The 55,602-nt window shown below is 62.4% G+C and carries 51 protein-coding genes and 1 pseudogene; 30 read left to right on the forward strand and 22 right to left on the reverse strand.

All coding sequences use genetic code 11. The features are described from left to right. The 3 genes and pseudogenes from ACFOJE_RS08780 to ACFOJE_RS08790 all read right to left on the reverse strand — a co-directional run. Positions 1–205, reverse strand: a pseudogene (locus ACFOJE_RS08780) (hypothetical protein); the annotation flags it as partial. Position 206: 1 nt separating this feature from the next. Further along, positions 207–1,973: an ExeA family protein gene (locus ACFOJE_RS08785; protein ID WP_377813945.1), complete on the reverse strand. Its 1,767-nt coding sequence runs from the start codon at positions 1,971–1,973 to the stop codon at positions 207–209. 308 nt (positions 1,974–2,281) lie between these two features. Then, on the reverse strand, positions 2,282–3,424 hold the full coding sequence (locus tag ACFOJE_RS08790; RefSeq protein WP_377813946.1) for a DUF1615 domain-containing protein: 1,143 nt from the start codon (positions 3,422–3,424) through the stop codon (positions 2,282–2,284). A gap of 431 nt (positions 3,425–3,855) precedes the next feature. Between ACFOJE_RS08790 and ACFOJE_RS08795 the strand changes: the two genes are divergently transcribed. From ACFOJE_RS08795 to ACFOJE_RS08810, 4 genes are all read left to right on the forward strand, one after another. Beyond that, positions 3,856–4,305, forward strand: coding sequence for an eCIS core domain-containing protein (locus ACFOJE_RS08795; protein ID WP_377814129.1), 450 nt, complete (start codon positions 3,856–3,858; stop codon positions 4,303–4,305). Positions 4,306–4,454: 149 nt separating this feature from the next. Continuing rightward, the gene (locus tag ACFOJE_RS08800) at positions 4,455–5,858 is read left to right on the forward strand and encodes a DUF1254 domain-containing protein (protein WP_377813947.1); all 1,404 of its coding nucleotides are present in this window, start codon (positions 4,455–4,457) and stop codon (positions 5,856–5,858) included. Positions 5,859–6,066: 208 nt separating this feature from the next. After that, complete coding sequence (locus ACFOJE_RS08805) at positions 6,067–6,225, forward strand: DUF3309 family protein (RefSeq protein ID WP_377813948.1); 159 nt, start codon at positions 6,067–6,069, stop codon at positions 6,223–6,225. Between the two features lie 167 nt (positions 6,226–6,392). Next, positions 6,393–6,983, forward strand: coding sequence for a lytic transglycosylase domain-containing protein (locus tag ACFOJE_RS08810; protein ID WP_377813949.1), 591 nt, complete (start codon positions 6,393–6,395; stop codon positions 6,981–6,983). A gap of 661 nt (positions 6,984–7,644) precedes the next feature. Here the strand turns inward: ACFOJE_RS08810 and ACFOJE_RS08815 are convergent. Further along, positions 7,645–7,821 carry a hypothetical protein gene (locus tag ACFOJE_RS08815; protein WP_377813950.1) on the reverse strand — a complete coding sequence of 59 codons (177 nt, stop codon included), beginning with the start codon at positions 7,819–7,821 and terminating at the stop codon, positions 7,645–7,647. 49 nt (positions 7,822–7,870) lie between these two features. On the opposite strand from ACFOJE_RS08815, the gene ACFOJE_RS08820 reads away from it, so the two are divergent. Then, on the forward strand, positions 7,871–8,524 hold the full coding sequence (locus tag ACFOJE_RS08820; RefSeq protein ID WP_377813951.1) for an SCO family protein: 654 nt from the start codon (positions 7,871–7,873) through the stop codon (positions 8,522–8,524). Between the two features lie 147 nt (positions 8,525–8,671). Here the strand turns inward: ACFOJE_RS08820 and fabB are convergent, their stop codons facing one another. After that, positions 8,672–9,889: a beta-ketoacyl-ACP synthase I gene (gene fabB / locus ACFOJE_RS08825; RefSeq protein ID WP_377813952.1), complete on the reverse strand. Its 1,218-nt coding sequence runs from the start codon at positions 9,887–9,889 to the stop codon at positions 8,672–8,674. 11 nt (positions 9,890–9,900) lie between these two features. Continuing rightward, on the reverse strand, positions 9,901–10,416 hold the full coding sequence (gene fabA, locus ACFOJE_RS08830; RefSeq protein ID WP_377813953.1) for a 3-hydroxyacyl-[acyl-carrier-protein] dehydratase FabA: 516 nt from the start codon (positions 10,414–10,416) through the stop codon (positions 9,901–9,903). A 364-nt stretch (positions 10,417–10,780) separates the two neighbouring features. On the opposite strand from fabA, the gene ACFOJE_RS08835 reads away from it, so the two are divergent. Genes ACFOJE_RS08835 through sixA form a run of 3 tightly spaced genes read left to right on the forward strand, consistent with a single transcriptional unit; the run spans position 10,781 to position 12,654 of the window. Next, on the forward strand, positions 10,781–11,803 hold the full coding sequence (locus tag ACFOJE_RS08835) for an NAD(P)H-dependent glycerol-3-phosphate dehydrogenase (RefSeq protein ID WP_377813954.1): 1,023 nt from the start codon (positions 10,781–10,783) through the stop codon (positions 11,801–11,803). Positions 11,804–11,854: 51 nt separating this feature from the next. Further along, positions 11,855–12,193, forward strand: coding sequence for a DUF4389 domain-containing protein (locus tag ACFOJE_RS08840; RefSeq protein ID WP_377813955.1), 339 nt, complete (start codon positions 11,855–11,857; stop codon positions 12,191–12,193). Then, entirely contained in the window at positions 12,190–12,654 is a 465-nt protein-coding gene (sixA, locus tag ACFOJE_RS08845; RefSeq protein WP_377813956.1) for a phosphohistidine phosphatase SixA, read from the forward strand. The genes ACFOJE_RS08840 and sixA overlap by 4 nt, the downstream gene beginning before the upstream one ends. 15 nt (positions 12,655–12,669) lie before the next feature. On the opposite strand, the gene ACFOJE_RS08850 is transcribed toward sixA, so the two are convergent. Next, positions 12,670–15,378 carry a cation-transporting P-type ATPase gene (locus ACFOJE_RS08850; protein WP_377813957.1) on the reverse strand — a complete coding sequence of 903 codons (2,709 nt, stop codon included), beginning with the start codon at positions 15,376–15,378 and terminating at the stop codon, positions 12,670–12,672. Positions 15,379–15,547: 169 nt separating this feature from the next. On the opposite strand from ACFOJE_RS08850, the gene ACFOJE_RS08855 reads away from it, so the two are divergent. Genes ACFOJE_RS08855 through ACFOJE_RS08865 form a run of 3 tightly spaced genes read left to right on the forward strand, consistent with a single transcriptional unit; the run spans position 15,548 to position 19,418 of the window. After that, a complete protein-coding gene (locus ACFOJE_RS08855; RefSeq protein WP_377813958.1) occupies positions 15,548–16,465 on the forward strand; it encodes an AAA family ATPase in 918 nt (305 codons plus the stop codon). Continuing rightward, positions 16,465–17,424: a DUF58 domain-containing protein gene (locus tag ACFOJE_RS08860; protein ID WP_377813959.1), complete on the forward strand. Its 960-nt coding sequence runs from the start codon at positions 16,465–16,467 to the stop codon at positions 17,422–17,424. Before ACFOJE_RS08855 ends, ACFOJE_RS08860 begins: the two co-directional genes overlap by 1 nt. Continuing rightward, positions 17,421–19,418 carry a transglutaminase TgpA family protein gene (locus ACFOJE_RS08865; protein WP_377813960.1) on the forward strand — a complete coding sequence of 666 codons (1,998 nt, stop codon included), beginning with the start codon at positions 17,421–17,423 and terminating at the stop codon, positions 19,416–19,418. Before ACFOJE_RS08860 ends, ACFOJE_RS08865 begins: the two co-directional genes overlap by 4 nt. 404 nt (positions 19,419–19,822) lie before the next feature. Here ACFOJE_RS08865 and ACFOJE_RS08870 read toward each other — a convergent pair whose 3' ends face one another. Then, positions 19,823–20,641 carry a TatD family hydrolase gene (locus tag ACFOJE_RS08870; RefSeq protein WP_377814130.1) on the reverse strand — a complete coding sequence of 273 codons (819 nt, stop codon included), beginning with the start codon at positions 20,639–20,641 and terminating at the stop codon, positions 19,823–19,825. A 206-nt stretch (positions 20,642–20,847) separates the two neighbouring features. Between ACFOJE_RS08870 and ACFOJE_RS08875 the strand changes: the two genes are divergently transcribed. Next, positions 20,848–22,269 (forward strand): MltF family protein, encoded by a 1,422-nt coding sequence (locus ACFOJE_RS08875; RefSeq protein ID WP_377814131.1) that lies wholly within the window; start codon positions 20,848–20,850, stop codon positions 22,267–22,269. Here the strand turns inward: ACFOJE_RS08875 and thpR are convergent. Further along, positions 22,266–22,787 carry an RNA 2',3'-cyclic phosphodiesterase gene (thpR, locus tag ACFOJE_RS08880; RefSeq protein WP_377813961.1) on the reverse strand — a complete coding sequence of 174 codons (522 nt, stop codon included), beginning with the start codon at positions 22,785–22,787 and terminating at the stop codon, positions 22,266–22,268. The two genes, ACFOJE_RS08875 and thpR, sit on opposite strands and share 4 nt — an antisense overlap. Positions 22,788–22,904: 117 nt before the next feature. Here thpR and ACFOJE_RS08885 point away from each other — a divergent pair, with 117 nt between their 5' ends. Next, positions 22,905–23,213 carry a class I SAM-dependent methyltransferase gene (locus tag ACFOJE_RS08885; protein ID WP_377813962.1) on the forward strand — a complete coding sequence of 103 codons (309 nt, stop codon included), beginning with the start codon at positions 22,905–22,907 and terminating at the stop codon, positions 23,211–23,213. A 10-nt stretch (positions 23,214–23,223) separates the two neighbouring features. Here ACFOJE_RS08885 and greB read toward each other — a convergent pair whose 3' ends face one another. Genes greB through ACFOJE_RS08900 form a run of 3 tightly spaced genes read right to left on the reverse strand, consistent with a single transcriptional unit; the run spans position 23,224 to position 26,958 of the window. After that, entirely contained in the window at positions 23,224–23,721 is a 498-nt protein-coding gene (gene greB / locus ACFOJE_RS08890; RefSeq protein WP_377813963.1) for a transcription elongation factor GreB, read from the reverse strand. 46 nt (positions 23,722–23,767) lie between these two features. Next, positions 23,768–26,275: an ABC transporter permease gene (locus tag ACFOJE_RS08895; RefSeq protein ID WP_377813964.1), complete on the reverse strand. Its 2,508-nt coding sequence runs from the start codon at positions 26,273–26,275 to the stop codon at positions 23,768–23,770. After that, on the reverse strand, positions 26,248–26,958 hold the full coding sequence (locus ACFOJE_RS08900) for an ABC transporter ATP-binding protein (RefSeq protein ID WP_377813965.1): 711 nt from the start codon (positions 26,956–26,958) through the stop codon (positions 26,248–26,250). Before ACFOJE_RS08900 ends, ACFOJE_RS08895 begins: the two co-directional genes overlap by 28 nt. Positions 26,959–26,968: 10 nt before the next feature. Here ACFOJE_RS08900 and ACFOJE_RS08905 point away from each other — a divergent pair, with 10 nt between their 5' ends. From ACFOJE_RS08905 to ACFOJE_RS08915, 3 genes are all read left to right on the forward strand, one after another. Further along, complete coding sequence (locus ACFOJE_RS08905) at positions 26,969–27,574, forward strand: arylesterase (RefSeq protein ID WP_377814132.1); 606 nt, start codon at positions 26,969–26,971, stop codon at positions 27,572–27,574. A gap of 68 nt (positions 27,575–27,642) precedes the next feature. Further along, positions 27,643–27,936 carry a hypothetical protein gene (locus ACFOJE_RS08910; RefSeq protein WP_377813966.1) on the forward strand — a complete coding sequence of 98 codons (294 nt, stop codon included), beginning with the start codon at positions 27,643–27,645 and terminating at the stop codon, positions 27,934–27,936. A gap of 61 nt (positions 27,937–27,997) precedes the next feature. Continuing rightward, complete coding sequence (locus ACFOJE_RS08915) at positions 27,998–28,957, forward strand: L,D-transpeptidase family protein (protein ID WP_377813967.1); 960 nt, start codon at positions 27,998–28,000, stop codon at positions 28,955–28,957. A 123-nt stretch (positions 28,958–29,080) separates the two neighbouring features. Here the strand turns inward: ACFOJE_RS08915 and ACFOJE_RS08920 are convergent, their stop codons facing one another. Further along, positions 29,081–29,332, reverse strand: a complete 252-nt coding sequence (locus tag ACFOJE_RS08920) for an Lpp/OprI family alanine-zipper lipoprotein (protein ID WP_377813968.1) — start codon at positions 29,330–29,332, stop codon at positions 29,081–29,083. Between the two features lie 382 nt (positions 29,333–29,714). On the opposite strand from ACFOJE_RS08920, the gene ACFOJE_RS08925 reads away from it, so the two are divergent. Further along, positions 29,715–29,999, forward strand: a complete 285-nt coding sequence (locus ACFOJE_RS08925) for a GNAT family N-acetyltransferase (RefSeq protein ID WP_377813969.1) — start codon at positions 29,715–29,717, stop codon at positions 29,997–29,999. Positions 30,000–30,038: 39 nt separating this feature from the next. Here the strand turns inward: ACFOJE_RS08925 and ACFOJE_RS08930 are convergent, their stop codons facing one another. Beyond that, entirely contained in the window at positions 30,039–31,115 is a 1,077-nt protein-coding gene (locus ACFOJE_RS08930) for a 3-deoxy-7-phosphoheptulonate synthase (RefSeq protein ID WP_377813970.1), read from the reverse strand. Between the two features lie 146 nt (positions 31,116–31,261). Beyond that, the gene (locus ACFOJE_RS08935) at positions 31,262–31,786 is read right to left on the reverse strand and encodes a PilZ domain-containing protein (protein ID WP_377813971.1); all 525 of its coding nucleotides are present in this window, start codon (positions 31,784–31,786) and stop codon (positions 31,262–31,264) included. A gap of 305 nt (positions 31,787–32,091) precedes the next feature. Between ACFOJE_RS08935 and cysB the strand changes: the two genes are divergently transcribed. Next, the gene (cysB, locus tag ACFOJE_RS08940) at positions 32,092–33,066 is read left to right on the forward strand and encodes an HTH-type transcriptional regulator CysB (protein ID WP_377813972.1); all 975 of its coding nucleotides are present in this window, start codon (positions 32,092–32,094) and stop codon (positions 33,064–33,066) included. 77 nt (positions 33,067–33,143) lie between these two features. Here the strand turns inward: cysB and ACFOJE_RS08945 are convergent, their stop codons facing one another. The 5 genes from ACFOJE_RS08945 to rloA all read right to left on the reverse strand — a co-directional run bounded on the left by ACFOJE_RS08945 (position 33,144) and on the right by rloA (position 38,544). After that, the gene (locus tag ACFOJE_RS08945; RefSeq protein ID WP_377814133.1) at positions 33,144–33,878 is read right to left on the reverse strand and encodes a phosphoadenylyl-sulfate reductase; all 735 of its coding nucleotides are present in this window, start codon (positions 33,876–33,878) and stop codon (positions 33,144–33,146) included. A gap of 104 nt (positions 33,879–33,982) precedes the next feature. Beyond that, the gene (gene pabB, locus ACFOJE_RS08950) at positions 33,983–35,350 is read right to left on the reverse strand and encodes an aminodeoxychorismate synthase component I (RefSeq protein ID WP_377813973.1); all 1,368 of its coding nucleotides are present in this window, start codon (positions 35,348–35,350) and stop codon (positions 33,983–33,985) included. Between the two features lie 131 nt (positions 35,351–35,481). Further along, complete coding sequence (locus tag ACFOJE_RS08955) at positions 35,482–36,471, reverse strand: alpha-L-glutamate ligase-like protein (RefSeq protein ID WP_377813974.1); 990 nt, start codon at positions 36,469–36,471, stop codon at positions 35,482–35,484. A gap of 4 nt (positions 36,472–36,475) precedes the next feature. Beyond that, complete coding sequence (gene rloB, locus ACFOJE_RS08960) at positions 36,476–38,002, reverse strand: osmotic stress tolerance membrane protein RloB (protein ID WP_377813975.1); 1,527 nt, start codon at positions 38,000–38,002, stop codon at positions 36,476–36,478. 5 nt (positions 38,003–38,007) lie between these two features. After that, positions 38,008–38,544: a retropepsin-like aspartic peptidase RloA gene (gene rloA / locus ACFOJE_RS08965; RefSeq protein ID WP_377813976.1), complete on the reverse strand. Its 537-nt coding sequence runs from the start codon at positions 38,542–38,544 to the stop codon at positions 38,008–38,010. A gap of 255 nt (positions 38,545–38,799) precedes the next feature. Between rloA and ACFOJE_RS08970 the strand changes: the two genes are divergently transcribed. From ACFOJE_RS08970 to prpD, 6 genes are all read left to right on the forward strand, one after another. Then, a complete protein-coding gene (locus ACFOJE_RS08970; RefSeq protein WP_377813977.1) occupies positions 38,800–39,510 on the forward strand; it encodes a GntR family transcriptional regulator in 711 nt (236 codons plus the stop codon). A gap of 8 nt (positions 39,511–39,518) precedes the next feature. Further along, positions 39,519–40,403, forward strand: coding sequence for a methylisocitrate lyase (gene prpB / locus ACFOJE_RS08975; RefSeq protein WP_377813978.1), 885 nt, complete (start codon positions 39,519–39,521; stop codon positions 40,401–40,403). An 83-nt stretch (positions 40,404–40,486) separates the two neighbouring features. Then, positions 40,487–41,650, forward strand: a complete 1,164-nt coding sequence (prpC, locus tag ACFOJE_RS08980) for a bifunctional 2-methylcitrate synthase/citrate synthase (RefSeq protein WP_377813979.1) — start codon at positions 40,487–40,489, stop codon at positions 41,648–41,650. Position 41,651: 1 nt separating this feature from the next. Next, entirely contained in the window at positions 41,652–44,255 is a 2,604-nt protein-coding gene (gene acnD, locus ACFOJE_RS08985; protein WP_377813980.1) for a Fe/S-dependent 2-methylisocitrate dehydratase AcnD, read from the forward strand. A 100-nt stretch (positions 44,256–44,355) separates the two neighbouring features. Further along, positions 44,356–45,534, forward strand: coding sequence for a 2-methylaconitate cis-trans isomerase PrpF (gene prpF, locus ACFOJE_RS08990; protein WP_377813981.1), 1,179 nt, complete (start codon positions 44,356–44,358; stop codon positions 45,532–45,534). Between the two features lie 103 nt (positions 45,535–45,637). Continuing rightward, positions 45,638–47,122 carry a 2-methylcitrate dehydratase gene (gene prpD, locus ACFOJE_RS08995; protein ID WP_377813982.1) on the forward strand — a complete coding sequence of 495 codons (1,485 nt, stop codon included), beginning with the start codon at positions 45,638–45,640 and terminating at the stop codon, positions 47,120–47,122. A gap of 43 nt (positions 47,123–47,165) precedes the next feature. On the opposite strand, the gene ppsR is transcribed toward prpD, so the two are convergent. Then, positions 47,166–47,984, reverse strand: a complete 819-nt coding sequence (gene ppsR, locus ACFOJE_RS09000; RefSeq protein WP_377813983.1) for a posphoenolpyruvate synthetase regulatory kinase/phosphorylase PpsR — start codon at positions 47,982–47,984, stop codon at positions 47,166–47,168. Between the two features lie 160 nt (positions 47,985–48,144). On the opposite strand from ppsR, the gene ppsA reads away from it, so the two are divergent. The 6 genes from ppsA to ACFOJE_RS09030 all read left to right on the forward strand — a co-directional run bounded on the left by ppsA (position 48,145) and on the right by ACFOJE_RS09030 (position 54,533). Further along, the gene (gene ppsA, locus ACFOJE_RS09005) at positions 48,145–50,520 is read left to right on the forward strand and encodes a phosphoenolpyruvate synthase (RefSeq protein ID WP_377814134.1); all 2,376 of its coding nucleotides are present in this window, start codon (positions 48,145–48,147) and stop codon (positions 50,518–50,520) included. Between the two features lie 390 nt (positions 50,521–50,910). Continuing rightward, the gene (rraA, locus tag ACFOJE_RS09010; protein ID WP_377813984.1) at positions 50,911–51,399 is read left to right on the forward strand and encodes a ribonuclease E activity regulator RraA; all 489 of its coding nucleotides are present in this window, start codon (positions 50,911–50,913) and stop codon (positions 51,397–51,399) included. Between the two features lie 221 nt (positions 51,400–51,620). Continuing rightward, positions 51,621–51,869 carry a CrfX protein gene (locus tag ACFOJE_RS09015; RefSeq protein WP_377813985.1) on the forward strand — a complete coding sequence of 83 codons (249 nt, stop codon included), beginning with the start codon at positions 51,621–51,623 and terminating at the stop codon, positions 51,867–51,869. Between the two features lies 1 nt (position 51,870). After that, positions 51,871–52,701 (forward strand): mechanosensitive ion channel family protein, encoded by an 831-nt coding sequence (locus ACFOJE_RS09020; protein WP_377813986.1) that lies wholly within the window; start codon positions 51,871–51,873, stop codon positions 52,699–52,701. A gap of 85 nt (positions 52,702–52,786) precedes the next feature. Beyond that, positions 52,787–53,377: an RNA polymerase sigma factor SigX gene (sigX, locus tag ACFOJE_RS09025; RefSeq protein ID WP_377813987.1), complete on the forward strand. Its 591-nt coding sequence runs from the start codon at positions 52,787–52,789 to the stop codon at positions 53,375–53,377. A 100-nt stretch (positions 53,378–53,477) separates the two neighbouring features. Next, positions 53,478–54,533, forward strand: coding sequence for an OmpA family protein (locus ACFOJE_RS09030; RefSeq protein WP_377813988.1), 1,056 nt, complete (start codon positions 53,478–53,480; stop codon positions 54,531–54,533). Between the two features lie 164 nt (positions 54,534–54,697). On the opposite strand, the gene cobA is transcribed toward ACFOJE_RS09030, so the two are convergent. Then, positions 54,698–55,441 (reverse strand): uroporphyrinogen-III C-methyltransferase, encoded by a 744-nt coding sequence (gene cobA / locus ACFOJE_RS09035; protein WP_377813989.1) that lies wholly within the window; start codon positions 55,439–55,441, stop codon positions 54,698–54,700. Positions 55,442–55,602: the final 161 nt, after the last annotated feature.

Raw genomic sequence — 55,602 nt, forward strand, 5'->3', positions numbered from 1 at the left:
CCTGCCAGGGGTTCCACCAGAGGAAGACGGCGGCCAGCGCCACCAGCGCCGCCGCCAGCAGCAGATAGGGCAGGTAGGGCCGGATGCGCCGGGAGGGCGCCTCGAACGAGCTGCGGATGGTCGTCGGCGCGGTGGAAATGTCGGGCACCCGGCCTTTCTGCCGGTTTTTTTCCGATTGCTTCAGTGCTTCCAGGATGTAGGACATGTCAGTTCGCCTGCCTAGCCGCAACGGGCAGCTTTCCAGTGGCAACCTGGGCGAGACGCTCCAGGGTGTTCTGGCCGACGACCCCATCCGGGGGCAAGCCGTTGGCCCGCTGGAACTCCATGACCCGCTGCTTGAGCTCGGGCGTGAACAGGGGATTGCCGGCGCGGTTGGCGTTCTTGCTCTTCCAGTGGGCGAGCTGCTGATCGACCCAGGCCACCTCGGGCCCGCGGGAGCCGACGTCCAGGCTGCGCCGCCGGCTGCGGTTGAGCGGAGCCTGCTGCAGCTGGACGTAGCGACCGTTCCATTGTCCGAGCAGTTCGGCGAGCGGAGCCGCCTGCGTCCACTCGGCCACGACGAGCTGCGCCCGGTCCCCGACCAGCGACAGCAGGGTGACCGGAAATTCGCCGCCCCCCGGCCGACGCAGCTCGAGGATGGCCGGGCTGGCGAGGCTGCGCAGCAGATCCGGGCCGCCGTTGCGGTACAGGCAAATCAGGCCGATCTCCTGGGCCTGGCGGCAGGCGTCCTCGAGCTGGCTCTGCTCCTTGATGCCGGCCTGCCAGTGGTCGAACAGGGCGCGCACGGCCAGGGCCTCGTAGCGGGCCGCGTCCGGGCCGGACGGGCCGACGATGGCCTCTTCCAGCGCCTCGTCGGGCCCCGGCGCGGGGGGCGCTTCGGGCAGGAGATCGGAGTCGGCCTTGGTCATGCCGGGAGGCGTGGACCCGGTCTTCGGTTCGCCAGGAGCCGTCGTCAGGCCCGGCTCGGTCGCCGGCACTTCGACGGGCGGCGGCACTGCCTCGACGGCGGCCGCGGTTTGCCGGGCGGGGGCGGGCGGGAGGGCGAGCGAGGCCCGCAGGCCTTCGACCGGCAGCAGGCGGTAGGCGGCATACAGGCCCGGAAACAGGCCGAGGACCAGCGCGGCAGCCATGGCCGTTGGCCAGAGCCGCTTTCTCCGGTAGGCCTGCTGGCCGAGGACCTCCCGGGCTGCCTTTTCCAAGGTCGCCGGCTCCACCCGGGCCTTGCCCTGGACGTAAGTGCCGAGCAGCGCGCGGTCGCAGATCAGGTTGATCAGCCTCGGCGTGCCACCGCTCAGGGTGTGCAGCCGCCCCAGCAGCCTCGGCGGGAAGAGGTGCGAGCGGGCGCCGGCGAGGGCCAGCCGGTGCTGCACGTAGGTCGCGACTTCCCGGCGGGTCAGGGGCTCTAGGTGGTAGCGCGCGACGATCCGCTGGGCCAACTGGCGCATGGCCGGTTGGTCCAGCGTGTCGCGCAGCTCCGGCTGGCCGAGCAGCATGATCTTCAGCAGCTTGTGACGGTGGGTTTCCAGATTGGTCAGCAGGCGCAGCAGCTCCAGCACCTCGGCGGACAGGCACTGCGCCTCGTCGATGAGCAGCGCGGTCCGGCGGCCCTGGCCGTTGCTGTGCAGCAGATGGGCGTAGATCCGCGTGAACAGCGTCTTGAGGCTGAGGCCGTCGTCTGGCGTCGGGATGCCCAGCCCCTCGCAGAGGGTGGTCAGGAGCTCCTGCAGGGTCAATTTGGGGTTGATGACGAAGACGATGTCGCAGTCGTCCGGAACCTGTTCCAGCAGGCAATGGCAAAGGGTGGTCTTGCCGGTGCCGACCTCGCCGGTCACCAGCACGATGCCGCCGTCGCTCTGCAGGCCGTAGAACAGGTGGGCGAGGGCTTCCCGATGGCGCTCGCTCATGTACAGGTAGCGTGGGTCGGGAGCGATGGAGAACGGGGCATCGGCGAGGCCGAAGTAGTCGTTGTACATGGGGGTAGCGTTCCGTCGCGAGTGGGATTGCTCCTTTGACTGACGGCATTGCCCGGCCGGCGCCGACTGGCTGGACAAAGGAGGCGGGACATCAGCGCCTGTCCATGGACCAAGGCAGGGGGGGCCAGTTCCGTCGCCAGGGGCGAGGGTACGAGCCGTTCGGCGGCAGCGGATGCCGGGCCGAGTGCCAGGTGCCTCGACGGCCGCAGCCTGCGGCCCTGGCAGCGATACGAGGCGCCGGGAGCGGGGCTTGGCCAGATGCTGTTTCCCGCCGCAAACCCGGCCGGGGATGGCGCCTGGGCTCCGGCTCAGCCGCTCGAAGCCCGTCCCATGCAGCCCCGGTAGCGTTCGTCGACCCGTCTGGCGAACCAGGCGGTGGTGAGCTTGCGGGTGATCTTCGGGCTCTTCAGGTCGATGCCCGGCAGCAGCGCGCGCGGCAGCGGCTTGCGCGCGGTCTTCTCGGCCAGGGCGAAAACGCGCCGGTAGAGCCGGCTGTCCTCGAAGTCGGGCGCCTTGCCCTGCTCCAGATCGCGGCGGATCTGCGCGTTGTCCATCTCCAGCCGCTTGCCCAGCGAGCGCACGGCCAGCTCCGTCGATCCCGGCGTGCTGCTGCCGTAGCGGATCAGGTCGCCGTCGAGGGCCAGAGGTATGCCCGAGGCGCGGCTGACCGCATGCTGGAAGGCGGCGTTGCGGCTGGCGTAGCGCCCGGCATTGAAATCGGCGAAGCGGTACAGCGGCTCGGGGTAGCGGGCCGGATAGTCCAGCAGGTGGGCGATGCCGAAGTACAGGCCGCCGCGGCGGCTGAACACTTCCCGCCGGATGGAGCCTTCGACCGGATAGGGGTAGTCCTGCGCATGTTCCTCGGCGAAGGCGATGCTGACCTGCATCGGCCCGCCGGTGTGCACCGGGTTGAGCCGGCCGAACAGGCTCTGGCCCATGGGGACCATGCCGATGAAGTCGTCGAAGATCGCGCTCAGTTCCTTCTCGGTGCGCACGCCGCTCAGTCGCTGGCTGTAGGTCTTGCCGTTCGGCGAGTCGAGGGACAGGGCAGCGCTCACCAGAAAGCCCGGAACGTGCAGGCGGGCGGCGCGGCTGTCGATCTCCTTGCGGGCGATCCCGGGTAGCCCCTGCACCGGCGGGTCCACCTGGAAGGTCGACTCCTGCTCGGTCACGGCGAGGACGGAACAGAGGTGCTCGTCGCTCGGCGGAATTTCCAGCGCCGCCAGCGCCGCCTGGATATCGGTCGCCCAGCCTTGGCGGTTCGGCACCTTGGCCGGGATCAGCCGGGCGATCTTCGCCCGTACGTCCTCGGGGCGTGGCGCAGGAGCTTCTTCGTGGGCAGGCTGCGTGGCGCAACCGGCCAGCCCGAGCAGCGCGGCGATTCCGGCCGTGCCGAGGAGATGGCGCAGGGCCTTTCGACTGCAGGGCAGGAGGGCGTCCGATCGTGGCATGGCGGTCGCCTGGGTAGGGCAATCGAGTGGAGTCACGTGCGTGTTTTCCCGCGCGATCGGTGGCCGTTTCCGGAATCCGGCGAAGCATACTCCGGGAATGGCCGCGGCGGCTTGCGGAAGAAGTGCAGCAGACCTCGCAGGATCGCCGGTAACGAACGACCGTGGCTCTGGTCTAAGCTGTGCTCGGGCGATCGGCAGGCGCGGCCCCAGCCAACGCAGTATCCGCCGATCGGCATTGCCTCTGGGAGATCCAATTGCTAGCTGTTTTCCTGCGTCATTTCTGTCGGTCGGCCGTCTTGCTCCTGTCCCTCGGCGCTTCGTCTTCCCCCTTTGCGGCCTGTCCGGAGGGACAGACCGAAATCTGCGTCGGACCCTGTTTCTGCTCGTCCACCAAGGATGGCTTCGGGGCCCTCTACGAAAGCGTGAACCAGATGGCCGCCTCCGGGTTGGAGAACTGGATCGTGCAGTCCCGCAACACCCTGGCGGCCGGCAACGTCCAGCCGATTCCGCTGCACATCCGTGCCCAGCTCGAGCCCTACTACGACCTCCGGGTGCTCGAGTCGGTCCGCTACAAGGCCGGCGACGACGGTGAGCTGAACGCCGCATCCGCGGTGATGCAGAACCCCGACGTGAATGCCGTCACCCTGATGGACATCATCGTCTTCCGCAATCCCGAGGACGCCCTCAATAACGTCGCGCTCTGGGCGCACGAGCTTAAGCACGTGCAGCAGTACCTGGAGTGGGGCACCCGTGGTTTCGCCGAGCGCTATACCCGCGACTACTCGGCCGTCGAGTCGCCCGCCTACCAGATCCAGGCCCAGGTGGCCAGGGAGCTGAGAGCCCAGGCCAGGGCGAGCGCCTCGGCCGCCCCGGCGCCATGATCCGGCGCGACCGCATGCCCTCGTCATAGCCGGAAGACCCAGGAAATCGGTCGTCTCGAACCCCCTCTGCTTTACTTGCCTGGGCGCTCTCTGCCGCCATCAAGTTGGCCCGGCGGCCCATATGGACCTTCACTGCGGGAACCGGCGAAATGTCCAGACTCGAATGCATCGCCTGCACCCTGGCGCTGTACGCGCTCGGTCCGCTGGCAACGGCGCAGACCCAGGAGCAAATCACCGCCGAGCAGGCGCGCTCCATCGGCATCGACGCCTACGTCTATCTCTACCCGCTGGTGACCATGGACCTCACGCGCAAGCAATTCACCAACATCGAGCCCGGCAGGGAGATGGGCAAGGGGCCGATGAACACCTTCGTCAACGTGCCCATCTATCCGCCGTTGCGGTTCAGGGGCGTGGTGCGGCCGAACTTCGATACCCTCTACTCGCTCGCCTGGCTCGATCTCACCGGGGAGGCGCAGGTGATCTCCGTGCCGGACACGGGCGGGCGCTACTACCTGCTGCCGATGCTCGACATGTGGACGGACGTTTTCGCCTCGCCCGGATGGCGGACGACCGGCACCCGGGCAGGCCACTTCCTGGTGACTCCGCCCGGCTGGAGCGGAACGGTGCCCCAGGGATTCGTGCAATTGGCCGCGCCGACACCTTACGTCTGGGTCATCGGCCGGACCAAGACCGACGGGAAGGCGGACTACTCCGCGGTGCACAAGGTCCAGGCCGGCTTCGGGGTGACGCCGCTGTCGCGCTGGGGACGCAAGGCGGAGCCGCCGAAGGGGCGGATCGATCCCGACGTGGATATGAAGACGCCGCCCAGGACGCTGGTCGATGCCATGCCGGCCGCCGCGTTCTTCGCCTATGCGGCCGAACTGCTCAAACTGCACCCGCCCCATCTCACCGATCAACCGATCGTCGCGCGGATGCGGCAGATCGGCATCGAGCCGGGGAAGAGTTTCAGCCTCGACGGACTCGCTCCGGTCCTGAGGCAAGCCCTTGAGGAGGCTCCCGGAGAAGCCCAGGCCCTCATGCGCTGGAAGGAGGCGAGCATCGCCCGGGTCGCCAACGGCTGGCTGATGAATACCGACACCATGGGCGTCTACGGCAACTACTACCTCAAGCGCGCCATCGTCGTGCAGCAGGGGCTCGGCGCCAATCTGCCGGAGGATTCCGTATACCCCATGAATCTCGCCGACGCCGACGGCAAGCCCCTCGACGGCGCCTACAACTACCGGATCCATTTCGCCAGGGACGCCCTGCCGCCGGTGGATGCGTTCTGGTCGATCACCCTCTACGACAGCGACGGATTTCCGGTCGGGAACCGGCTCAACCGCCAGGCCCTCAGCAGCTGGATGCCGTTCAGGCGCAACGCCGACGGCTCGCTGGACCTGTACTTCCAGCACGAAAGCCCCGGCGAGGGCAGGGAAGACAACTGGCTGCCGGCGCCCAAAAGCGCATTCAACCTGGCCATGCGCCTCTACGCGCCCAGGCCCGAGGTGCTCCTGGGAAAATGGAACCCGCCGCCCGTCGAGCGCCAGCCATAGCGCGCCGCCTCCCGGTCGGACAGGGTGGGTCGTCCGACCGGGTTCTCCGTGGCGCGTCCAGCTGCTTGCCGGCAGGATGGCTGCCCCGTTGCCAGGTCCGCGCCCGCTCGGCTCGAACTTCTCCGTAGCGGAGGGCTCAATCCAGATAGGGCAGACGCCCATGGGTCTGCCTAGCCCGTACGCTCACTCGTATCGCGAGGTGAAGGCCATGAGTCTGGGAACCATATTGTTGATCGTGCTCATCCTGATCCTGCTCGGGGTGATCCCGGCCTGGCCGCACAGCCGCGGTTGGGGTTACGGGCCCAGCGGCATCGTCGGCGTGGTGCTGGTGGTGATCCTGGTGCTGCTGCTGACCGGAAGGCTGTGACACCGCCGCTCCCGATGTAGCCTGCATGCCGGAGCGCTGCAGGCGGTGTCCCCTGGTCCACCGGCAGGCCGCCGATGGACAGCCTGACTGCGACACGTCTTACGGACACACGGCTTGGCCTATGCTTGAGCGAAGCCGATACTCCAGGGGACGGATCGATGAAGCCAATGCACGCATTGCTTCTGCTGGGCGCCGTCATTGCGCTGCCCATGCCGGTGTCGGCCGACATCTACCGGGTGAAGAACAAGGACGGAACCTTCATGCTGAGCAATATCCATCATCAGGCGCTGGCCTACGTGCCGCCGGAGCGCGAGAAGCGGCTGCGGCCTGCTGATGATCTGACGGGTACGCTTCCCTATGCGGCGATGGTGGCCACTGCGGCAGCGCGGAGCGATCTGCCCGAGGCGCTCCTGCACGCGCTGATCCATGCCGAATCCCGCTACGACCCCTGGGCGCTCTCGCCGAAGGGGGCGGCTGGCCTGATGCAGCTGATGCCGGACACCGCCCGCGAGATGGGGGTGGAGAATGTCTGGGACCCGGCGGCCAACATCCTAGGCGGCGCCCGCTACCTGAAGCAGCTGCTGAGGCTCTTCGACAACGACCTGAGCCTGGCCCTCGCGGCCTACAACGCGGGACCGGGAGCGGTCATCAGCCGAGGCAGCGCCATTCCGTCTTTCGCCGAGACCCAGGGTTACGTTCCCCGGGTGCTGGAGCGCTATCGTCTCCTGCAAACGATGCGGCCAGAGGCTGCCCACTGAGGTCCCGCTGAACCGTTGGGTGATGAGTATTATGCGCCGTTTTGGTGCGTTATCCACTTGGTAGGCAGGCCGAGCGAAGCGCTGGAGGGTGGCGTCCGATTCGCTCCGACAGGGCCTGTTCCTTGCGTGGGCAGCATCGGGCGCCGGATCGAAACCGACCCGCCACCGTCCGTCAGCCTGCCAGTCGAGGCGATGGATGGCTGGTTGCTAACTTGGCAGGCAGACAGGCCGATTCATCGGTCGGTTGGTGCTTGGCAAGCGGAGTCGCAGGAGGGGCGGGCATGTATCGAACGATGCCGAAAGCGGGACAATCGGTGGGCAAAGGGGGCCGCTTCGGATGCGAGTCGGCGAAGGAGCAAGGCGGCCTCCCGAGCGGTCCAAGGCTGTGTGGTGACCAGGCGCAAGGGCTCGCTGCCCAGGTAGCGGTTACAGGGACGCATTTTCCCATCATGGGCCTCATCTACACTCAGGCTACCCCGGTCAGTCCGGTGGTCTCCGCGGTCATGCAGGCAGTGAAGGCGCAGCAGGGGGAGCGGGTTGACAGGGAGGTTAGTCGGGTCTCGATCGGCATTGATCCGCTTCGCGATTCGGCTTCGCGGTTGCATGGGTATCACCGGAGCCGACAGGCCCGATCGGGGAGGAGCTGGCTGGCCGTGTCGGTTCAGGCGGCGAGCGATTCGCTGAAGGGATCGGCGACTGGTCGGTCTTTCTCGATCAGCTGTCGCCGGTCCTGGCAGGCGAGCGCTGCAGTGAGCGGATGCACGCTCAGGGGTTCACCGAGCCGGCGGTTGCGCCGACGCGGGAAGTCGGAATCCTTGCGCGTCATCAACGTGGTCACCAGGGGCACGTAGCACATTAGTAAGTATAAAGGTTAAGGGAGATCGACCATGACTATCCCTCGTTTGCTCGCCCTGGCGCTTGGCGCCGTCCTTCTCAGCGCCGCGGCGTTGGCCCATCAGGAGCATTCCGGCGACCAGTTCGCATCCGAACGACCTGCTCAGCCTCCCCTGATACGTAGCGGGAAGGACAAAGGCACGCCGGACGCTCGAAGTTATTTCACCGATACCCTATTGCTCGACCAGAACGGCAGGCAGCTACGTTTCTACAGCGATGTACTGAGGAACCGTGTGGTACTGCTGAACGTCATCTACACCAAGTGCGAGGACGCCTGTCCGCTGATCACCAGCAGGCTGAAGGAGGTGCGCCATGCCTTGGGTAGCCAGGCCAACAACGTGTATTTCATCACCCTGACCAGCGATCCGAAGAACGACACGCCCGAGGTCTTGAAGGCTTATGCCCGCGAGCATGGAGTGGACAAGCGGAACTGGATCTTCCTGACCGGTGGAGAGGAGCAGCTCGCCGTGGTGCTTTCGCGCCTCGGCATGCCCGCCCTGCATCCCCGGTCCCCCCAGGAGCACGCGACCATGCTGATCGCCGGCGACGTGGCCAACAGGCATTGGACCAAGATCCGCCCGGATGCCGAACCCAAGGCCATCGCCCAGCACCTCCAACTGATGACCATGCCGGTGGCCGGCCGCTGATCGGGAGTCGCTGGATTCTTCGCACGGTGCCGTGACAGGGAAGTCGCGGGCTGGAGCCGCTTTCCCGATCGATCCATGCCGTACAGGGCGGAAATGAAAACGCCCCGAACCGGTCGGGGCGTTTGTCGGCATTGCCGGATGGGCCTATCAGCCCTGCCAGCGCTTCAGGACCAGGGTGGCGTTGGTGCCGCCGAAGCCGAAGCTATTGCTCATCACGGTGTTTAGCTGCACGTTCTCGCGGGTTTCCCGGGCGATCGGCATATCGGCGACTTCCGGATCCAGGCTGTCGATGTTCGCCGAACCGGCGATAAAATTGCCTTCCATCATCAGCATGCAGTAGATCGCCTCGTGTACGCCTGCGGCGCCCAGCGAGTGACCGGACAGGCTCTTGGTGGAGCTAATGGCCGGGGCCTTGTCGCCGAACACGGTGCGCACTGCCTTGATCTCCGCCACGTCGCCCACCGGGGTCGAGGTGCCGTGAGTGTTCAGGTAGTCGATCGGATCGACGACCGTGGACAACGCCTGCTGCATGCAACGGGTCGCGCCTTCGCCACTTGGGGCGACCATGTCGTAGCCGTCGGAGGTCGCACCGTAGCCGACGATTTCGGCGTAGATGCGCGCGCCGCGCTTGAGGGCGTGCTCCAACTCTTCGACCACCACCATGCCGCCGCCGCCGGCGATGACGAAACCGTCACGGTTGGCGTCGTAGGCGCGCGAGGCCTTTTCCGGGGTTTCGTTGTACTGGGTGGAGAGGGCGCCCATGGCGTCGAACATGCAGCTCTGGCTCCAGTGCTCTTCTTCACCGCCGCCGGCGAAGATCATGTCCTGCTTGCCCATCTGGATCTGCTCCATGGCGGCGCCGATGCAGTGCGCGCTGGTGGCGCAGGCCGAGGAGATGGAGTAGTTCAGACCCTTGATGCGGAACGGAGTCGCCAGGCAGGCCGAAACGGTACTGCTCATGGTGCGCGGCACGCGGTATGGGCCGATGCGCTTGACGCCCTTGTCGCGCAGGGTGTCGATGGCTTCGATCTGGTTGAGGGTGGAAGCACCACCGGAGCCGGCGATCAGACCGACGCGCGGATTGGAGATTTCTTCGGGGCTCAGGCGGGCGTCCTTGATCGCTTGCTCCATGGCCAGATAGGCATAGGCCGCGGCATTACCCATGAAGCGGTAAACCTTGCGGTCGATCAGTGCTTCCAGATCCAGGTCCACGGAGCCGGAGACCTGGCTGCGCAGGCCCATTTCAGCGTAGGAGGGGTTGTAGCGAATCCCCGGACGGCCGGCGCGCAGGTTGGCGGAAACGGTGTCTTTGTCATTGCCCAGGCAGGAAACGATACCCAGGCCGGTGATCACGACGCGACGCATGTGGAAGTCCTTCAGAAACTGTCGGTAGAAGTGAACAGGCCTACACGCAGGGCTTCGGCGCTGTAGATCTCGCGACCATCGACGCTGACGGTGCCATCGGCGATGCCGAGGATCAGCGAGCGGTTAATGGTGCGCTTGATGTGGATGTTATAGGTGATTTTCTTGGCAGATGGCAGAACCTGGCCGAAGAACTTGACTTCACCGGAGCCCAGGGCGCGTCCGCGTCCCGGATTGCCTTGCCAGCCCAAGTAGAAACCGACCAGTTGCCACATGGCATCAAGGCCAAGGCAACCGGGCATGACCGGGTCACCCTCGAAGTGGCAGGCGAAGAACCACAGGTCGGGATTGATGTCCAGTTCGGCCACCAGCTCGCCTTTGCCATACTTTCCGCCGGTTTCGCTGATATGCGTGATGCGATCGACCATCAGCATATTGGGGGCGGGCAGTTGCGCATTACCCGGTCCGAACAGCTCGCCGCGACTGCAGCGCAGCAGATCTTCCCGGGAATAGGCGTGTTGTTTGGTCATGCGAGTTCCTCAATGGTCCGTGCTTGGAGCGGACAAAACGTCTGGTGGCTGCACGCGATTGATGCGTGGATCGACAGCTCATTCATAGACTGCTGCCTGAGGGTGAAAAGTCACAGCGTCAAGCACAGTCGTGCCAACCGGGGGTGGTAGTTGCAGGGTCAGCCACGACCGGGTTGGCGAGAAATGCGTACTTTACCACTCTTGAGGGAATCAAGGACTGTCGATGTTTCAATTTACTTCGAGCCGGCCCACCTCCGCCGTGACGGCTATTTAATGAAAGGAACCGATGCAACTAGGCTGGCCCTGGCGAAGTCGGGCCGTATAATGCCTGGCATCGCCGCTTTGCGGCTGGGAATGGAACGAAATGACAGCACAACAACCCATTGCGGTGCTCGGTGGTGGCAGCTTTGGCACCGCGATCGCCAATTTGCTGGCCGAGAACGGCAGATCCGTGCGTCTGTGGATGCGCGATGCCGCGCAGGCCGAGGCCATGCGCAGCGGGCACGAGAATCCGCGTTATCTCAAGGGCATCAAGATCCTGCCCGGTATCGAGCCGGTGACGGACCTCGACTCGACGCTGGCGGATTGTTCGCTGATCTTCGTCGCACTGCCCTCCGTTGCCTTGCGCGAGGTTTTGCAGCCGGTCGCCGGCGCGCTCGCGGGAAAGATGCTGGTCAGCACCACCAAGGGCATCGAGGCGCACACCTTCAAGCGGATGAGCCAGATCATCGAGGAGATCGCTCCCCGGGCGCGCATCGGCGTGCTTTCCGGTCCGAACCTGGCCCGCGAGGTCGCCGAGCATGCGCTGACCGGCACGGTCATCGCCAGCGAGGATGATGATCTCTGCCACCAGGTGCAGGCCGCCCTGCATGGTCGTACCTTCCGCGTCTATGCCAGCCGCGACCGTTTCGGCGTTGAGCTGGGCGGCGCCTTGAAGAACGTCTACGCCATCATGTCCGGATTGGCCTCTTCCCTAGGCATGGGGGAGAACACCAAGAGCATGCTGATCACCCGCGCCCTGGCGGAGATGACCCGCTTCGCCGTCAAGCTCGGTGCCAACCCCATGACTTTCCTCGGCCTGGCCGGGGTCGGCGACCTCATCGTCACCTGCTCCTCGCCGAAGAGCCGCAACTATCAGGTGGGCTTCGCCCTGGGCCAGGGGCTTAGCCTCGAGGAGGCGGTCAGCCGGCTGGGCGAAGTCGCGGAGGGGGTCAATACGCTGAGGGTGCTCAAGGCCAAGGCCGACGAGCTGCAGGTCTACATGCCCCTGGTCAAGGGGCTGCACGCCGTCATGTTCGAAGGGCGCCGCCTGGATCAAGTCATCGAGGCGCTGATGACCGGCGACCCCAAGACCGACGTGGATTTCATTTCGACCAAAGGTTTCTGACCTGCTCGGACGCATATCCGGCATCTTTTCATCCCCGAACGAGGAGGCCCCATGGGCGAACCCGAAGAGCTGAGGCGAGAGGCGCTTCTGCTGCGTATCCTTTGGATGGTGCTGTTCAGCATCGTCTGGCAACTGGCTCAGTTCGTGCTGGGCGGCGCCGTCCTGCTGCAGCTCGCCCTGCGCCTGATAAACGGCGTGCCGAGCACCAGTCTGATGGCCTTTGGCGACAGCCTCGGCCAGTATCTGGCGCAGATAGTTCGCTTCGGCACTTTCCATACCGACGAGAAGCCTTGGCCATTCGCCGACTGGCCGCAATCGCAGCCTGCCGACAGTGAGTTGACCGGCCTGATCGCGACTCCCCCGGTGGCGGAGCCGGAATCCAAGGCATGAAGCTCTGGCTGTTGCGCCATGGACAGGCCGAGTGGCTGGCTCGTACCGATGCCGAGCGCCCGCTGACTGCCCATGGCCGTGAGGAGGTTCGGAGCATGGCGGCGCGTCTCGCCGCTCGCCCGCTGCGGACCATCCTCGCCAGCCCCTACGTGCGTGCCCGGCAGACGGCGGAGCTGGTGCGAGAGGCGTTCGGCGGCTGTCCAGAGCTGGTCATCGTCGACTGGCTGATGCCGGAACGCGATCTGCAGCAGGCCCTTGATCAATTGGCCGCTCGCGACGAGGAGGAGCTCCTGCTGGTCGGCCATCAGCCCCTGATCGGCGCGCTGACCGGCATGCTGGTTCATGGCCATCAGCAGTCTCCCGTGCCCATGGCGACCGCCGCTCTGGCCGAGCTTGACGGCGAGTTGCCGCTGGCCGGGGCGATGTCGCTGACGGCGCTGCATCAGCCCGGCGCCGATTGAGACGCGCCGCTTCCTTCATGCCTGCTGCTGGGCGCCAGGGCTGACTTGGCGCCAGCGGTGCAGAGTCTTCTCCAGCTCCACCATCAGGCAGACGCCGAGTGCGGCCAGCAGGCACCAGGCCCAGGCCTCTAGCTCCAGCCCCGTGGTGGCGAACAACTCCTGCAGGGGAGGCCAGTAGGTGAAGGCCAGTTGCAGCAGCAATATCAGCAGCACCATTCCCCAGAGCATGGGATTTCTGCGGATGGCGAAGCTGGCGGGCTCGCTCAGCCGGCGGCAGCTGAACAGGTAACCGATCTCTCCGGCGACCAGCACGTTCACGGCTAGGGTCCGGCTGGCTTCCAGAGTCCAGCCGCTGGCCTGGCTGTACTCGAACAGACCGCCGCTGGCCAAGGTGAGCAGGACCGAGACGAAAGCGACCCGCCATAGCATCCAGGCGCTGAGCAGCGGCGCCTGCGGGGACCTGGGCGGCAGGCGCATGATGCTGCTTTCGGCCGGCTCGAAGGCCAGGGTCAGTGCCAGGGTGACGGCGGTGATCATGTTGACCCAGAGGATCTGCAGCGGCGTGACCGGCAGCGCCAGACCGAGGGCGATGGCGGCCAGCAGCACCAAGGCCTGCCCGCCATTGGTGGGCAGGATGAAGAGAATCGACTTCTTCAGGTTGTCGTAGACCGTGCGCCCTTCGGCGACCGCATGCACCAGCGTGGCGAAGTTGTCGTCGGCCAGTACCATCTGCGCCGCCTCCTTGGCTACCTCGGTGCCCTTGATGCCCATGGCGATGCCGATATCTGCCCGTTTCAGCGCCGGCGCGTCGTTGACCCCGTCGCCGGTCATCGCCACCCGTGCGCCGCATGCCTGCAGGCGTTGCACCAGGCGCAGCTTGTGCGCCGGGTTGGTCCGCGCGAACACGCTGGTCTCGGCCAGCCTGGCATCGAGTTCGGAATCGCTCAACTGATCCAGTTCGGCGCCGGTGATCGCCCTGCCGCCGTTCAGTCCCAGACGCTGGGCGATGGCGCTGGCGGTAGCGGCATGGTCGCCGGTGATCATCTTCACGGCGATGCCGGAGCTGTGACATTCGGCGATGGCGCGGATGGCCTCCTCCCGCGGTGGGTCGATCATGCCGACCAGGCCGAGGAAGATGAAGTCGCCATTCAGGTCGCTCTCGTTCAGCACCTGCTGCGGTTTCTCCAGCGGCCGCATGGCCAGACCGAGCATGCGCAAGCCCTGGCTCGCGCCCTCTTCCAGGCGCTGGCGCCAGTAGCGCGGATCCAGGGCCTGATCGCGGCCGGCGCACCACTGCCGGTTGCAGACTTCCAGCAGGCGCTCCGGGGCGCCGAACTGGTAGATCAGGCCATGGTCGGCGTGATCATGGTGCAGGCTGGCCAGGCTGCGACGTTCGGCGCTGAAGGGAATCGCATCAACCCGCGGCAGGCGCCGGCTTTCCTGCTGCCGCTGCAGACCGAGCTTGCCGGCGAGGGTGAGCAGGGCCGCCTCGGTGGGGTCGCCAGTGATGCACCAGCTGTCGTCCAGCAGGCGCAGCGTGGCGCTGTTGGCCAGCAGCCCGGCGCGGGCCAGTTCGATCAGATCGTCGGCTTCCTCGAGCTTGCAGAGCTTGTCGTCGTCGCAGCGGATCTTGCCGTCCGGGGCATAGCCGATGCCCTCCACTTCGTAGCTGTGCTCGGCGGTGTAGATGCGCTGCACGGTCATCTCGTTGCGCGTCAGGGTGCCGGTCTTGTCGGAACAGATCACCGTCACCGCCCCCAGACTTTCCACGGCAGGCAGGTGGCGGATGATCGCCCGATGGCGGGCCATGCGTTGCACACCCAGGGCGAGGATGATGGTCAGCACGGCCGGCAGGCCTTCCGGAATGGCCGCCACCGCCAGCCCCACGGCGGCCAGCAGCATGTCGTCGGCCGAGTGGCCGCGCAGCAGCACGCCGAAGACGAAGGTGGCCAGGGCGAGGACCAGGATGATCAGGGTCAGTTGCCTGGCGAAGTGCGAGATGTCCGCCAGCAGAGGGGTCTGCAGGCGTTTCACGTCGCCGAGCATGTGGCTGATACGGCCGAGCTCGGTGCAGTCCGCGGTGGCCACCACCAGCCCGACGCCGCTGCCGGCGCTGACCAGGGTGCCGGAGTAGGCCATGCTGCTGCGGTCGCCGAGTTCGGCGGCGGCGCCGACGGGCTCGACCTGCTTGTCGCTGGGCAGCGACTCGCCGGTCAGGGCCGCCTCCTCGATGCGCAGTTCGCGGGTCGCCAGCAAGCGCAGATCGGCCGGTACCCGGTCGCCGGCCTCCAGCAGGACCACGTCGCCCGGTACCAGATCCTCCGCTGGCAGCACGCGCACCTTGTCGTCCCGGCGTACCCGGCTTTCGTGGGTCAGCATCTTCTGGATCGCCAACATGGCCTGTTCGGCCTTGCCTTCCTGGATAAAGCCGGCGATGGCGTTTATCAGCACCACGCCGAAGATCACCGCGCTGTCGATCCATTCGCCGAGAAACAGAGTGACTCCGCAGGAGGCCAGCAGCACATAGATCAGTACGTTGTGGAACTGCAGGAGGAAGCGCTTCACTGGATGGGTCCGGCGTCGCTGCGGCAGGCGGTTGGGGCCGTGCTCCTGCAGCCGGCGCTCGGCTTCGCTGCTGGAAAGGCCGTCCCGACTGCTGCGCAGCTGGACGAGGCTGGCCTGGGCCGGTTGGGCGTGCCACTCTGAGCGCGCAGGACTCTGCATTGCATTCTCCATCCTGGGAAGTTTCTCCGAACCATGGTCGCGGCGGACCGGAGGCGCATTGGCCTGTGTCAACGGACAGTTCACATTTCTGCTTCGCGGCGGCCCGCAGGCCTTGCCGTTCGATCATGCGCCGGTAGCATCACTGTTTCCGTATGCGAGGAGGTTCGAGATGCGTACCCGGCTGGATAGCTGTCTTGAGAGTATCAATCAAGTATTGCTGGACAAAGATTCCCAGGTACGCCTAGCGCTCGCCTGTCTGCTCGCTCGCGGCCACCTGTTGATCGAGGATCTGCCCGGCATGGGCAAGACCACGCTCAGCCACGCCCTGGCCAGGGTGCTCGGCCTGAGCTTCCAGCGCATCCAATTCACTTCCGACCTGCTGCCAGGGGACATCCTCGGTACGTCGGTGTTCGACAAGGACAGCGGGCAGTTCGTTTTTCATCCGGGACCGATCTTCGCCGAGCTGGTCCTAGCCGACGAGATCAATCGGGCGACTCCGAAGAGTCAGAGCGCGCTGCTCGAAGCGATGGAGGAGGGGCAGGTGACCATCGAGGGCGCCACCCGACCACTGCCCGAGCCCTTTTTCGTGATCGCCACGCAGAACCCGGCCAACCAGGGCGGGACCTTCGCCCTGCCGGAGTCCCAGCTGGACCGCTTCCTCATGCGGTTGTCGCTGGGTTATCCGGCGAAAGCCGCGGAGAAGGCTCTGCTACAGGACGGTTCGCGGCGCGAATGGTTGCCGCGTCTGGAGCCGCAGCTCGACCGTGCCGCACTCGCCAGGATCCAGGCCGAGGTGACGCAGGTGCGCGCCAGCGATGCACTGATCGATTATGTGCTGCGCCTGGTCGGGGCCACCCGCAGCCAGCCGCAAATCGCCTGGGGACTATCGCCGCGCGCCAGCCTCGGCCTGTTGGCCGCGGCGAGGGCCTGGGCGTATCTCGCAGGGCGCGACTACGTGATTCCCGAGGACGTCCAGGTGGTGCTGCCCGCGGTTGCCGGCCACCGACTGCACGATCGGGCCGATTCCGGCGGGCATGGCGCCGGCACGCTGGTGCAGTGGCTGCTGCGCGAGGTCTCGGCGGTCTGATGCTGGCGGAGCGCGCGAACCACTTCCGCGAGCGCTGGATGAACCGGCGCTCGCCAGCAGCCGACAGCGTTCGTCTGACCCAGCGTCGCATCTTCATCATCCCCAGTCGGGTCGGGCTGGGGTTCTGTCTGTCCCTGCTGCTGATGCTGCTGGCCGCGGTCAATTACCAGAACAGCCTGGCCTACGCCCTGACCTTCCTGCTGGGCTCGGTGTTTCTGGTGAGCATCCTGCACACCTTTCGCAATCTGGCCGGACTGAGCCTGCGGGCCGGTACGGTCCCAGCGGTCTTCGCCGGCGAGCAGGCCAGCTTCCGGGTCCATCTGACGAGCGAAGGGCAGGCCCATCAGGCCGTGGCGCTGGGCTGGACGAACGGCCCCCTGCAGACGCTGGACGTACCCGCTGAGGGTGCCTGCGAGGCTGTGCTCACGCTTCCGACGGAACGGCGCGGCTGGCTCAGGGCACCACGCATGCGGGTGGAAAGCCGCTTCCCGTTGGGATTGCTGGTGGCCTGGAGTTGGGTCGATCTGCAGCAGCGGGCGTTGGTCTATCCGCGACCGCTGCGGGGAGAGCTGCCCTGGTCCGCCGGCCGGGCGATGGATAGCGAGGAGCAGGGACAGCGGCTGCAGAGCCTCGGCGCAGACGATTATCAGGGACTGCGCGCTTATCAGCCGGGCGATTCACGGTGCCGCCTCCACTGGAAGGCCTATTCCCGGGGGCAGGGGCTGCTGGTCAAGGAGTTCGCGGCATTCGGTGGAGGCGAATTGCTATTGGATTTCGACGGTCTGGAGGGCGATCAGGAGAGCCGCCTGTCGCTGCTCTGCCATTGGGTTCTGCAGCTTTCCTCCAGTCAGCAGCGATTCGTCCTGCGCCTGCCCGATCGAGTGCTCGGCCCCGGGAGCGGCGAGGCGCATCGTAGTGCCTGTCTGCAGGCCCTGGCGCTGTTCCGGGAGGGGGAATGAGCGCTGCCGCCCAGATGATCCCGCGCGTCGGACTGACCTGGCTGCTGATCGCCCAACTGCTGGTCATCCTGCCGCACCTGGGGCATCTGCCGCTGTGGGTCAGTGGTCTGTGGCTGGGCTGCGCAGCCTGGCGCGTGCAGATCTTCCGAATGCGGGCGCCTTTTCCCGGTGCCTGGGTGAAGATCCTGCTGATGCTCGCCTGCGGCGTCGGCGTGTACCTGTCCCGCGGTGGGCTGGTCGAGCTGGAGGCCGGAGTCGTGCTGCTGATAGCCGCCTTCGCCCTCAAACTGGTGGAAATGCGCACCCGACGGGATGCTTTGGTGGTGATCTTCCTGGGCCTTTTCGCCGTGGTGACTTCCTACCTGTTCGAGGACGGCATGCTCGCCGCCCTGTACAGTCTGCTGCCTGTCACGGCGCTGCTGGCGGCGCTCATCGGTCTTCAGCAGAGCGGATTGGCTGCACGGCCGAGGGATACCCTGCGATTGGCTGGCAGCCTGCTGTTGCAGGCCCTGCCGCTGATGGCCTTGCTGTTCGTCTTCTTTCCCCGGATCGATCCGCTCTGGTCGATGTCGGCGTCCAGGGAAAGCGACGTGACCGGACTTTCCGATAGCATGACGCCCGGCGAGATGGCTGAGCTGAGCCGTTCCGGCACGTTGGCTTTCCGGGTCAGCTTCGACGGCCCGATACCCGAGCGCGATCAGTTGTACTGGCGTGTGCTGACTCTGGAGCATTTCGACGGGCGCCGCTGGTCGCAGCCGGAGGACGCCAGGCTGCCGGTGACGCCGGCCTGGCAGAAGCTTGGCGAGCCGCTCGGCTACAGCATCGTCATGCAGCCGAACGAGCGCCCCTGGCTGTATGCGCTGGATGTCGCTGAGAGCAGTCTCGAGGATGCGCGCCTGATGGCGGATTTCCGCCTGCAGCGGCGCTACCCGGTGAGTCAGTCGCTGCTCTATCGAGTCACTTCCTGGCCGGCCGCATTACGCGAGCCGGAGGCCGCGGTGTCGTCCTTGCGCCGGGCGCTGCAGTTGCCCAGAGACGTCAACCCGCGGACCCGGACCTGGGCTGCCGAACTGCGCAGACTGTATCCGGAGCCGGAGCTGCTGGTGCAGAGGCTGCTCGAGCATTTCAATCGCGAGCCCTACCGCTATACCTTGAAGCCGCCAGCGGTGGGCCAGGACAGTATCGACGATTTCCTGTTCGCCACCCGCGCCGGGTTCTGTGCGCATTTCGCCGGAGCTACGACCTTCGTGCTGCGTGCTGCCGGCATTCCGGCACGGGTCGTCGCCGGTTATCAGGGCGGCGAACTCAATCCGGCGGGGAATTATCTGCTCGTGCATCAGTTCGATGCCCATGCCTGGGTCGAATACTGGCGGCCCCAATACGGCTGGGTCCGGATCGATCCGACTTTCCAGGTGGCGCCGCAACGCATCGAGCAGGGGCTGGAGCAGGCGGTGGCCGAGGAGCGCAGTTTCCTGGAGGAGGCGCCGATGTCATTGATGCGCTACCGCGGTATCGGCTGGCTCAATCGGATACGTCTGGGCTGGGACGATCTCAATTACGGCTGGCAGCGCTGGGTGCTCGGTTATCAGGGCGAGCAGCAATTGCTGATGTTGCGCTACTGGTTCGCCGGCCTCGATCTGCGCGTGCTGGGAGGCGCTGTCGTTCTGTTCGGGGGCCTGCTGTTCGGATTGGTGGCCTTGTTGTTGTTCAAGCCCTGGCAGCGCGAGCGAGATCCGCTCGAGCGTCTGTTCCGGCGTTTCGAGAGGCTGCTGGCGCGGCGTGGCGCGCTGCGCAGCCCGGGCGAGGGGGCGAGAACCTTCGCCGAGCGAGCGGCCAGACAGCTGCCGGCCCAGGCTAGAGCCATCCTGAGGTTCCTCGAACTCTTCGAAGCCCAGCGCTATGGCGGGCAGCGATGGGCACCCAGCGAGTTGGTTCATGCCTTGCGCTCGTTACGCCGGGCGTTTCCGTGGCGTCCGTGGGGCGCTCGATCATGAATCTGGTGCTATAAGGAGAGCGGAGGCTCGTCGGCTGCGGGGAGCCTGTCACTAACGCCGCCGGCGGCGAGTTTTCCAGGCACCTCCGATGGGAGAGTGCAGCGGGGCCTCGTGTCCATGCCCGTGGGGTTGCAGGGAGAACGCTGCATACAGGCCGATCACTCCGAGCATCACGGATAGCGGACTTGGACTCAGCAGAGCGCTCAATAGCACCATGCAGGCAATGATGAATATCGACATGGCAAGCAACTGCAGGGCTAGTTGGGTAGGGTCCTGATGATGATCGGTATAATGATGCCATTGCCGTTGTAGCAGTTCGGTTGCGCGCTTGCCCATGACTTCTAGCCTCCCAAGGGTTATGGAAAGTCTAGGCCGCGCTGGGCAGTGCTGCTAATGAGGACCTTCTATTCCCCCGATAGCCCTATCTCGGGCAGACCGAAGAAGCGTCGGGCGCAGGCCGTGGTATGTGCGGCCAGAGACTGTTCCGATTCGCCTCTGTGCAGGGCGACCTCGCGCAGTACCTCGACGAGGAAGGCTGGTTCGTTGTGACCGCTCTTGGGTCTTGGGCGCAAGGTGCGAGGCAGCAGATAGGGGGCATCGCTTTCCAGCATCAGTCGCCCGACGGGGATTTCCCGGACCAGCGAGTGCAGGTGGGTACCGCGGCGCTCGTCGCAGATCCAGCCGGTGATGCCAATGTGCAGATCCAGGTCCAGATAGCCGAACAGGGCCTGTTTCTCCCCCGTGAAGCAGTGTACTACTGCCGCCGACAGGTGGTCGCGGTAGTTGCGGAGAATGGCCATCAGCCGCTGACTCGCTTCTCGCTCATGGAGAAAGACGGGTTTGCCGGTCTCTGCCGCCAGGGCAAGCTGCTCCTCCAGCACTTTTTCCTGCTGATCTCGTGGCGAGAAATCACGATTGAAATCAAGACCGCATTCGCCAACGGCGCGTATCCTGCCTTCGCTCAATAGGGCCCGGAGGTGGCGGGGGCTCTCCGCAGTCCAGCCCGAAGCTTCGTGGGGATGAACGCCGGCAGTAGCGAACAGCCGATCACCATGCTCGTCCAGTTGTTCGCATAGAGCCCGCGCTTGCTCGCTGTCGTCGAGATTGGTGCCCGTCAGTACCATTTGGACGACTCCCGCCCGGTGGGCACGGCTCAGCAGGGCTTCCCGCTCGGCGGCAAAGCCAGGATGCGTCAGATTGACGCCAATATCGATGAGTTCCATGAAAACCGTCTCGGAATTGATCGAAAGCAGCATAGCATTATCATTTTCGTCATAAATGTCCTTGAAGATCAGCAAATTAAAGAATGTGGCTTTGCTGGAGGAGAATAGCCTGTGCGATCCTTGACGCTTATGGCCGGAACTTCTTCTGATCTATGTGTTCTGAAACGGTTGATTAATATCGCAAATAGTTATTAATGGGAGAGCCGATGCTCCGTCGACTGCTATTTCTGTTGTGCCTGCTGACCCTGTTGCCGTTGCCGGCAGCGGCGCGTCTGGCCGGCCCGCAGGAAGCCTGGCACAACCCGGGGCAGATACGGGATCTGGCCCAGGTGCGCAGCAGTGGCGTACTTCGCGTGCTGGTCAATCAGAGCCGCAACAGCTCCGGGGAAGTGAAAGGGGAGCCGATCGGCATCGAATACCGCCGCCTGCGTGCCTTCGAGCAGTATCTCAACCGAACGGCGGACGATGGCAGCCAGCTGACCCTGAAGTTGATTCCCATGGCCAAGGATCAATTGCTCGCCGCGCTGCAGCGTGGCGAAGGGGATCTGGTGGCGCCTGGTGAAGTCGTCCCGCGGCATGGGCGAGGCGATATCAGTCCCAGTGCGCCGGTCATGGCCAATGTGCCGCTGGTTCTGGTCAGTCGGAAAGGTGCGCGTCGCTACCAGCGTCTGGAACAGCTATCCGGCAAGAGCTTGGCGCTACCAACCGGTAGCGCCGCTGGCGAGGTCATTCAGCAGATCAACGAACGCTTGGCCCAGCGCAAGCTGTCGCCGATTGCCATCGAATGGGTTGATCCCACTCTGGCAGTCGAGGACGTTCTGGAAATGGTGCATGCCGGCATCCTCCCGTTTTCCGTGGTGGAGCTGCCGATTGCCCAGCGCTGGGCCAAGGTGCTGCCCAATCTGCAGCTAGAGCAGGGGGTGGTCTTCTCCCGCGACGGCGATATGAGCTGGTTCGTCCGTCGCGATGCCACGAACCTGCGCGCGAGTATCGATCAGTTCCTCAAGACCTATCGCGCCCCATCCGATGCGGATGCGGCCTTCCAGCGTGTCTATCTTCCCCTGTACAAGGTGCACGATCCGTTGGCCAAGACCGCCCGCAAGCGCCTGGAGAGTGTCCGTCCGGTGTTGCAACGTTTCGCCGATCAGCATGAGTTCGACTGGCTGAATCTGGCTGCGGTGGCATTCAAGGAGTCCACGCTGAATCCGACCGCCCGAGGTACGGGCAGCGCCACCGGTCTGATGCAGATTACCCCGGCGACCGCCCGCAAGGTCGGCGTTGGCAATGTCCATCAGCTGGAAAACAACGTTCAGGCCAGTGCCAAGTATCTGGCATCTATTCGCCGCCAATACTTCAACAGCCCGCATTTCAATGAGCGGGAGCGGATGGCGTTCACCTTGGCGGCCTACAACATGGGGCCCGAGCGTGTGCAGCGACTACGCGCGGAAGCCCGGCGGCGGGGGCTGAATCCCAATCAGTGGTTCTTTCAGGTGGAGCGCATTGCGGCGGAGCAACTCGGCATGGGCGTGGTCAGCTACGTCAACAGCGTGAACAAATACTTCTTCGCATTCCATCGCGAGCGCAATGCTTTGGAGCAGAACCAGCGTGTTGCGAGCGCCAAGCGCTAATCCTCTTCCCTCCGCCCCAGAAGCCAGTGAAGCAAGGGTATGTACGCCATACCCCGCCCATCGTTGATCGACTGATAAAGAGCGAAGCGCTCGATCTGGCAAGCATAGGAAGGGGCCGATAAGCCCGGCCTGATCAGACAACGCCGGGCGAGAGTCACATGGGGCCAGAATTCCCGGGTATCCAGGGGGTAGCCGCAGGCGAGCAGTCCCTCTCTCAATTGGCTTTCTAAATCCAGTAGGGCCGAGGGCGGTGATGCCGGCCCCAGAGCAAGCAGGCCATGATGGCTGATGGTCAACCGGTCTAGCGTCAGACTGAATTGGCTCGCCTCGATGCGCGAGGCTATCTCGCTCAGTTCGGCTAGGCGGTCGGCAGGCTGATCGCCCAAGAAGGCCAGCGTCAAATGCAGATTGCTCGCCGCAACCGGCCTGCCTCGCAATGTCAGGCTATCTCTCCAGGCTGCGATGATTTCGGCTTGCCGATGTGGCAGAGGTATGCCGAAGAACAGGCGCAATCCCATGTAATCTCCCGATCTTTTGACCGAACGGAAAGTGTCCTTGTCCTTGACCGGCCCTCCTCTGGCTTCCTAGGCTACCCGGTAACAGCAAACCGAATGGCTATGCAGAGAGCGATGTCGATGAGCAGCGACCGTTTCCAGATTCGTCTGGCCCCCATTACCCCGGGATTGTTCCGTCGTAGGCCGAAAATCCTCCTGGGCGGCAACGATCGACAGAGTCTCATGCATTACCTTCGCGGCTGGCCTAGCCGGTGGGGGAGAAAGGATTCTTCCCTGATTCAGTTTGCTCGCGATCCCGAATCCATCGCAGACTTCCCGGCGGACAGCTTCGATCTGGCCGTCCTGGAGGCTCCGTCGGCCAATGCCGAGGAGGTCATCCACGAGCTGACCCGTATTGCCCGTCGGGGGCTGATAACACGCCGTTGCTGAAGAGACCCGATCAAGGGTAGTCGATGGCGACTACGTACCAGGTCTTCTCTCCGGTCGGCGTCGGCACTCGGACTTCGGCATCAAGTTCCTTGCCGATCAGGGATCTGGCGAGCGGTGAGTCGATGCTGATCATGTGCTGTTTCAGATCCAGCTCATCCGGCCCTACGATGCGGTAGCGGGACTGTTCTCCTTCCTCGTCCTCGAGGGTGACCCAGGCGCCGAAATAGACCTTGTTCGGATCGCTGGGGCGCTCGCTGACCACTTTCAGCTTCTCCAGCCGTTTGGTCAGGAAGCGGACACGGCTGTCGATTTCTCTCAGCATTTTCTTTCCGTAGGTGTACTCGGCGTTCTCCGAGCGGTCGCCCTGGGCGGCCGCCTCGCTGACCGCCTGGGTCACCTGAGGGCGGCGTACATGCCAGAGTTCGTGGAGCTCGGCACGCAGACGTGCTTCTCCTTCCGGTGTGATGAGAGGGGTTCCGGCAGAACGGGGAGGTCTATAACGGCTCATGATTCTCGCAATGTCGATATAGGACGTGATGGCATGGCAAGTGGAGTCAGCTTTCCCGCATTACCTGCAGTGGGCTGGCGTTAAGCGCCTGGCGGGTTCCCATCACTCCGGCCGTGCCCACCAGCAGGGCGCCCAGAACCGGTAGCAGCAGGAGCCAGGGATGGGGGTGCCAATCAAGGTCGAAGGCGAATCGATACAGCAGGGCACTGATGGTTTCGCAGCCGACTGCTGCCAGCAGGCCGCTGGCGGTGCCGAGCAAGGCGAACTCCAAGAGGCGGGCGTTGAGCAGTACTCGTCGTCGGGCACCCAGGGCGCGCAGCACGGCAGTCTGCTGGATCCGTTCATCGAGGGTCGATTGCAGTGCGGCGGACAGCACGCTGACGCCAGCCGCCAGGACGAACAGAAGAACGTACTCGATCGCCAATGTGACCTGGGCGAGGATGCTGCGCAACTGCTCCAGCAGCGCGTCGACTTGAAGCAGAGTGACGGCCGGAAAAGCTCGGGACAGCTCGACCAGTTCGTGATCTTTCCGCGGTGGCAGATAGAAGCTGGTCAAGTAGGTGATGGGTAAGTCTTCCAGGGTGCCGGGCTGGAAGATCATGTAGAAATTCGGTTGGAGGTTGTACCAGCTTACCGCTCTGAGGCTGCTGACCTGGGCGTCACGAACCAAGCCTCCAACGCTGAAGCTGAGTCGGTCGGCAAGTTTGAGACCCAGACTTTTGGCCAGTTCGGCCTCGACCGACACGCCGGGCAATTCGTTGCGGGGGATGGAGTCTCGAGTCCACCAGTGCCCCGCTGTCAGCCTGTTGTCAGGCGGCAACTGCTCGGCCCAAGCCAAGCTGAGATCTCGTTGGATGGCTCGTTCGCCTCGCGAGTCCTTGCTGACGATCTCCTGTACCGGCTGGCCGTTGATGGCAATCAGGCGGCCCGGGACCACCGGATAGAGCGGCGCCCGATGGGGAGATAGCCGGGCGAGGTGCTGCATGAAGAGATCCTTTTCTGCCGGCAGCACATTGAGGGCGAAGTGGTTAGGCGCCTGATCGGGCAATTGCTGCTGCCAGTTGTCTAGCAGCTCACCGCGAAGTAATGCGATCAGTGCCATCGCCAGAAGGATCAGGCCGAACGCCAGCGCCTGTCCAACTGCCGCCAGTGGATGGCGAAGTAATTGGCCGATCCCCAGACGCCAGACCAAAGGGGCTGCGGCCAGCAGGCGGCGCAATGTGCGCAATCCTAGCATCAGCAGCGAACCGAGCAGAAAGGTGGCCAGCAGGCCGCCACCGAGCAGTGCCAGAGTGAGCTTCAGATCTAGGCTCAGACGCCACATGATCAGTGCCAGCGCCAGCAGAGCGGCGCTATAGGATAGCCAGGCGCTGGGGGTAACCGTTGGCAGGTCGCGCCTCAGCACCCGCAGCGGCGGAGCACGGCCAAGCGCAACCAGCGGTGGCAGGGCAAAGCCAGCCAGGGCAACCAGGCCGGTGGCACATCCTGCGAGTGCCGGTGCGACGCCCGCGCCAGGCAATTCCGTCGGCAGCAGCTCGCGCAGCAGGTGGAGCAGTACCAGTTGTGCCAGCCAGCCGAGCGCAGCACCGAGAGCGCAGGCGAGCAGGCCTAGCATGAGCAATTGCAGGCCGAACACGGCGAGCGTCGCCCTGCGTGATAGCCCGAGGCAGCGCAGTAGGGCGCTGGCATCCTGACGCCGGTAGGCGAAGCGGGACGCAGAAAGGGCTACGGCCACTCCGGCGAGGAGCAGGGCCGCCAGGCTGGCAAGATTGAGATAGCGCTCGGCGCGTGCTAGTGCTCCCCCTATCTGCCGATTGCCGTCACGGGCATCCTCCAATCGTTGGTTCACCGAAAGGAGAGGTTCTATGCGCTGGCGATAGGTATGCAATGCCTCTTGACTGCCCTGCCACGAGTCGATGAACCGAACCCGGCTGCCAGGCTGTATCACTCGGGTGGACTCCAGATCGGCCAGATGCATCAGTACGTGGGGCGTGAAGCTGTAGAAATTGCCGGCGCGATCTGGCTCCTGGGTCAGTACCCGTGTCAGGCGAAGGCTCTTCTCGCCTATATCGATGTTGTCGCCGACCTTGAGGTTCAGGGCGGCGAGCAGACGCGCTTCAGCCCAGACTTCCCCGGGGGCTGGGCCATCCCTTGGAGCGTCACCTTGATAGGGCTCGGCAGCGCTCCTGAGTTCCCCTCTCAGTGGGTAGGCATTATCGGCAGCCTTGACGCTGGTCAGCTGGATCCCTTCGTCCGTGGTAATCACGCTGGAGAACTCGACCTGGCTGGAGTGTCGCAGACCCAGGTCGATGCCTGCCCGGATTTGTTCCGGCACTGCCGGAGTGCTGCCGCTCAGGCGCAGATCGGCACCGAGAAGGTCACTGGCGCGCGATAGCATGGTGCCGTTCAGGCGTGCGCTGAAATAGCCGATAGCCGTGGTTGCCGCTACGGCTATCAAGAGCGCGGCAAGCAGTACCCGCAACTCTCCCGCGCGGGCGTCTCGTACCAGTTGGCAGGCGGCCAGTATCAGCAGGCGGAGAAAGGGGAGCTGCACGGGTGGCTCCGGTTTTCGATGAGGTGACCGTCCTCCAGACGGATCAGCCGCTTGCAACGCTGGGCCAGGCGTTCGTCATGGGTAACCAGGACTAGGGTCGTACCTCGCTCCTGGTTGAGGGCGAAGAGTAAGTCGCTGATGTGCTGTCCAGTATGGCTATTGAGGTTGCCGGTTGGCTCGTCGGCGAAAAGGACGTCAGGCTCGGCGGCAAAGGCACGGGCTATTGCGACCCGCTGCTGTTCGCCGCCGGAGAGTTGACGGGGATAGTGCAATAGACGCCGACCGAGGCCGACTCGCTCCAGCAATTGTCTGGCGCGATCACGCGCATCGTGTCGGCCCTCCAGCTCCAGGGGCAGCATGACGTTTTCCAGAGCATCGAGATTGTCGAGCAATTGGAATGACTGGAAGACGAAGCCGACATGCTCGGCGCGTATCCGAGCCCGTTGGTCCTCATCCAGGCTGGCCAGATCATGCCCCATCAGACATATCTGACCGGAACTGGGCAAGTCGAGGCCGGCGAGCAGACCGAGGAGGGTGGATTTGCCCGAGCCCGAACTGCCGACGATGGCCAGGCTGGTACCCCGGGCGAGTTCCAGATCGAGCTCCTGCAGAATGGTCAGCGTGCCTTCCGTGCTGGAAACCACTTTGCTAAGGTTTCGCGCAACGAGGATGCTTGAACTCATGGGGAATCCGATGCGTGGTTGGTTGCTGGGCGGTGCTCTGGCATCGCTGCTCTGGGTACAGGGCGCCTTGGCGGATACCCTGCTGGTCGTCGGTGATAGTATCAGCGCCGCTTTCGGCCTGGAAACCGGCCAGGGGTGGGTCGCTCTGCTGGAGAGGCGCCTTGTCGAGCGAGGGCTGCAGTACCAGGTGGTGAACGCTTCCATCAGCGGCGATACCAGCGCGGGCGGTCTGGCACGTCTTCCAGCTTTGCTGGCCAACCATCATCCGCAGCTGGTGATCATCGAGCTGGGTGGCAATGATGGTTTGCGAGGGCAGTCGCCAGCTCAGCTGCAGCGGAATCTGGCAGCGATGATCGATCGCTCGCGCACAGCCGGCGCACGGGTCATGCTCTTGGGAGTGCAACTACCGCCCAATTATGGCCCACGCTACAACCAAACTTTCGCGCGTGTCTACACATCTCTCGCTGAGGAAAAGCAGGTTCCCGTGGTGCCGTTCTTTCTGGAAGGCGTCGGTGGCGTGCCGGGAATGATGCAGCCGGATGGAATACATCCCGCCGCGACTGCTCAGGTCAAAATGCTGGATAACGTCTGGCCCATCCTGGAGCCCCTGCTTTAAGAACGGGGATCGGGCTTTTCCAGCAGAGCCCTTTCGGCTAAGGTTGCGCCCCCGTTTTGGAGCCTTAGATGCCGCGTTCCTCCTGGTCCTTGCATGCCTATTATTTGATCGAGCCTGATGAGCAGCTCGATCTGTTCGCCTGCCGTGAAGTGCTCTTTCATCTTGTCGGCCGTCAATTGGAGTTGGGTGGCCAAGCCGACCGAACCCTGTGCGGAGGTTTGTTACCGGCCCAGCCACGCTGGGTCGAATTGAGCCGAGACAGATTGCGCGATAGGCGGCTCTGTCCAGCATGCCGCGCCGCGCTGGAGGCACAGCGGCGCGGAGATTGTCTCGGCTGGTCGATTCCCTGGGTTCTTGGTTAAATGGGCCAATGCTGTACAATCTGCAATTTTTAGTGTCCTGCCCACGCCAAGGATTGTCCAAATGTTCCCGCGTGTTCGTGTCGTTGCTGGCTCTCTTTCTCTTTGCGCGCTGATTCTCAGTGCTCCCTCATCCGCGCTCGAATTCCCTCTGCCCCCGCCGGGCGAGGATGTCATCGGCGAGGTGCGCGTTATCAAGGCGCAGTACGAGGACACCTTTGCCGACATCGCCACGGCTAACGATCTTGGTTACTCGGAGATGGTATCGGCTAACCCCGGTGTCGATCCTTGGTTGCCTGGGGCCGGTACCGAGATCATTCTTCCGACACGATACATTCTGCCTCCCGGTCCGCGGGAAGGGGTCGTAATCAATCTGGCCGAGTACCGGATGTATTACTTCCCCAAAGACAAGAACGTGGTTTACACCTACCCTCTGGGAGTCGGACGCGAGGGATGGGGCTCGCCTCTCGGTGAGACCAAGGTCACCGGCAAGGTGGAGAACCCCGCTTGGTATCCGCCGGCCTCGATTCGCAAGGAGCATGCAGAAAACGGAGATCCTCTACCGACCGTGATCCCGCCGGGACCTGACAATCCTCTGGGGCCGGTCAAGATGACCCTTGGCTTCAATGGATATCTGATCCATGGCTCAAACAAGAAGTTCGGCATCGGTATGCAGGTCAGTCATGGCTGTTTCCGTATGTTGAATAACAATGCCGTGGAGCTCGCGAAAATGATTCCCGTGGGGACCAAAGTGAGAATCATCGATGAGCCCTATAAGTTCGGGGTCTCGGAAGGGAAAGTTTATCTGGAGGTGCATCCTCCTCTGCGGGAGCAGGACAAAGCCAATTCGGTGGTGGACAAGCATGCCGCGTTGGTCAACAAATTGCTGAAGAGCAATCTGCCGGATCAGCGGCGCCTGGATTGGGAGGTGGTGCGCGAAGTCGTAGCTGCCGAAGACGGATTGCCTGTGGATGTGACCGGTCCCGATTCCGGGATAGCCAGTAGCCCTGTAACGGAGTTCTAATCACTTTCCTGTTCTTCCGGAGAGGGCTCCAGCCTTCTTCGGTTCTTCAGTGGTTGCAGTAATCAGTAGGCAATAAAAAAGCCGACCCTATCGGGTCGGCTTTTTTCGTCTCGGAAGAGACAATTATTTGCGGCTGGCTTTTTCCAGCATGCGCAGGGCGCGCTCGTTGGCTTCGTCAGCAGTTTGCTGAGCGTTTTGAGCGGCAGCCAGAGCTTCGTCAGCTTTGCGGTAGGCTTCGTCAGCACGAGCCTGAGCGCGAGCAGCTGCATCTTCGGTTGCAGTGATGCGAGCTTCGGTTTCTTTGGAGGCGCTGCTGCAGCCGGTAGCCAGGATGGCGGCCAGAGTCAGAGCAGAAATTTTCAGAACGTTGTTCATCATAATCCCCTTTTAAGGTGGGCTTTCAATTAAAAAAGCAATTTCCCATGGGTGGGAAATTAGCCGAGCTACATAGTACCTATAACTTTTAGTAAGTAAACTGAGTCGGAGCACGAGGCGGCTGTTTTTTTCTCTCCGAAGCGGAATTTCTTCTATTTTGTATAAAAAATATCCAAATTCTCAGTTGCTTAGAGGCCTATGAAGCTTTGCGCGTCAGTAATAACCCTGCTGCTCATCAGTTCATCGGGCATATTGCATAAAGGCGTGCTACACAAAAAGCGTAATGTTTTGCAAGTTGTGGGGAAGGGATGTGCAGACTGTTCCATCCTATTGTAAAGAACGCTAAGGTACGGGCATATCAGGATCTGTAGAGGGAGACGTGATGAGCGAGGCGTTATCCATCCATCATGACCGGGCAGGGCATCAATTCGAAGCTGTGGTGGACGGGCATCGCGCCTATCTGGCCTATATGGATCTGGGCAAGCAGACTCTGGATATCTATCGCACTTACGTGCCGATTTCGCTGCGTGGCCGAGGAATAGCGGCGGCCTTGGCGGCGGAGGCTTTGGATTATGCGGAACGTATGGGCTATACGGTGATTCCTTCCTGTTCCTATGTAGAGCGCTATATCGAGCGTCAGCAACGGGAAGCTCAGAAGGGTTGTTAAAGCAAAACGCCGGGTATACCCGGCGTTTTGCTTTTGATGTCAGATTTTCTGGCGTTTGGGCAAGATGTCCTTGATCTTGTCATGCATGCTGCGCACCGCTTTGACGGTGGTATCCCAATCGATGCAGGCGTCAGTGACCGAGACACCGTATTTCAGATCGTCCAAGTTGCTCGGGATCGACTGGTTGCCCCAGTCGAGATTGCTTTCCACCATCAGGCCGACGATGGAGGTATTGCCCTCGATGATCTGGTTCGCAATATTGTCGATAACGAGGGACTGCAGAGACGGATCCTTGTTGGAGTTGGCGTGGCTGCAGTCCACCATGATATTGGGGCGTATGCCGGCTTTTCTCAGTTCCTGTTCGCACAGAGCGACACTCACCGAGTCGTAATTCGGTTTGCCGTTGCCGCCGCGCAGGACCACATGTCCATAGGCATTGCCGCGAGTGGTAACGATGGAGACGCTACCCTGCTGGTTGATGCCGAGGAAGCGGTGCGGCCTGGATACGGACTGCAGTGCATTGATGGCTACGGTCAGGCTGCCATCGGTGCCATTCTTGAAGCCGACGGCCGAGGACAGGCCGGAAGCCATCTCCCGGTGTGTCTGGGACTCCGTGGTGCGTGCGCCAATCGCGGACCAACTGAACAGATCCTGAAGGTATTGCGGGGAGATCGGGTCCAAAGCTTCGCCGGCGGTCGGTAAACCCATTTCGGCCAGATCCAGCAGCAACTGGCGACCTATATGTAGACCGTCCTGCATCTTGAACGAGTCATCCAAGTATGGGTCGTTGATCAGCCCTTTCCAACCAACGGTGGTGCGCGGCTTCTCGAAATAGACCCGCATCACTAGGAAGAGGCTGTCGGAGACTTCTTCTGCCAGGACCTTCAGGCGCTCCGCATACTCGTGCGCTGCCTTGACGTCATGGATCGAGCAGGGGCCGACGACGACGAAAAGTCGATGGTCCTTGCCATCGAGAATGTTGCAGATCACCTCACGGCCATGGGCTACGGTGCGCATGGCTGCGTCGGTCAGCGGAATTTCACGCTTGAGCGCTTCCGGAGTGATCAGTGGGTCATTGGATACGACATTGAGATCGTTGATTGGTAAATCGGCCATCAGGGTACTCGGTAAGTCACAGCATCCGCCGCCAGCATCCTGCGCAGTGGACCACTGAAAGTGAGGCATCGGTGAGGCTAGCACCTTAACGCGTAATGCGCGACGCCGACAATGGGCATTTCTAACGCAGGCGGAGTGCGCCTGCGTCAGATGGGCATGGCGAATTCGGCGGCGTGTTGTGCGACCCACTCTTGGGCGACAGACTCGATGGGCAAGCGTTCGCCCAGCGCCCTCTCGCGTTGGCGGCGATAATGCTCAATCTGGCAGATCTGCTCGGTCATGCGGGCGCGGAACTGGGTTTCCTCGTCGAGAAAGGCCACGCCAGTCAGATAGCCCTGTTGCACCTTGTGACACCAGATCACGACGCCCAGGTAACGGGCTTGTTCGCCCAGCACGGGGATTTGCAGCTCCACCGAGCAGCCGAATCGATAACTTCGCAAGGCAAAGCAGGCCAGACCACTGCGACTGACACTATGCAGCCAGTGTCGGGGCAGGGATCCCTGCTTGCGCCGGATCAGCTTCACCGGCATGTCGCTCGGATGGCGAAAGAATCGGATGGGGGGTGGAACTGAGGGCTGCCAGTCCGCAGCCGGCATTCGCACGATTATCGCCGAGTCCGGTTGTTGATTGTAGGTCGGGGCAGATGGCTCTGTTCTCGCGTGCTCGAACATAGGATGCTCCCGTTTGCAGGGTGGACTTACCTATATGGACCTGCGGATTGGTCGATTTGTTGTATCTGACACGGACACACGGTGCCTGTGCCTGGATAGGCGGTCTGATGGAGGTGCGGACCCCGGCACCTGATTTCCCGCTTGCCTCGCAAGTAGCATTTCTCCCTTTCGAGCCAGCATAGACAAGGCTGTTCCAGCTGAAGAGTGGATGCAGAAAAGCAAAAAGTGTCTAGCTTTATTCAATGAACTATCAATAATAGTTATAAGGCAGCCAGTACTGCTATTTTGCGCTTTGAGGGGGGGTTATGAAGCTTCAGCAACTGCGTTACATATGGGAAGTGGCTCATCACGACCTCAATGTTTCTGCCACCGCGCAAAGTCTGTACACCTCGCAACCCGGTATCAGCAAGCAGATCCGCCTCCTCGAAGACGAGCTGGGGGTAGAGGTGTTCGCTCGGAGTGGGAAGCATCTGACCCGGGTGACGCCGGCAGGTGAGCGGATCATCACGACCGCCGGTGAGATCCTGCGCAAGGTGGAGAGCATCAAACAGATCGCCCAGGAATTCTCCAACGAGAAAAAGGGCACGCTATCCATCGCCACGACCCACACTCAGGCCCGCTATGCGTTGCCCAAGGTGATCAGTTCCTTCATCAAGCAGTACCCGGACGTCGCCTTGCACATGCATCAGGGCACGCCGATGCAGATCGCCGAAATGGCTGCCGACGGAACGGTCGATTTTGCGATTGCCACCGAAGGGCTCGAATTGTTCAGCGATCTGATCATGATGCCCTGTTATCGCTGGAACCGGTGTGTGGTGGTGCCTCATGGTCATCCTTTGACCAAATTGCCCAAATTGACGCTGGAAGCGGTGGCGGAATACCCGATCGTGACCTACGTCTTCGGTTTCACCGGGCGTTCCAAGTTGGACGAGGCTTTCAGCAATCGCGGCCTGGTGCCGAAGGTGGTGTTCACCGCCGCTGATGCCGACGTCATCAAGACTTACGTGCGGCTCGGGCTCGGCGTGGGGATCGTGGCGCGGATGGCCGTGGATGAGAAACTCGATAGCGATCTGGTGGCCCTGGACGCCAGTGATCTATTCGCTTCCAGCGTAACCAAGATTGGTTTCCGGCGGGGGACTTTCCTGCGTGGATTCATGTGCGACTTCATCCAGCAGTTTGCCCCGCACCTCACGCGCGACGTTTTGACCAAGGCCATGCAGTGTCATAACAAGGCCGAGCTGGACGAGCTTTTCGAGGGCGTGGAGCTGCCGGTTTATTGAGGCTCGGCTAAGCCCGGCGACTGAGTGGGGCCGCTCGCTTCAGCGAGCGGCCTGCGCTCTCTCCCGGAGGATGAAACTCAGCCCTTGGCAATCAGATTGCCGGCATGCAGGCCGCACTCCTTGTGTGCTTCTTCTTCCCACCACCAGCGACCTTCGCGCTCGTGCTGGTTGGGCAGTACCGGGCGGGTGCAGGGTTCGCAGCCGATGCTGATATAGCCTCGCTCGTGCAGGGCGTTATAGGGGATTTCCAGCATACGGATATAGCCCCACACTTCCTCGCTGGTCATCTGCGCGAGAGGATTGAATTTGTACAGAGGCTTATCCGGTTGCGAGAACGCACTATCCAGCTCGATGACGGCGACCTGGCTGCGCGTTCCCGGGCTCTGGTCGCGCCGTTGCCCCGTTGCCCAGGCGCCGATGGTGGACAGCTTGCGTTTGAGCGGCTCGATCTTGCGGATCCCGCAGCACTCGCCATGGCCATCCTTATAGAAGCTGAACAGGCCTTTTTCCGTGGCCAGAGGTTGGAGCAAGGCGGGGTCCGGAGAGAGAATTTCGATGGTCAGGCCGTAATGCTCGCGAACTCGCTCGATGAAGCGATAGGTTTCGGCATGGAGACGGCCGGTGTCCAGGCTGAAGACCTTCACGTTCTTGTTCAGCTTCCAGGCCATGTCCACCAAGACCACATCTTCGGCTCCGCTGAAGGAAATCCATAGGTCGTCGCCAAACTGCTCGAAAGCGAACTCCAGGATTTCCTGGGGCGATTTGCCAGCATAGGCAGTCGCCAGTTCAGTGGCATTCAAGGCTTGATTCATCGGGCTGACTTCCTTTGGCACGCAGATTGTTCAGAGCCGCGGATGTTAGCAAAGTGGGAATTATGCCGCTAAATAGCCAATTATGAGTCGATAGTTCTATTTCGTTATAAAGGTTTCTCAAGGCCTTCCAGCGTATCCATGAGGGTTTTCACCTTGGTAATGGATTCCTGGTATTCCGCCTCCCAGTCCGAGTCGGCGACGATGCCGCCGCCCCCCCAGCAGCTGACCTTGCCATCCTTGACCAGTAGGGTGCGGATGGTGATTGAGCTGTCCATCTCCCCTCGGACGTCCAGATAGAACAGCGAGCCGCAGTAGATGGATCGGCGTGTCGGTTCCAGCTCGTCGATTATCTGCATGGCGCGGATTTTCGGTGCACCGGTAATCGAACCGCCCGGAAAGCTGCCGGCGATCAGGTCCAGCGCGTCCTTGCCGCTGTCGAGGGTCCCGACAACCGAACTGACCAGATGATGGACGTTCGGGTAGCTCTCCAAGGCGAAGAGCTCGGGTACCCGGACCGTCCCGGCCCGGCAGCTACGGCTGAGATCGTTGCGTAACAGATCGACGATCATCAGGTTTTCCGCTCTGTCTTTGCTGCTACCGAGAAGCTCGTCGGCGAATGCCTGGTCCTCTTGGGCGGTGCGCCCGCGCGGGCGGGTGCCCTTGATCGGCCGGGTTTCGACCTGGCCGCGGCTGACGCGCATGAAGCGCTCGGGTGACAGGCTGAGGATGGCGCTGCCATCGCCCAGGCTCTGGAAGCCGGCGAAGGGAGTAGGGCAGGCGTTGCGCAGAGCCAGATAGGCGGCCAAGGGGGCACCCTGGCAGGTGGCCTGAAAGCGCTGGGTGAAGTTCACCTGGTAGCAGTCCCCGGCCCGGATATAGGCCTGAATGAGTTCGATGGCCTGGCGATAGCGACCGCGCTCCAGGTCTGCGGTGAAAGTGGCGGTCAATCGGAAGGGAGCGTCGGGAGCAGTGGGGGTATCTCGACTGTCGCTGAACAGCAGCCGTAGGCGTTCCCGCTCTTTCTCGTCCAGTTTCGGGTGGAAGACCAGTTGAGTGGTTTGGCGCTGGTGATCGCTGATGAGCGCCCAGGCATAGAGGCCCACGCAGGCATCGGCCAAACCGAGGTCGTCTGCCGCATTGGCGCTCAGGCATTCGAGGCGCCGGCCGAAGTCATACGAGAGGTAACCCATCAGTCCTCCGGCGAAAGGCAGCTCTCCCATAGCCTCATGTTCGTCCGAGCCCATGTCTTCGATAGCGAGGCGCAAGCGCTGGAGAAATTCCTGGCCGGACTCCCCGGGGGTAGGGGTGAATTGAGCGATCGGCCAGGCGCTGAGGAGGTCGTAGCGCCCCCGCTGGGCTGTCGGTCGGCCACTGTCGAAGAGGATCGCGCCGGGGGCATGGCGGATGCGCTCGAAATACGGGGTGGGGTTGGGATTATAGGGAATAGGGTGGATGAGACTGCTGGTGGGCATTGGCGTATACGGAAATGAGGATTGGCCGATTGTAGATCGGATAAGCGCGAGCCGGGAGCCTGCGAGCCCTGAATGTGAGGATGGGAATTGTGCGGGGGCAGGCTCACCTTCGATGAGCCTGCGAGGGGGAGTCAGCTGGCGGGGGAGGTTGGTACGTGGCCGAACTGCTGCTGGGAAAAGCGGACGCGCTCTTCCGGGGTTTCCTTGATGTCCTGTTTAGCCAGCTCTTCCAGGCGGGCCTCCACCGCATGGGTTCGAAGCGCCAGGCCGCAGTTGTTGGCGATCTGGATATTGAGACCGGGACGGGCGTTGAGCTCGAGGATGAGAGGGCCCTTGTCCTTGTCTAGTACCATGTCGACGCCGATATAGCCGAGGCCGCAGAGCTCATAGCAGCCGGCTGCCAGCTTCATGAAGCCGTCCCAGTTGGGCAACTGAACGCCGTCCACCGCGTTGGTGGTGTCCGGGTGCTTGGCGATCTTCTGGTTCAGCCAGGTGCCGCGCAGCGTTATGCCGGTGGCCAGGTCGACCCCTACGCCGATCGCGCCCTGGTGCAGGTTGGCTTTGCCATTGGACTGACGGGTCGGCAGACGCAGCATGCCCATCACCGGGTAGCCCATCAGGACGATGATGCGGATGTCCGGTACCCCTTCGTAGCTGATGCTCTTGAAGATCGGGTCCGGGGTCACCCGGTATTCGATCAGTGCTCGGTCGCGCCCGCCGCCCAATGAATAGAGGCCGGAAAGAATGCTGGAGATCTGCTGTTCGATCTCCTCGTGGCTGATGATCTTGCCGGAAACGGTTTTGAAGCGACCCTCGAAGCGGTCGGCGATGACGAGAATGCCGTCGCCGCCGGCGCCCTGCGCCGGCTTGATCACGAAGTCGTTGTGGTCGGCGATGATCTCGTCGAGCTTGTCGATTTCCTTCTCGGTCGAGATGATCCCGTACATCTCCGGCACGTGGATGCCGGCCTTGATGGCGCGCTCCTTGGTCAGGATCTTGTCATCCACTATCGGGTACAGGCTGCGCTTGTTGTACTTCAGCACGTAGTCCGCATTGCGCCGGTTGATGCCCATGATGCCCTTGGCTTCCAGGGCCTTCCAGGTCTTCCAGAGGTTCATCATCGGCTCAGTCCTTCAGGAAGGCTTTGAAGCGGAACAGCTCGGTCAGACGGTAGCCGCGGTAGCGACCCATCGCCAGCATGAAGCCCACCAGAATCAGCAGCACGGTCGGGAAGGTGAACACGAAGTAGGTCAGCTGGGGGATGTTCATCAGCATGTGGGCCAGCGAGGCGGCGATGAGGGTGCCCAGTGCCACCTTGAAAGCATGGCCGCCGCCACGCTCTTCCCAGGTGATCGACAGGCGTTCGATGGTCATGGTCAGGATCACCATCGGGAACAGGGCTACCGACAGGCCGCGCTCGAGGCCGAGCTTGTGGCTCAGCAGGCTGATGACCGCGATCAGCACCACGACGAAGGTCAATACCACGGACAGGCGCGGCAGCATCTGCAGCTTGAGGTGCTCCAGATAGGAGCGCAGCGACAGGCCGAGGGCGGTGATCAGGGTGAACAGGATGATGCCGAAGCCGACCTGGGTTTCACGGAACGCCAGGGCAATCAGCACCGGCGTGAAGGTCCCTAGGGTCTGGATGCCGATCAGGTTGCGCAGAATCAGGATCACCAATACGCCGATGGGGATCATGATCATGATCTGGTAGGTCTGCTGGGTTTCCAGTGGTAGTCCATAGAGGGTGTATTCGAGGAAGTCCGCATCGGTGTTCTGGTCGGTCATCTTGGCCAGACCGATGGCGTTCATCTCGCTGTTGTTGAGGGTGAAGCTGACCTGGGCCGACTTGCCCCCTTCGACGCTCACCAGGGGCTCATCACCGGTCCACCAGATCAGGCGGTCGGCTGGCAGGCCTTGTTCGCCGGTGTCGGGATTGAAATACAGCCACTTCTGCCCGTTGAAGCTGCGCAGCCAGAGCTCGGGGCGGACGGCCTGATCGGCGATCAGGCGCAGGGTATGCACGCGCTCCATCGGTACGTGAGCGATGGACAGCAGCAGTTCGATGATCCGGGCCTTGTTGCCGGTGGAGGTGTCGCCTGCCATCAGCAGCTTGACGTTGTCGTCGTTGAGGTTGTTGACGCGCTTGATCGCCTCGCTGATGAAGGTTTCCACGTCCGCCGAATGTTCGCGGATCGGTGCCAGCAAGGCTTCGGCAGCGACCTTCTCGGCCCCTTCGAGCGGAATGCTCTCGCGGAACATGGGGCCTTCGGGCTTGGGTTGATCGCCGCTGTAGCGCTTGGTCAGCGCCAGGCGGTAGTAGAGGGTCTGCTCGCCCTTGGCGCGCCGGGCCGACCAGGTTACCCGGCGGTTGCCCTCCACCTGGTTGACGCTCACGCCGTAGTTGTTCGAAATGAAGCTCTCGTTGAGGCTGACGTAGTCCTGGGTCAGCGGCGGAACGAACATCTGAACCTTCACGGGCTCGCGCGGATTGGCCTGAAACTCGACGCGAGCGTCGATGTTCCACAGGTCGTCGGTCTCATCCTCGGTGACCGGAATGCCCAGGACGAAGATCTGATAGGCCGTGACCAGAACACCCAGGCTGACCAGCAGGATGATCAGGATTTTCAGATGAAGGTTGAGAGCGCGCATGCGTATTACTCGGCGGGGTTTGCGTCTGTGGCGCAGTCGGGTTTGCCCGCTGCGTATTTAATGCTCGGATCGACCAGGGCACCGAAGAGGCTGAGCGCGTCGGAGCCGATCAAAAGCGGGTATTGGAAGGCGCTGCGGTCGGTCAGGTTCACCTCGATGCTGCGCAGGCGTTTGCCCATGCATACGTCGAGCTTTATGACCGGGCGGGCCGTGTAGGTCTTGTCCTCTTCCGGGTCATAGTCGCCGGAGCGACGCTTTATCTTGCTGATGCGTGCCAGCGGACGCTCGATGGGGTGCGTCTTCTTGTCATCGATGGCCAGATAGAATCGAACCCAGTTTTGGCCGTCTCGCTTGAAGCGCTTGATGTCGCGTGCGCTGAGCGAGGCGGTTTGGGCTCCCGTATCCAGCTTCGCTGTGACCGCCTGGCTCAATTCGGGCAGCCAGACCTGTTCGTTCAATCCGTAGGTGGCCTTCTCGCCGGCGTGGGGTAGGCCGGGCATGAGCAGCAGGCAGGCGAGCAATGCTGTGAGCTGGAATCTCATAAGTCCTGTAGGCGTGTCGCTATCAGCAGGCCAGGCCTATCTATGTCGGACGGATCCAGCAGCCTGGCACGATGGTTCTGGCCAGTACGTGCGGCCGGCATTCTAGCACGGCTTTTATTGGACGAAAGGTTAGTGCCCGATTTACGTGACGCGTCTGTGAAGAGGTTATAGTGTCGACAATCCATCTGGAATCGTTTGACAGTTTAAGCCTTATATCCTAATTTCTGGTCAGTGACTTTCAGAAGTGTCGACAATATGCGCGAAGCCACCATTTCGCCAAGTTTACTGCAGCATGACTCCGAAACGCTCTCGGAACATGTCTTCCGCTGTATCCAGGCCGCGATAGTGCGGGGGGAGATCGCTCCGGGCAGCAAGATCTCCGAACCCGAACTGGCTCGCACCTACGGCATCAGCCGTGGTCCCTTGCGCGAGGCCATACACCGCCTGGAAGGGCAGAAACTGCTGGTGCGGGTGCCGCATGTGGGCGCCAGGGTGGTTTCTCTCAGTCCTCAGGAACTGATTGAGCTGTACGAAATCCGCGAGTCCCTGGAGGGCATGGCATGCCGGCTGGCTGCCGAGCGGATGGGGCTGGCCGAGCTGGACGAGCTGCGCAGGGTGCTAGATACCCATGAGCGGGACGAGGCCTTCCAGGCCGGTCGCGGCTACTACCAGCAGGAAGGCGACTTCGATTTCCATTACCGGATCATCCAGGGCAGCGGCAACCAGACGCTGGTGCGCATGCTTTGCGGAGAGATGTATCAACTGGTGCGCATGTATCGCATCCAGTTCTCCTCCACGCCCAATCGGCCTCGCCAGGCCTTCCACGAACATCACCGAATTCTCGATGCCATCGCCGACCGTGACGGCGAACTGGCCGAGCTCCTGATGCGGCGGCACATCGCCGCCTCCAAACGCAACATCGCGCGCCACTTCCAGGGCGCCTCTACCCAGACCGCCACGCAATGAGGTAAGTCATGACCAAGAAGACTCCCGGCCAGCTGTTCCGCGAAGCCATCGCCAACGAGCATCCGCTGCAAGTGATCGGCGCGATCAACGCCAACCACGCGCTGCTGGCCAAACGCGCCGGTTTCAAGGCGATCTACCTGTCCGGTGGCGGTGTGGCCGCTGGCTCACTGGGTCTGCCTGACCTGGGCATCAACACCCTGGACGACGTGCTGACCGACGTGCGCCGCATCACCGACGTCTGCGACCTGCCGCTGCTGGTGGACATCGACACCGGCTTCGGTCCCAGCGCCTTCAACATCGAGCGTACCGTCAAGAGCCTGATCAAGGCCGGCGCCGCTGCCGCCCACATCGAGGACCAGGTCGGCGCCAAGCGTTGCGGCCACCGTCCGGGCAAGGAAATCGTCTCCTGCGAGGAGATGGTCGATCGCGTCAAGGCTGCTGCCGGCGCCAAGACCGATCCGGACTTCTTCCTGATCGCGCGTACCGACGCCATCCAGGCCGAGGGCGTGGACGCCGCCATCGAGCGCTGCCAGCGCTACGTCGAGGCCGGTGCCGACGGCATCTTCGCCGAGGCGGCCTACGACCTGCCGACCTACAAGCGCTTCGTCGATGCACTGCAGGTGCCGGTGCTGGCCAACATCACCGAGTTCGGTGCCACCCCGCTGTTCTCGCGCGACGAGCTGGCCTCGGTCGGCGTGGCCGTCCAGCTCTATCCGCTGTCCGCCTTCCGTGCCGCCAACAAGGCTGCCGAAGCCGTCTACACCTCGATCCGCCAGAACGGCCATCAGAAGGAAGTCGTCGATCTGATGCAGACCCGCGCGGAGCTGTACGATCGCATCGGTTACCACGCCTTTGAGCAGAAGCTCGACGCGCTGTTTGCAGCCAAGAAATGACCGACACCCGGGCCGGCCTGTGCAGGGCCGGCTCCGGGTACAGAACAAGAGAAACACTCAACCGGATTTAGGAGAACCGAGCGATGAGCTCTACCGCAGAAACCACCACCGTCGGCTTCAAGCCGAAGAAGTCCGTGGCCCTGAGTGGCACCGCCGCAGGCAACACCGCCCTGTGTACCGTTGGTCGCAGCGGCAATGACCTGCACTACCGCGGCTATGACATCCTTGATGTCGCCACCACCTGCGAATTCGAAGAGATCGCCCACCTGCTGGTGCACGGCAAGCTGCCGACCGTGCCGGAGCTGGCGGCCTACAAGGCCAAGCTCAAGTCCCTGCGCGGCCTGCCGGCCGGCGTGAAGGCAGCCCTCGAGCAGCTGCCACCCTCGGCCCACCCGATGGACGTGATGCGTACCGGCGTGTCCGTGCTCGGCTGCCTGTCGCCGGAGAAGGACGACCACAACCATCCGGGCGCCCGCGACATCGCCGACAAGCTGATGGCTTCCCTGGGCTCCATGCTGCTGTACTGGTACCACTTCAGCCACAACGGCAAGCGCATCGAAGTGGAAACCGACGACGACTCCATCGGCGGCCACTTCCTGCATCTGCTGCACGGCGAGAAGCCGCGCGACTCCTGGGTCCGCGCCATGCACACCTCGCTGATCCTCTACGCGGAGCACGAGTTCAATGCTTCGACCTTCACCTCCCGTGTGATCGCCGGCACCGGCTCCGACATGTTCTCCTGCATCACCGGCGCCATCGGCGCCCTGCGTGGTCCTAAGCACGGCGGTGCCAACGAGGTGGCCTTCGAGATCCAGAAACGCTACGACAACCCGGAAGAGGCCGAGGCCGACATCCGTACCCGCGTCGAGCGCAAGGAAGTCGTGATCGGCTTCGGTCACCCGGTGTACACCGTCGCCGACCCGCGCAACAAGGTGATCAAGGAAGTCGCTCGCGAACTCAGCGTCGAGCAGAACAACACCAAGATGTACGACATCGCCGAGCGTCTCGAGAGCGTGATGTGGGACATCAAGAAGATGTTCCCCAACCTCGACTGGTTCAGCGCCGTCAGCTACCACATGATGGGCGTGCCCACCGCCATGTTCACTCCGCTGTTCGTGATCGCTCGTACTTCCGGCTGGTCGTCGCATGTCATCGAGCAGCGCGTCGACGGCAAGATCATTCGCCCGAGCGCCAACTACGTCGGTCCGGAAAACCTCAAATTCGTCCCGCTCCGGGAGCGTCAGTAACATGAATAGCCAATACCGCAAGCATCTGCCGGGCACCCAGCTGGACTACTTCGATACCCGCGAAGCGGTCGAGGCCATCCAGCCCGGCGCCTACGACAAGCTGCCCTACACTTCCCGCGTGCTGGCCGAGCAGCTGGTGCGCCGCTGCGAGCCGGCCGCGCTGACCGACTCGCTGAAGCAGATGATCGAGCGCAAGCGCGACCTGGACTTCCCGTGGTACCCGGCCCGTGTGGTCTGCCATGACATCCTCGGCCAGACCGCGCTGGTCGACCTGGCCGGTCTGCGCGACGCCATCGCCGAGCAGGGTGGCGACCCGTCGAAGGTCAACCCGGTGGTGCCGACCCAACTGATCGTCGACCACTCGCTGGCCGTGGAAGCGCCGGGCTTCGATCCGGATGCCTTCGAGAAGAACCGTGCCATCGAGGATCGCCGTAACGCCGACCGCTTCGACTTCATCAACTGGACTCGCACCGCGTTCAAGAACGTCGACGTGATTCCGGCCGGCAACGGCATCATGCACCAGATCAACCTGGAGAAGATGTCGCCGGTGATCCAGGCCCGCGAAGGCGTAGCCTTCCCGGACACCTGCGTGGGTACCGACTCGCACACCCCGCACGTCGACGCGCTCGGCGTGATCGCCATCGGCGTCGGTGGCCTGGAAGCCGAAACCGTGATGCTCGGCCATCCGTCCATGATGCGTCTGCCCGACATCGTCGGCGTCAAGCTGACCGGCAAGCGCCAGCCCGGCATCACCGCCACCGACATCGTCTTGGCCCTGACCGAGTTCCTGCGCAAGGAGCGCGTGGTGGGCGCTTACGTCGAGTTCTTCGGCGAGGGTGCCGACAGCCTGTCGATCGGCGACCGCGCGACCATCTCCAACATGTGCCCGGAGTACGGCGCCACCGCGGCGATGTTCTACATCGACCAGCAGACCATCGACTACCTCAAGCTGACCGGTCGCGAGCCGGAGCAGGTCGCCCTGGTCGAGCAGTACGCCAAGACCACCGGCCTGTGGGCTACCGCTCTGCAAGGCGCCGAGTACGAGCGCGTGCTGGAGTTCGACCTGTCCACCGTCGTGCGCAACATGGCCGGGCCGAGCAATCCGCACCGTCGCCTGCCGACCTCCGCCCTGCACGAGCGCGGCATCGCCGACGAGGCCAAGCTGGCCGAGGCCCGTGCCGAGGAGGCCGAAGGCCTGCTGCCGGACGGCGCGGTGATCATCGCCGCCATCACCAGCTGCACCAATACCTCCAACCCGCGCAACGTGATCGCCGCAGGTCTGCTGGCCAAGAAGGCCAACGAGTTGGGTCTGGTGCGCAAGTCGTGGGTGAAGACCTCCTTCGCCCCGGGCTCCAAGGTCGCCAAGCTGTACCTGGAAGAGGCCGGCCTGCTGTCGGAGCTGGAGAAGCTGGGCTTCGGCATCGTCGCCTACGCCTGCACCACCTGTAACGGCATGTCCGGCGCCCTGGATCCGAAGATCCAGCAGGAAATCATCGATCGCGACCTGTACTCTACCGCCGTACTGTCCGGCAACCGCAACTTCGACGGCCGCATCCACCCGTACGCCAAGCAGGCCTTCCTAGCCTCGCCGCCGCTGGTGGTCGCCTACGCCCTGGCCGGCACCGTGCGCTTCGATATCGAGCAGGACGCGCTGGGCTATGACAAGGACGGCAAGGCCATCACCCTGAAGGATCTGTGGCCAAGCGACGAGGAAATCGACGCCATTGTTGCCGCCAGCGTGAAGCCGGAGCAGTTCAAGCAGGTCTACATCCCGATGTTCGACCTGGGCAGCGTGGAAGAGGCGAAGAGCCCGCTGTACGACTGGCGCCCGATGTCCACCTACATCCGTCGCCCGCCGTACTGGGAAGGCGCGCTGGCCGGCGAACGTACCCTCAAGGGCATGCGTCCGCTGGCGATCCTGCCGGACAACATCACCACCGACCACCTGTCGCCGTCCAACGCGATCCTGGCGAACTCGGCAGCCGGTGAGTACCTGGCCAAGATGGGTCTGCCGGAGGAGGACTTCAACTCCTACGCCACCCACCGCGGCGACCACCTGACCGCGCAGCGCGCCACCTTCGCCAACCCGCAGCTGGTCAACGAGATGGCCGTGGTCGATGGCCAGGTGAAGAAGGGTTCGCTGGCCCGCGTCGAGCCGGAAGGCAAGGTCATGCGCATGTGGGAAGCCATCGAAACCTACATGAACCGCAAGCAGAACCTGATCATCGTCGCCGGCGCCGACTACGGTCAGGGCTCCTCGCGCGACTGGGCGGCCAAGGGCGTGCGTCTGGCCGGCGTGGAAGTGATCGTCGCCGAAGGCTTTGAGCGCATCCACCGTACCAACCTGGTCGGCATGGGCGTGCTGCCGGTCGAGTTCAAGCCGGGCACCACCCGCCTGACCCTGGGCCTCGACGGTACCGAGACCTACGACATCAAGGGCGAGCTGTCGCCGCGCTGCGATCTGACCCTGGTCATCCATCGCAAGAACGGTGAAGTGACCGAGGTACCGGTGACCTGCCGTCTCGACACCGCCGCCGAGGTGAGCGTGTACAAGGCCGGCGGCGTGCTGCAGCGCTTCGCCAAGGACTTCCTCGGCCAGGCCTGAGGTGCCGTGCCGACCCGCTTCGCGTAGCGGGTCGGCAATTTGCGCATTACCACTTCCGAGCCGCCATCCGGCGGCTCGGCTTCATGAGGACGAGATTCCCATGGCTCACGTACCCCAGATCAAGATTCCTGCCACCTACATGCGCGGCGGTACCAGCAAGGGTGTGTTCTTCCGCCTGCAGGATCTGCCCGCACCCTGCCAGGTGCCGGGCGAAGCCCGCGACAAGCTGCTGCTGCGCGTGATCGGCAGCCCCGATCCGTACGGCCAGCAGATCGACGGCATGGGTGGCGCCACTTCCTCCACCTCCAAGACCGTGATCGTCGCCAAGAGCGAGCAGCCGGATCACGACGTCGACTACCTGTTCGGTCAGGTAGCGATCAACAAGGCGTTCGTCGACTGGTCCGGCAACTGCGGCAACCTGACCGCGGCGGTCGGCGCCTTCGCCATCAGCGGCGGTCTGGTCGATTCCTCGCGCATCCCGCAGAACGGCATCTGCACCGTGCGCATCTGGCAGAAGAACATCGGCAAGACCATCATCGCCCACGTGCCGATCACCAACGGCGAAGTGCAGGAAACCGGCGACTTCGAGCTGGACGGCGTGACCTTCCCGGCCGCCGAGGTGGTCATCGAGTTCATGGACCCGGCCGACGGCGAAGGCTCGATGTTCCCTACCGGCAACGTGGTGGACGAGCTGGAAGTGCCGGGCATCGGCACCTTCAAGGCCACCATGATCAACTCCGGCATCCCGACCATCTTCCTCAACGCCGCCGATATCGGCTACACCGGCACCGAGCTGCAGAAGGACATCAACTCTGATGCCGAGGCGCTGGCGCGCTTCGAGACCATGCGTGCCTACGGTGCGCTGAAGATGGGCCTGATTTCGGATATCTCCGAAGCCGCCGCCCGTCAGCACACGCCGAAGATCGCCTTCGTCGCGCCGCCGGCTGACTACGTCGCCTCCAGCGGCAAGCAGATCAAGGCGGCGGACGTCGACGTGCTGGTGCGCGCGCTGTCGATGGGCAAGCTGCACCACGCCATGATGGGCACCGCCTCGGTCGCCATCGCCACTGCCGCGGCGGTACCGGGCACTCTGGTCAACCTGGCTGCAGGCGGCGGTCAGCGCGAGGCGGTCACCTTCGGCCATCCGTCCGGCACCCTGCGCGTCGGTGCGGCGGCCGAGATCGTCGGCGGCGAGTGGACCGCCACCAAGGCGGTGATGAGCCGCAGCGCCCGCGTGATGATGGAAGGTTGGGTCCGGGTGCCCGGCGATACCTTCTGAGGCACCTGGCGCAACTCCCGCCAAGCCTCTGCTGTCGACTGGCAGCAGAGGCTTTTTGTTTCGGTGGCTAAGCTTTCTCCCACCCGTTGCCGGAGAAGCCCGCATGTCCGCCACCGTCGATCTCAATATCCGCCCCGATTACGACCGTGTCCTGCAGGATATAGCCGATTATGTTCTGGACTATCGGGTCGAGTCTGCCGAGGCGCTGAGCACTGCCCGCTACTGTCTGATGGACACCCTGGGATGCGGTCTTCTGGCGCTGCGCTTTCCCGAATGCACCAAGCATCTTGGTCCGATCGTCGAGGGTACGGTCGTGCCCCATGGCGCTCGGGTACCGGGTACCTGTTTTCGCCTCGACCCGGTGAAGGCCGCCTGGGACATCGGCTGCACCGTGCGCTGGCTGGATTACAACGACACCTGGCTGGCCGCCGAGTGGGGGCACCCGTCGGACAACCTCGGCGGCATTCTGGCTGTGGCCGATCATCTGTCGCAGAAGCGCGTGGCGGCGGGCGAGGCTCCACTGACGATGCGCGTCGTGCTGGAATCCATGATCAAGGTTCATGAGATCCAGGGCGTGATCGCCTTGGAGAATTCCTTCAACCGCGTCGGTCTCGACCACGTCCTGTTGGTCAAGGTGGCTTCCACTGCGGTGTGCGCCAAGCTGATGGGGGCCGATCGAGAGCAACTGCTTTCCGCTCTGTCGCATACCTTCGTCGATGGTCAGGCGCTACGCACTTACCGCCATGCGCCGAATGCCGGTTCCCGCAAGTCCTGGGCCGCCGGCGATGCCTCCAGCCGAGGCGTGCGCCTGGCCGATATCGCCATGCGCGGTGAGATGGGGATACCCAGCGTACTGACGGCGCGGCAATGGGGGTTCTACGACGTGCTGTTCAGCCATACCAACAGTGATCTCGAAACCAAGCCGGCGGACAGGTGCCAGTTCAGCTTTTCGCAGGGCTACGGCACCTACGTGATGGAAAACGTGCTGTTCAAGATCAGCTTCCCGGCCGAATTCCATGGGCAAACCGCTTGCGAGGCTGCGGTCAGCCTCTACCCGCAGGTCAAGGATCGGCTTCACGAGATCGCCAAAATTGTCATCGCCACCCAGGAATCGGCGATCCGCATCATCTCCAAGGTTGGCGAATTGACCAACCCGGCTGATCGGGACCATTGCATCCAATACATGACCGCCGTCTCCCTGGCTTTCGGCAACCTCATGGCGGAGCACTATGAGGATGCGTTCCATGAGGCCCATCCGATCATCGACGAGCTACGCGCCAAGATGGAAGTCGTCGAGGACGAGCGTTATACGCGCGAATACCTCAAGGCGGACAAACGCTCCATCGCCAACGCCGTACAGGTTTTCTTCCGGGACGGCAGCAGCACCGAGAAGGTCGCCGTCGAGTACCCGATCGGCCATCGGCGACGCCGCGCCGAGGGCATCCCGCTGCTGGAGGAGAAGTTCAAGACCAATCTGTCCACCCGCTTCGTCGAACGACGCTGCGCGCAGCTTCTGGATCTATGCAGGGATCAGGTCGCTCTGGAACGTACCCCGGTTCACCGTTTCATGGATCTGTTCATGATCTAGGGCACGAGGACCGGGCCCTGCGTGGGCCCGAGCGCATGGGGAACTACTTAAGGCGCCGTTCGACGCCCTTCTCGACGAGGATCTTCGCGGAAATCTCTTCCACGGAGAAATGGGTGGAGTTGAGGTGCGGTATGTTTTCCCGACGGAAGAGGTTCTCCACCTCGCGTACTTCGAATTCGCATTGGGCGAAACTCGAATAGCGGCTGTTGGGTTTGCGCTCGTTGCGGATGGCGGTCAGGCGTTCTGCGTCTATGGTCAGACCGAAGAGCTTGTCCCTGTAGGGCTTGAGAGCGTTCGGCAGCTGGAGACGCTCCATGTCTTCCTCGGTGAGTGGGTAGTTGGCTGCACGGATGCCGTACTGCATGGCCATGTAAAGGCAGGTGGGGGTTTTTCCGCAGCGGGAGACGCCGACCAGGATCAGATCGGCTTTGTCGTAGTAGTGGGTTCTGGCGCCGTCGTCGTTGTCCAGGGCGAAATTGACCGCCTCGATTCGCTCCATGTAGTTCGTGTTGTGGGTGATGGAGTGCGACTTGCCCACCGTGTAGGAGGAATGGGACGTGAGTTCGTGCTCCAGCGGCGCCAGGAAGGTCGAGAAAATATCGATCATGAATCCATCGGACTCGGCCAGTACGTCGCGGATTTCCTGATTGACTATAGTGTCAAAGATGATCGGTCGAGCGCCATCCCGTTCGGCCGCCTGGTTGATTTGCTGCACTATGGCGCGCGCTTTTTCCGCAGTATCGATATACGGCCGGGTGAGCTTGGTGAAGGAAATGTTCTCGAATTGCGCCAACAGGCTCTGGCCGAGGGTTTCCGCAGTGATACCGGTACCGTCGGAAATGAAAAAAGCGGTTCGTTTCATGCGCCGTTGGCCTTAAGAAAAAGTCGTTAGATAAGCTATCATAGGCCAGGCAATGCCCGGCGCCCTCTGGCGCGGGGATTGTCACTCATTTCTATGGGGCAAGCCAGAATCGAGCGGGATGTCCGCCTGCGCTTGCTCTACCCCTAGTGGAGAATTCATCTTGGTAGAGTACGTAGTTTCCCTTGATAAGCTCGGTGTCCACGATGTGGAACGAGTAGGGGGCAAAAACGCATCCTTGGGCGAAATGATCAGCAACCTGTCGGGTGCCGGCGTGTCGGTTCCCGGCGGGTTCGCTACCACTGCCCAGGCCTACCGTGACTTCCTGGAACAGAGCGGCCTGAACGATCGCATTCACGCCGCACTCGATGTACTGGACGTGGACGATGTCAATGCGCTGGCCAAGACGGGCGCGCAGATTCGCCAGTGGGTGATGGAAGCCGAGTTCCCGGCGCAACTCGATGCCGATATCCGCAAGGCCTTCGCCGAAATGTCGAGCGGTAACGAGCACATGGCGGTTGCGGTGCGTTCTTCCGCTACCGCAGAAGACCTGCCGGATGCATCGTTCGCCGGCCAGCAGGAAACCTTCCTGAATATTCGCGGTGTCGACAACGTCATTCGGGCGACCAAGGAAGTGTTCGCGTCTCTGTTCAACGACCGCGCGATCGCCTATCGCGTTCACCAGGGCTTCGACCACAAGCTGGTCGCCCTGTCGGCTGGCGTGCAGCGCATGGTGCGCTCGGAAACCGGCACGGCCGGGGTGATGTTCACCCTGGACACCGAATCGGGCTTCCGTGAAGTGGTGTTCATCACCGGTGCCTACGGTCTTGGCGAAACGGTCGTGCAGGGCGCCGTGAACCCCGATGAGTTCTATGTCCACAAGCCGACTCTGGAAGCGGGCCGTCCGGCCATCCTGCGTCGCAACCTGGGCAGCAAAGCGATCAAGATGGTTTATGGCGAAGAGGCGAAAGCCGGCAGGTCGGTGAAAACCGTCGAAGTGGACCGTGCCGATCGCGCCCGCTTCTGCGTCAGCGACGAGGAGGTCTCCGACCTGGCCCGCCAGGCGCTGATCATCGAAAAGCACTACGGTCGCCCGATGGATATCGAATGGGCGAAGGATGGCGACGATGGCAAGCTCTATATCGTCCAGGCCCGTCCCGAAACCGTGAAGAGCCGCGCCAGCGCCACCGTCATGGAGCGCTACCTGCTGAAGGAGAAGGGCAATGTCCTGGTCGAAGGCCGTGCCATCGGCCAGCGTATCGGCGCCGGTCCGGTCAAGGTGATCCATGACATCGCCGAGATGGACAAGGTTCAGCCGGGCGACGTGCTGGTGTCCGACATGACCGACCCCGACTGGGAGCCGATCATGAAGCGTGCCAGCGCCATCGTCACCAACCGTGGCGGCCGTACCTGCCATGCGGCGATCATCGCCCGCGAATTGGGCATCCCGGCAGTGGTCGGTTGCGGCAACGCCACCCAGGTTCTGAAGGACGGTCAGGGCGTCACCGTGTCCTGCGCCGAGGGCGACACCGGCTATATCTTCGAAGGCCAGCTGGGCTTCGATGTCCGCAAGAACTCCATCGACGCGATGCCGCAGTTGCCGTTCAAGATCATGATGAACGTCGGGAACCCGGATCGCGCCTTCGATTTCGCCCAGTTGCCGAACGAGGGCGTCGGTCTGGCCCGCCTGGAGTTCATCATCAACCGTATGATCGGCGTGCACCCCAAGGCGCTGCTGAACTTCTCCAGCTTGCCGGCCGATATCAAGGCCAGCGTCGAGAAGCGGATCGCCGGTTACGACGATCCGGTCGGTTTCTACGTCGAGAAGCTGGTGGAGGGGATCAGCACCCTGGCCGCAGCCTTCTGGCCGAAGAAGGTCATCGTGCGCATGTCGGACTTCAAGTCCAACGAGTATGCGAACCTGATCGGCGGCAAGCTCTATGAGCCGGAAGAAGAGAACCCCATGCTCGGCTTCCGCGGTGCTTCCCGTTACATCAGCGAATCCTTCCGGGACTGCTTCGAGCTCGAGTGCCGGGCTATGAAGAAGGTTCGCAATGAGATGGGGCTGACCAACGTCGAGATCATGATTCCCTTCGTTCGTACGCTGGGCGAGGCCAATCAGGTGGTCGATCTGCTCGCCAGTCATGGCCTCAAGCGTGGCGAGAATGGTCTGCGCGTGATCATGATGTGCGAATTGCCCTCCAACGCGCTGCTGGCTGATGAGTTCCTCGAATATTTCGATGGCTTCTCCATCGGTTCCAACGACCTGACCCAGCTGACGCTGGGACTGGATCGGGACTCGGGCATCGTCGCCCATCTGTTCGACGAGCGTAATCCGGCCGTGAAGAAACTGCTGGCCAATGCGATCCAGGCTTGCAAGAAGGCAGGCAAGTATGTCGGCATCTGCGGTCAGGGGCCTTCCGATCATCCGGATCTGGCCAAGTGGCTGATGGAGCAGGGGATCGACAGCGTTTCGTTGAATCCGGACTCGGTTCTGGATACTTGGTTCTTCCTGGCCGAAGGCCAGGCGAGCGCCTGAGGTCGTATCGGTCCACTTGTATCGTGAAAAAGGGCGGTTCTATCCGCCCTTTTTCATATCTCTCGCCTTCTCTGGGAATCAGCCGTTTGGTTACCCTCGCCGGGTGGCTAGGATGATTCAAAAATAACAAGGATCCATTCAAGGCAGAGGCAGAGGAGCTGCGCATGATGCTCGATCAACCGCTGAGTCCGCGGAAGTAGGCATCGTCGCATCCTCAAGAAACGTTAGGCCTGTTGCGACATCGAATCAGCTGGGGTGCGAATGCCATGCTATCCGAGCTACCCCTATCGAAGTTAATTCATGAAAGGGCCATGGGCGTCCACGTGAACTTCAGGTTCGCTGCGAAGCCGATGATTTCCTACCCCTCACTCAACCCCAAGGAGCCATCTCATGCAATATGTAACCCCCGATCTGTGCGATGCCTATCCGGACCTCGTGCAGGTTGTCGAGCCTATGTTCAATAATTTTGGCGGTCGCGACTCCTTCGGAGGCGAGATTGTCACCATCAAATGTTTCGAGGACAACTCTCTGGTCAAGGATCAAGTCGAGAAGAACGGTCAGGGCAAGGTCTTGGTCGTTGATGGGGGCGGCTCGCTGCGCAGGGCCCTGCTGGGGGATATGCTGGCAGAAAAGGCAGCCCGAAACGGTTGGGAAGGCATCGTCGTGTACGGCTGCATCCGCGACGTAGATGTCATCGCGCAGACCGACCTGGGAGTGCAGGCGCTCTCCAGCCATCCCATGAAGACTGACAAGCGTGGTATCGGCGATCTGAACGTGCCCGTGACTTTCGGTGGCGTCACCTTCCGGCCGGGCGAGTTTGTTTATGCCGACAACAACGGCATCATCGTTTCTCCCCAGCCGCTGAAGATGCCGGAATAAATATCCGACATGCCATGATTCTCGATGCAAGGTCGAGTTTCACTGTTCGGGATGGCTACCTGCTTTTCCAGCCGGCAGCCATCCTGCCCCAAGATCTTCCAGCTCTTCTCATGCTATCTACTCTCTCTATCCTCCGGTGGGTTCCGCAAGCCAGGCGGTAGTTCGGATGTGACTTTTTGGCAGGCGCCCTCGTCTAGCGCATAGATTCCAGAGAGGTGCGCATGCACGATCCGTTTGAAGAGTCCCTTCGCGACCTGCTCAAATCTTCGGTCTCATCGCGAGATGATGGCGAAGCGCTTGAACGTGTCCTCAAGACTGCCAACCGCCAGGTGGGTGTCGGGGCCCTATTCAGCCTCATGGGCCACTGGTTCGAGGCATTGCTGATCGGGCTGAATAATGGGGCGGGTCATGTCACGCCGGTTTCCCGCCGCACCTCTTCTCCCCATTCACATGAAGACAAGGCTGACTGAAATGGAACTCGACCCCTGGACTCATAGCCTGGTCACTGCGATGACGGCGCTTTGGACAAAGGTTGCCAACTTCATTCCCAACTTGTTCGTCGCATTGGTGCTCGTGCTGCTCGGTTTTGTTGTGGCCAAGCTGCTCGATACGCTCCTCTCCAAGCTTCTGGCGAAGTTGGGCCTCGATCGACTGATGGCTGGAACCGGGTTGACCAAGCTGTTGGGGCGTGCCGGTATCAGGGTCCCGGTATCTACTCTCATCGGCAAGATCATCTACTGGTTCGCACTGCTCGTCTTCTTCGTTTCCGCTGCCGAGTCCCTCGGTCTGGAGCGGGTGTCTGCGACCCTAGATGTACTGGCTCTCTACCTGCCCAAGGTCTTTGGAGCAGCATTGGTACTGATTGTCGGGATGCTGCTCGCTCAGTTGCTCGGCGGACTCGTGCGTACGGCTGCCGAGGGGGTCGGACTCGATTACGCCGGTGGTCTGGGACGCATGGTCCAGGGCTTGGTGATCATTATCGGCATCTCGGTAGCGATCGGGCAGCTGGAGGTCAAGACCGACCTGCTCAATACCGTTATCGCGATCGTGTTGATTTCCATTGGGGTAGCCTTGGCGCTGGCGCTGGCGCTGGGCCTTGGTAGCCGGGAAATCGCTGGGCAGATTATCGCCGGGATCTATGTCCGGGAGTTGTATCAGGTCGGCGAGGAGATCAAGGTCGGCAATATCGAGGGGCAGATAGAGGAAATCGGCACGGTGAAGACGACGCTTCTGACTGACCAAGGCGAACTCGTTTCGCTGTCCAACCGTACCTTGCTGGAGCAACGAGTAAGCAGCCGTTAATCCGCTGATCTGGTAATCTATGCCGCCATTTTAACCTGAGGTCCGGGCTTTGGCGGCCATGACCTGATTGCTGGCCTTACTCCTCTTGAACAAAGCTCAATCTCTTCCATCGCGTTATGACCCCGCGGCTCTCTCCGATGAGGAGCTTGTCGAGCGGGCGCATGCTGAGCTGTTTCATATAACGCGTGCATATGAAGAGTTGATGCGTCGCTATCAGCGTACGTTGTTCAATGTTTGTGCCAGATATCTGGGTAATGAACGGGATGCTGACGATGTCTGTCAGGAAGTGATGCTAAAAGTCCTTTATGGACTCAAGAACTTTGAGGGAAAATCAAAATTCAAGACTTGGCTATATAGCATCACTTACAACGAATGCATCACACAATATCGCAAGGAACGGCGAAAGCGTCGATTGATGGACGCATTGAGTCTTGATCCTTTGGAAGAGGCTTCGGATGATAAGGCCCCGAAACTAGAAGAGAGGGGCGGATTGGACCGCTGGCTGGTTCATGTCAATCCAATTGATCGCGAGATTCTCATCTTGAGATTCGTTGCTGAGTTGGAGTTCCAAGAGATCGCCGACATCATGCATATGGGATTGAGTGCCACCAAGATGCGCTATAAGCGTGCATTGGATCGCTTGCGGGACAAGTTCTCCGGGCTTGCCGAAACTTAAGCAGGCGGCTAGCCTCTTACGCTAAGCGTTCTCGTTTATGTTTTTCGACACTCTCTCGCGAAACGTCTAGACGCTACTACATCACGATGGGGAAATACGAATGAAACTAAAAAACACCTTAGGCGTAGTTATTGGCTCGTTGGTTGCCGCCTCTTCATTCAGCGCGCTGGCCCAGGGCCAAGGCGCAGTTGAGGTGGAAGCTTTCGCAAAACATTATTTTGCTGATTCGAGCTCTCGCAGTTTCGAACATGATGACGCAGAGCTCTATGGCGGCTCCATCGGCTATTTTCTGACCGATGCGGTCGAGGTGGCTCTGGGCTTCGGTGTCTACTCCGACGTTTCCAGCGAGGACCCGCTGCCTAACGGCGAACACCGGAACATCAAGGGCAATTATTCTTCCCTCGACGCTATCTATCACTTCCGTGATGCCGGTGTGCACCTGCGTCCCTATGTGTCTGCAGGCTTCGCTTACCAGAATATTGGTCAGGGTCAGCACGGCCGCAACCATAGCACCTTCGCTCAAATTGGCGGCGGTCTGAAGTACTACGTCACCAACAACTTCTACACCAAGGCCGGTGTCGATGGTATGTATAACATCGATGATGGCTATGGCGAATGGATGGCTGGCGTCGGTGTAGGTTTGAATTTCGGTGGCACTACCAAGAAGGAAAAACCGGCTGAAGAGCCAGTCGCCGAAGTATGCGCCGATGCCGACAATGATGGCGTTTGCGACAACATCGACAAGTGCCCGGATACACCCGCAAACGTCACTGTTGATGCCGAGGGTTGTACTGCCGTTGCCGAAGTTGTTCGTGTCGAGCTGGACGTGAAATTCGACTTCGACAAGGCCGTCGTTAAAGAAGAAAGCTACGGTGATATCAGGAACCTGGCCGACTTCATGAAGCAGTACCCGCAGACTACCACTACCGTTGAAGGTCATACCGACTCGGTCGGTACCGAGGCCTACAACAAGAAGTTGTCCGAGCGCCGTGCCAAGGCAGTTCGTGAGGTGCTGGTTAATCAATATGGCGTGGAAGGCAATCGCGTAGATTCGGTCGGTTACGGCGAAACCCGCCCGATCGCTGACAACTCCACTGAGTCCGGACGGGCCATCAACCGGCGCGTCGAGGCCGAAGTGGAAGCCCAGGCCAAGTAACTGGCAATGTTGTGCAGATCACCAGGCGTACTCACTACCTCGTGATACGCAATCAAACGGTTGATCTCCAAAGCCCACATCGCAGGATGTGGGCTTTTTTGTTCGCGCTCGATTCCGGTTGCCAAAATTCACGCATGAGATTTATGTTCGGTACCGCCTATATTTCAGGCAGTTAGCGCCAGGGGAGCATCTCTCTGCTCCGCGGCGGCCACGACTTGACCGATCACCAGGATCGCCGGACTTCTCAGCTGAAAGGTGTCAGCATCCTGCGGCATGTTTCCGAGGATACTGCGGCACTCGCGCTGCCAGGGTAGCGAAGCGTTCTCGATCATCGCCACCGGGGTGCTCGTAGCCATCCCGCCAGTCAATAGGCCTTCCTGGATTTCCGCCAGCTTGGCGACGCCCATGTACACCACCAGAGTGGTGCCACTGCGGGCCAGGGCCGCCCAGTCCGGGCTGCTGTCGTCCTGGGTGTGCGCCGTGACCAGGGTGACTCCGCGCGCCAAGCCGCGCAGGGTCAGTGGGATACCGCAGGCGGTGGCGCCGGCCAGTCCGGCAGTGATGCCGTTGACGATCTCGCTGGCCACGCCGTGCGCGGCCAGCCAGTCGGCTTCCTCGCTGCCGCGGCCGAAGATGCACGGGTCGCCGCCCTTCAGGCGCGCCACGCACTTGCCCTGGCGGGCGTAGCGCAGCATCAGGCGGTGGATGAACTCCTGCGGCGTGGAGCGGCAGCCGCCGCGCTTGCCGACGCCGATCACCCGGGCCTGCGGGCAGTGTTCGAGCACCGCGGGGTTGACCAGATCGTCGATCAGCACCACCTCGGCCTCGCCGAGGGCGCGCACCGCCTTGAGGGTCAGCAGCTCCGGATCGCCGGGGCCGGCGCCGATCAGCCAGACTTTTGCGCTCATCTTTCACCACCTCTCGTGTGTCGCTTGCCGGCGCTGTTAGCGCCGGATGGCATTCGTCGATTTGTGTAGGGTGGGTTAGCCGCTTGCGGCGTAGCCCACCAACGATGCCGCCAGGCATCGCAATTGCCGACCTCGCGGCCGGTCGGTGGGTTACGACCTGC

Source organism: Azotobacter bryophylli, from assembly GCF_042643485.1.
Lineage (GTDB): Bacteria > Pseudomonadota > Gammaproteobacteria > Pseudomonadales > Pseudomonadaceae > Azotobacter > Azotobacter bryophylli.

What these genes read in the sequence shown, in the direction of transcription:
- ACFOJE_RS08905 (WP_377814132.1), top strand. Translation starts at nt 26,969, where the DNA reads ATGCGTGGTTGGTTGCTGGGCGGTGCTCTGGCATCGCTGCTCTGGGTA.
- cobA (WP_377813989.1), bottom strand. Translation starts at nt 55,441, where the DNA reads ATGAGCGCAAAAGTCTGGCTGATCGGCGCCGGCCCCGGCGATCCGGAG.
- ACFOJE_RS08870 (WP_377814130.1), bottom strand. Translation starts at nt 20,641, where the DNA reads ATGGAACTCATCGATATTGGCGTCAATCTGACGCATCCTGGCTTTGCC.
- ACFOJE_RS08820 (WP_377813951.1), top strand. Translation starts at nt 7,871, where the DNA reads ATGACTATCCCTCGTTTGCTCGCCCTGGCGCTTGGCGCCGTCCTTCTC.
- ACFOJE_RS08795 (WP_377814129.1), top strand. Translation starts at nt 3,856, where the DNA reads ATGGCCGCCTCCGGGTTGGAGAACTGGATCGTGCAGTCCCGCAACACC.
- cysB (WP_377813972.1), top strand. Translation starts at nt 32,092, where the DNA reads ATGAAGCTTCAGCAACTGCGTTACATATGGGAAGTGGCTCATCACGAC.
- ACFOJE_RS08840 (WP_377813955.1), top strand. Translation starts at nt 11,855, where the DNA reads ATGGGCGAACCCGAAGAGCTGAGGCGAGAGGCGCTTCTGCTGCGTATC.
- ACFOJE_RS08885 (WP_377813962.1), top strand. Translation starts at nt 22,905, where the DNA reads ATGAGCAGCGACCGTTTCCAGATTCGTCTGGCCCCCATTACCCCGGGA.
- ACFOJE_RS08910 (WP_377813966.1), top strand. Translation starts at nt 27,643, where the DNA reads ATGCCGCGTTCCTCCTGGTCCTTGCATGCCTATTATTTGATCGAGCCT.
- ACFOJE_RS08955 (WP_377813974.1), bottom strand. Translation starts at nt 36,471, where the DNA reads ATGATGAACCTCTGGAAGACCTGGAAGGCCCTGGAAGCCAAGGGCATC.
- fabB (WP_377813952.1), bottom strand. Translation starts at nt 9,889, where the DNA reads ATGCGTCGCGTCGTGATCACCGGCCTGGGTATCGTTTCCTGCCTGGGC.
- thpR (WP_377813961.1), bottom strand. Translation starts at nt 22,787, where the DNA reads ATGGGATTGCGCCTGTTCTTCGGCATACCTCTGCCACATCGGCAAGCC.
- ACFOJE_RS08810 (WP_377813949.1), top strand. Translation starts at nt 6,393, where the DNA reads ATGCACGCATTGCTTCTGCTGGGCGCCGTCATTGCGCTGCCCATGCCG.
- ACFOJE_RS08925 (WP_377813969.1), top strand. Translation starts at nt 29,715, where the DNA reads ATGAGCGAGGCGTTATCCATCCATCATGACCGGGCAGGGCATCAATTC.
- greB (WP_377813963.1), bottom strand. Translation starts at nt 23,721, where the DNA reads ATGAGCCGTTATAGACCTCCCCGTTCTGCCGGAACCCCTCTCATCACA.
- ACFOJE_RS08860 (WP_377813959.1), top strand. Translation starts at nt 16,465, where the DNA reads ATGCTGGCGGAGCGCGCGAACCACTTCCGCGAGCGCTGGATGAACCGG.
- ACFOJE_RS08920 (WP_377813968.1), bottom strand. Translation starts at nt 29,332, where the DNA reads ATGAACAACGTTCTGAAAATTTCTGCTCTGACTCTGGCCGCCATCCTG.
- ACFOJE_RS08915 (WP_377813967.1), top strand. Translation starts at nt 27,998, where the DNA reads ATGTTCCCGCGTGTTCGTGTCGTTGCTGGCTCTCTTTCTCTTTGCGCG.
- ACFOJE_RS09015 (WP_377813985.1), top strand. Translation starts at nt 51,621, where the DNA reads ATGCACGATCCGTTTGAAGAGTCCCTTCGCGACCTGCTCAAATCTTCG.
- ACFOJE_RS08790 (WP_377813946.1), bottom strand. Translation starts at nt 3,424, where the DNA reads ATGCCACGATCGGACGCCCTCCTGCCCTGCAGTCGAAAGGCCCTGCGC.
- ACFOJE_RS09020 (WP_377813986.1), top strand. Translation starts at nt 51,871, where the DNA reads ATGGAACTCGACCCCTGGACTCATAGCCTGGTCACTGCGATGACGGCG.
- ACFOJE_RS08945 (WP_377814133.1), bottom strand. Translation starts at nt 33,878, where the DNA reads ATGAATCAAGCCTTGAATGCCACTGAACTGGCGACTGCCTATGCTGGC.
- ACFOJE_RS08900 (WP_377813965.1), bottom strand. Translation starts at nt 26,958, where the DNA reads ATGAGTTCAAGCATCCTCGTTGCGCGAAACCTTAGCAAAGTGGTTTCC.
- fabA (WP_377813953.1), bottom strand. Translation starts at nt 10,416, where the DNA reads ATGACCAAACAACACGCCTATTCCCGGGAAGATCTGCTGCGCTGCAGT.
- ACFOJE_RS08930 (WP_377813970.1), bottom strand. Translation starts at nt 31,115, where the DNA reads ATGGCCGATTTACCAATCAACGATCTCAATGTCGTATCCAATGACCCA.
- ACFOJE_RS08805 (WP_377813948.1), top strand. Translation starts at nt 6,067, where the DNA reads ATGAGTCTGGGAACCATATTGTTGATCGTGCTCATCCTGATCCTGCTC.
- ACFOJE_RS09030 (WP_377813988.1), top strand. Translation starts at nt 53,478, where the DNA reads ATGAAACTAAAAAACACCTTAGGCGTAGTTATTGGCTCGTTGGTTGCC.
- rloB (WP_377813975.1), bottom strand. Translation starts at nt 38,002, where the DNA reads ATGCGCGCTCTCAACCTTCATCTGAAAATCCTGATCATCCTGCTGGTC.
- prpB (WP_377813978.1), top strand. Translation starts at nt 39,519, where the DNA reads ATGACCAAGAAGACTCCCGGCCAGCTGTTCCGCGAAGCCATCGCCAAC.
- ppsR (WP_377813983.1), bottom strand. Translation starts at nt 47,984, where the DNA reads ATGAAACGAACCGCTTTTTTCATTTCCGACGGTACCGGTATCACTGCG.
- rloA (WP_377813976.1), bottom strand. Translation starts at nt 38,544, where the DNA reads ATGAGATTCCAGCTCACAGCATTGCTCGCCTGCCTGCTGCTCATGCCC.
- ACFOJE_RS08800 (WP_377813947.1), top strand. Translation starts at nt 4,455, where the DNA reads ATGTCCAGACTCGAATGCATCGCCTGCACCCTGGCGCTGTACGCGCTC.
- ACFOJE_RS08835 (WP_377813954.1), top strand. Translation starts at nt 10,781, where the DNA reads ATGACAGCACAACAACCCATTGCGGTGCTCGGTGGTGGCAGCTTTGGC.
- ACFOJE_RS08935 (WP_377813971.1), bottom strand. Translation starts at nt 31,786, where the DNA reads ATGTTCGAGCACGCGAGAACAGAGCCATCTGCCCCGACCTACAATCAA.
- ACFOJE_RS08970 (WP_377813977.1), top strand. Translation starts at nt 38,800, where the DNA reads ATGCGCGAAGCCACCATTTCGCCAAGTTTACTGCAGCATGACTCCGAA.
- prpF (WP_377813981.1), top strand. Translation starts at nt 44,356, where the DNA reads ATGGCTCACGTACCCCAGATCAAGATTCCTGCCACCTACATGCGCGGC.
- ACFOJE_RS08785 (WP_377813945.1), bottom strand. Translation starts at nt 1,973, where the DNA reads ATGTACAACGACTACTTCGGCCTCGCCGATGCCCCGTTCTCCATCGCT.
- ACFOJE_RS08850 (WP_377813957.1), bottom strand. Translation starts at nt 15,378, where the DNA reads ATGCAGAGTCCTGCGCGCTCAGAGTGGCACGCCCAACCGGCCCAGGCC.
- pabB (WP_377813973.1), bottom strand. Translation starts at nt 35,350, where the DNA reads ATGCCCACCAGCAGTCTCATCCACCCTATTCCCTATAATCCCAACCCC.
- acnD (WP_377813980.1), top strand. Translation starts at nt 41,652, where the DNA reads ATGAATAGCCAATACCGCAAGCATCTGCCGGGCACCCAGCTGGACTAC.
- ACFOJE_RS08865 (WP_377813960.1), top strand. Translation starts at nt 17,421, where the DNA reads ATGAGCGCTGCCGCCCAGATGATCCCGCGCGTCGGACTGACCTGGCTG.
- prpD (WP_377813982.1), top strand. Translation starts at nt 45,638, where the DNA reads ATGTCCGCCACCGTCGATCTCAATATCCGCCCCGATTACGACCGTGTC.
- prpC (WP_377813979.1), top strand. Translation starts at nt 40,487, where the DNA reads ATGAGCTCTACCGCAGAAACCACCACCGTCGGCTTCAAGCCGAAGAAG.
- ACFOJE_RS08875 (WP_377814131.1), top strand. Translation starts at nt 20,848, where the DNA reads ATGCTCCGTCGACTGCTATTTCTGTTGTGCCTGCTGACCCTGTTGCCG.
- rraA (WP_377813984.1), top strand. Translation starts at nt 50,911, where the DNA reads ATGCAATATGTAACCCCCGATCTGTGCGATGCCTATCCGGACCTCGTG.
- sixA (WP_377813956.1), top strand. Translation starts at nt 12,190, where the DNA reads ATGAAGCTCTGGCTGTTGCGCCATGGACAGGCCGAGTGGCTGGCTCGT.
- ACFOJE_RS08855 (WP_377813958.1), top strand. Translation starts at nt 15,548, where the DNA reads ATGCGTACCCGGCTGGATAGCTGTCTTGAGAGTATCAATCAAGTATTG.